Here is a 57,671-nt window from a genome sequence, read left to right on the forward strand (position 1 = left end):
AGGAGATGCTCACCAAGCACTCCACCAAGGAGCGCGAGGTCATCTCCGCGGACATCGAGCGGGACAAGATCCTCACCGCTGAGGAGACCCTGGAGTACGGCCTGATCGACCAGATCGTCTCCACCCGCAAGTCCTCCGTGGGGGTCTGAAGGACCCGGTGGGAAGCCCGGCGGCCGGACCGCCGGGCACCCCACAGCCCCCGGGGCGACGCCGGGCGGCACCAGAAGTGTCGGCCCGGTCGTTTCCAGGGGGGCCCATTCCGGCGGCCGGGCAAGGTACCGTCGTGGAAGCACGTACCTCGGTCCGTATATCCCTGACGGATCCCAGGCGAAGGGGAAGCTCCTCGTGGCACGCATCGGTGATGGCGGCGATCTGCTCAAGTGCTCGTTCTGCGGCAAGAGCCAGAAGCAGGTGAAGAAGCTCATCGCGGGTCCAGGTGTGTACATCTGCGACGAGTGCATCGACCTCTGCAACGAGATCATCGAGGAGGAGTTGGCCGAGTCCTCCGAGGTGCGGTGGGACGAGCTGCCCAAGCCCCGGGAGATCTACGAGTTCCTGGAGGGCTACGTCGTCGGCCAGGAAGCCGCCAAGAAGGCGCTCTCGGTGGCCGTCTACAACCACTACAAGCGCGTCCAGGCGGGCGAGAACGGCCAGGGCCGGGACGACGGCATCGAGCTGTCGAAGTCCAACATCCTGCTGCTGGGCCCCACCGGCTCCGGCAAGACGCTGCTGGCGCAGACGCTCGCCAGGATGCTGAACGTCCCCTTCGCCATCGCCGACGCCACGGCGCTCACCGAGGCGGGCTACGTCGGTGAGGACGTCGAGAACATCCTGCTGAAGCTCATCCAGGCGGCCGACTACGACGTCAAGAAGGCCGAGACCGGGATCATCTACATCGACGAGATCGACAAGGTCGCCCGCAAGAGCGAGAACCCGTCGATCACCCGCGATGTCAGCGGCGAGGGCGTGCAGCAAGCGCTGCTGAAGATCCTGGAGGGCACCACGGCCTCCGTGCCCCCGCAGGGTGGCCGCAAGCACCCGCACCAGGAGTTCATCCAGATCGACACGACGAACGTGCTGTTCATCGTGGGCGGTGCCTTCGCCGGGCTGGAGAAGATCATCGAGTCCCGGGCCGGCGCCAAGGGCATCGGTTTCGGCGCCGACATCCGCTCCAAGCGGGAGATCGAGGCCAGCAACCAGTTCGAGGAGGTCATGCCGGAGGACCTGGTCAAGTTCGGCATGATCCCCGAGTTCATCGGTCGGCTCCCGGTCATCACCTCGGTGCACAACCTGGACCGCGAGGCCCTGCTGCAGATCCTGATGGAGCCCCGCAACGCCCTGGTCAAGCAGTACCAGCGGCTGTTCGAACTCGACGGCGTGGAACTCGACTTCGACCGCCCCGCGCTGGAAGCCATCGCCGACCAGGCCATCCTGCGCGGCACCGGCGCCCGCGGACTGCGCGCCATCATGGAGGAGGTCCTCCAGTCGGTGATGTACGAGGTGCCCTCCCGCAAGGACGTCGAGCGGGTCGTCATCACCGACGAGGTCGTGCACTCCAACGTCAATCCCACGCTCGTGCCGCGCGCCCGCGGCAACGGGGAGCAGCGCCACGAGAAGAGCGCCTGAGCCGGCTGCTGCTGCGCCCACGGCGCAGCAGCGAACAGCGGTGGGGCCCGCATCCTCGCGGAGAGGATGCGGGCCCCACCGCTGTCGTATCGGTCCTACGAACGGGGCCGGTTACGTCACTTGGGGGCCGTCACCTGGTCCTTGGCGCGGACGGTGGCGCCCGCGAAGTCCTTCAGACCGATGCCGCCCGGCGTGGTGGCGGAGGCGCTGACGCGCAGCACCGTGGCGGCGGTGGACTCGTCCGCCCAGGCGCAGGCCGGCGCGTACAGGCCCGCGTCCAGCCGCGTGACCTGGCAGGAGACCTCCACCCCTGCGGAGCCCGGGCTGAACCGGTGGCGCTCGCCGACCGGTCCGCCGCCCCCGCTGTGCTGAAGGCCGTCGAGCATGTCGTCGCGCATCTTCACGGAGGGGATGTCGATGTCCCCGTACGCCCCGGAGATCGCCAGCCCGCCGGCCGTCGGATCCCCCGAGGCGCCGGCGGAGTAGGTGGCCACCTTCGCGGTGCCGTCGCCGGGCAACTCGTGCTGGAGCTGCCGTTGCTGCTCGGCGACCTGGGGGTTGCCGTCGATGCGGTGGTACCGCCCGTCCTCGAGCGTGGCCGGGAAAGCGAGCTTCTCGGTGCCGTGCGGGCGGCTCGCCGAGACGACGGCGCCGATGCCGAACACGACAGCGCCCACCAAAACGAGGGCACCGAGCACGAGGGCGGTGACGGCGCCGCCGCCCGGCCCGCGGCGGGGCGGCGGCAGCGGCGCGGACGGCCAGGCTCCGTACGGTCCCGGCGGACGCGGCCCGTACGGGCCCTGCGGCGGTGTGCCGTAGGGCCCGGGGGCAGGGCCGTACCCGGGTGGCTGCTGCCCGCCGTGTCCGCCCGGCGGACACGGTCCGGGCGGCGGCTGGGTCACCGGCTGCTCACCTCGTCGGTCACTTCTCGGAGCGGGATTCCTCCCAGACCTTGGCGGTGGTCTCGGCGGCCTTGTCCAGGTCGCCGCCGCCGCTCGGGTCCATCAGCACGACCTGGCCGAGCGTGCTGTCGTCGGCCCAGATGCACATGTCGGCCTTCTGCGTCATCACCGAGTAGGTCTGGCACTTGAGGGTGTCGCCGTCGAACCCGGAAGGAGACATCGCCTTGGGCTCGCCCGTGGAGTTGGCGTTGCTGGACTTGAGCTGCTTCTCCGACTCCTTGAAGACCGCGTCGACGGCCGCGTCCGAGTCGTCCACCGAACCCCACACGCCGGTCAGCTGCAACTGCTTGGTCCCGGCCTTGTACGAGGCCTGTACACCCTCGTCGGCGGACATGCCGGGGATCTTGTCCTTGTTCTGGCCGAAGGCGTTCTTCTTGCCCTTCATGGTGTCGCCCTTGCCCTGGCGCTGGTAGTCACCGGCCAGCGTGCTGGGCGTCGTGAGCTTGTAGTCGCCTCCGCCGCCGATGACACCGAAGGCGAACAGGCCGCCGATGATGGCGCCCACGACGACCAGGGCGCCGACGACGATGCCGATGGTCTTGCCCTTGCCGCCACCGCTCTGCGGCGGCATCGGCATGCCCGGCTGGCCCGGAGCGCCGCCGTAGGGGCCGCCCGGCTGTCCGGGCTGGCCAGGCTGCCCGTAGGGAGTGCCCGCCGGCTGCTGCTGGCCCTGCTGGGGGTAGCCGTAACCGGGCTGCGGCGGCTGACCCTGGGGCGGCTGGCCCTGCTGGGGGTAGCCGTAGCCGGGCTGCTGCGGCTGGCCCGGAGCACCACCGTAGGGGCCCGGTCCTCCCGGCTGCTGGGGCTGCTGACCGTACGGTCCCGGCTGGCCGTAGGGGCCTGGCTGGTTGTGGCTCATGGTGGCGCTTCCCCTCCGTTGATGTGCAGATCGCGCCAGCACATCTTGACGGATGCACGACGAGAACGCCGCACCGGGCGTCGAATCGGAGCGCGCTGGGAACGCAATCGTGAAGATAGGGTGGTGAGTTGTCCGGAAGTGCCCGGACAATTCCTGCTGAGCCGGGGCTGCCGCCGTGCGACGGCCCGCCCCGGCGGCGGGTCACTTCAGCGGGACGCGGACGTCCTTACGGACCTTGGCCGTCGTCTCGCCGGCCTCCGGGACCGAGGTGCCCTTGCCGTTGAGCGCATCGGCCGTGGAAGCGGTCATCACGAAGCCGACGGTGCTGTGGTCGCCCCACATGCAGAACGGCATCGTGAAGCCGTCGATCCCCGAGGTGTCTCCGGGAGGCGCGGTGAACTTCACCTTCTGGCACTTCATCACCGCGTCGTCGTCCAGCCCCGAGGGGTGGACCGCCTCCGGCTTGCCGTCCAGCTCGGCCTTGCCACCGCCCCCGGTGTCCGGGTCCTTCTGGGCCTCCTTGGCGACCATCAGCAGGGCCGCGTCGACGACCGCCCCGGGGTTCTCGATCTCCCCGTAGACGCCGCCGAAGTTGAGATTCTTGGCGTTGACGCCCGTACCGCTCTTGTAGTTCGCGGAGACGCTCTTGGGGTCCTTGACCCCGAACTGCTCGAACTTGTCCTTGTCGGACTCGCTGAACCCGTTGCTGGACTTGTTCTCCGAGCCGGGCTGCTTGTCGTACTCGCTCGCCACCGTGGCAGGGGTGATCAACTTGTACTTCTTGCCGTCGTCGGCGGCGACGGAACCGCCGCCACCACCGCCGCTGCCGCCCTTGTCGTCGTCCTTCCCGGTGAAGAGGACGACGCCGCCTATCACCGCGCCCACGACCACCAGGGCCGCGACGACGATGCCGATGGTCTTGCCCTTGCCGCCGCCGTTCTGGGGCGGCATCGGCATCCCCGGCTGGCCGGGGGCCCCGTAGGGACCGGGCTGGCCCGGCATCCCCTGCTGCTGGGGGTACCCGTAGGGCTGGCCGCCCTGCTGGGGCGCGGGGCCGGGGGGCTGCTGCGGATAGCCGTAACCGGGCTGGCCGGGCTGGCCGGGCTGGGCTGGCTGGCCGGGCGCGCCACCGTACGGGTTCGGGCCGCCGGGCTGCTGCGGCGGCTGCCCGTACGGACCCGGCTGCTGGCCGTACGGCCCGGGCTGCCCTGGCTGCTGGCCGTAGGGGCCGGGTTGGTTGTCACTCATGGCGCGCTTCCCCTCCGTGAACATGTAGTCGATTGCGCTGATGCTCATAGTGACGGATGGCTCCGGCAGGTGCCGCACCGGTCCTCGAACCGGTTCCGTACCGATACAACCGATTCGAGACGGCGACACCCGCGCCCGTACACTTGCGGTCGTGACCGACAACACTCAGCAGAGCCCGGAAGCGAACGGGCCGCACAGCGCCATCCCCGCCCAGTTGCCGACCCAGTACGCGCCGGCCGAGGTAGAGGAGAAGCTGTACGAGCGCTGGGTAGCGCGGGGGTACTTCGAGGCGGACGCCAAGAGCGAGCGGCCGCCGTACACCATCGTCATCCCGCCCCCGAACGTCACAGGATCTCTCCATCTCGGGCACGCTTTCCAGCACACCCTCATGGACGCCCTCACCCGCCGCAAGCGGATGCAGGGGTACGAGGCGCTGTGGCTGCCCGGCATGGACCACGCCGGCATCGCCACCCAGAACAAGGTCGAGCAGCAGCTCGCCGAGGAGGGCAAGTCCCGTCAGGACCTCGGCCGTGAGGCGTTCGTGGAGCGCGTGTGGCGGTGGAAGGAGGAGTACGGCGGGAAGATTCTCGGCCAGATGCGGCGCCTCGGTGACGGCGTCGACTGGTCCCGCGAGCGCTTCACCATGGACGAGGGCCTCTCGCGCGCCGTGCAGACCGTCTTCAAGAAGATGTACGAGGACGGCCTGATCTACCGCGCCGAGCGGATCATCAACTGGTGCCCGCGCTGTCTGACCGCCATCTCCGACATCGAGGTGGACTACCAGGACGACGACGGCGAGCTGGTGCAGCTCAAGTACGGCGACGACGACACGGGCGCCGTCGTCGTGGCCACCACCCGCGCCGAGACGATGCTGGGTGACACGGCGGTCGCCGTCCACCCGGAGGACGAGCGGTACCGGCACCTGATCGGCAAGCAGATCAAGCTGCCGCTGACCGACCGCACCATCCCCGTCGTCGCCGACACCCACGTCGACCCCGCGTTCGGCACCGGGCAGGTCAAGGTCACCCCGGCACACGATCCGAACGACTTCGAGATCGGCCGCCGCCACGACCTGCCCATGCTCACGGTCATGGACGAGCGCGGCGTGATCACCGCGCACGGCCCCTTCCAGGGACTGGACCGCTTCGAGGCCCGTTCGGCCATCGTGGCCGCGCTGCGCGAGCAGGGCCGCGTCCTGGAGGAGAAGCGCCCCTACGTGCACAGCGTCGGCCACTGCTCGCGCTGCAAGACGACGATCGAACCGCGGCTGTCCATGCAGTGGTGGGTCAAGGTCGCGCCGCTGGCGAAGGCCGCCGGTGACGCCGTCCGCGACGGCCGCACGAAGATCCACCCGGCCGACATGTCGTCCCGCTACTTCGACTGGGTCGACAACATGCATGACTGGACGATCTCCCGCCAGCTGTGGTGGGGCCACCGCATCCCGGTCTGGTACGGGCCCGGCGGGGAGACCGTCTGCGTCGGCCCGGACGAGGAGCCCCCCGCCGGGGAGGGCTGGCACCAGGACCCGGACGTCCTGGACACCTGGTTCTCCTCCGGGCTGTGGCCCTTCTCCACCCTGGGCTGGCCCGAGCCCACGCCCGACCTGGAGAAGTTCTACGCCACCGACGTGCTGGTCACCGGCTACGACATCATCTTCTTCTGGGTCGCGAGGATGATGATGTTCGGCACGTACGTGCGCGAGGAGCCGCCCTTCCACACCATCGCGCTGACCGGGCTGGTCCGTGACGAGCACGGCAAGAAGATGTCCAAGTCCTTCGGCAACGTCGTCGACCCGCTGGACTGGATGGACGCCTACGGCTCCGACGCGCTGCGCTTCACCCTCGCCTCCGGCGCCAACCCCGGTACGGACGTGCCGATCGGCGAGGACTGGGTGAAGGCCTCGCGCAACTTCGCCAACAAGATCTGGAACGCCACCCGCTTCGCGCTGATGAACGGCGCCACGGTCGAGGGGCCGCTGCCGGAGCCGAGCGAGATGGCGGCCACCGACCGGTGGATCCTCTCCCGGCTGAACACCGTGCTGGCCCAGGTCGACGGCTACTACGACGACTACCAGTTCGCCAAGCTCGCCGACGCGCTGCGCCACTTCGCCTGGGACGAGGTCTTCGACTGGTACGTCGAGCTGTCCAAGACCACCTTCGCCGCAGGCGGGCGGCCCGCCGAGGTCTCCCGGCGCGTGCTGGGCGAGGTCCTGGACGTCACACTGCGGCTGCTGCACCCCGTCGTCCCCTTCGTCACCGAGGAGCTGTGGACGACGCTGACCGGCGGCGAGTCCGTCGTCGTCGCCGACTGGCCGAAGGACTCCGGCTTCCGTGACGCGGCCGCCGAGGCGGAGATCGCCACCGTCCAGCAGGCCGTCACCGAGGTCCGCCGCTTCCGCGCCGACCAGGGCCTCCAGCCCGGTCAGAAGGTCCCCGCCGACCTCGATGTGGCCGGTACCCCGCTGGTGGCCCACGAGGAGGCCGTCCGCCAGTTGCTGCGCCTCCAGCCCGCCGGCGAGGCGTTCCGGGCCACGGCGTCGCTGCCGGTCGTCGGCGCGACCGTCAGCCTCGACCTGTCCGGCGCCATCGACGTCGAGGCCGAACGCAAGCGGCTGAGCAAGGACCTGGCCGCCGCGGAGAAGGAGCTGGCGCAGACGGGTGCCAAGCTCACCAACGAGGCGTTCCTGGCCAAGGCGCCGGACCACGTGGTGGAGAAGATCCGGGGCCGCAAGGCCGCCGCCGAGGCCGACATCGCGCGGCTGACGCAGCAGTTGGAGCGGCTCGCCTGACCGCTCCCGCACAGCACGGCGCCCCCTCCTCCACCGGAAGAGGGGGCGCCGTGCTGTGGGCGGGGGCCGTGCGGGCCGGCCCGGCGGGGCCTACTGGCCCCTCACGTACTTCACCGTCGGCCCGGTGGTCCAGCCGCCGTCCACGGCCAGCTCCGCACCGGTGATGTACGAGGCCGCGTCGGACAGCAGGAAGCACACCGCGGAGGCGATCTCCTGCGGCTCGCCCACGCGGGCCATCGGGGTGTTGGGGTACCGGCCCTCGCCCTGCTGGATGCCGACCTCCGCGGTCATCGGGGTGTAGGTCATCCCCGGGTGGACCGAGTTGAGGCGGATGCGGTCGGTGCCCAGCTCCACGGCGCCGATCTTGGTCAGGCCGCGGACGCCCCACTTGGAGGCGCCGTAGCCGGCGGTCAGTGCCAGGCCCATCAGCCCGGCGGCCGAGGAGATGTTGACGATGGAGCCGCCGCCGGCCTGCCGCATCGCGGGGATCGCGGTCCTGATCCCGATGAAGACGCCCGTCAGGTTGATGTCGAGCACCTTGCGGAAGAACTCGGTGGACACCGACTCCAGCGGGGCGCCGGTGGAGATGCCCGCGTTGTTGACGAGGCCGTCGAGCGCGCCGAACTCGGAGACGGCGTGGCCGGCGGCGCGCTGCCACTCCTCCTCGCTGGTCACGTCGTGCCGCAGGAACCGCGCGGACTCGCCCAGCCCGGCCGCGGTGGCCTCGCCCTCGTCCTCCAGGACGTCGGTGAGCACGACCCTGGCACCGGCGGCGACGGCCTGCCGGGCCGTCTCGGCGCCGATGCCGCGCGCGGCGCCGGTGATCAGAAGGGTCTTGCCGTTCAGCTCGTTCATGTCGTGCTCCAGAGGGTTGCGCTCAGGGATGTGATGCAGCGCGCGGCCAGCGCCGCGGGGCCCTCGTCTCCGGCGGCGGGCGCGTCGCCGTCCGCCCATGTCTCGACAGCCACCCGGACCGCTGTCGCTGCGGTGCCGGCGGCCAGCCGCACCGCGAGGGAGTCCGCGCGCTCGGCGTCGCCGCCCTCCCGCGAGGTGAGCGCGGCGGCCAGGTCGACCTCGGAGGCGTGGTAGGCGTCGTTCCACACCGAGCGCAGCGCCGGGTTGTCCCGGGCCAGCCGCAGCAGGGAGCGCACCCACTCCAGCGAAGCGGCGTCGGCCGGATCGTCGGTGCTCAGCGCCTCACGGGTGCCGTGCACCAGGGCCTCGGCGGGGGACAGATGCGCGGGCGCGGCGCGGGTGGCGTCCACCCACTGCCGGGCTCCGGCCGCGAAGAGGGGGGCGACTGCTTCCTCCTTGGTGGCGAAGTAGCGGTAGAAGGTCCGCGGGGCGACGCCCGCCTGCTGGGCGATGTCCTCGGCACGGGTGGCGCGTACGCCGTGCGCGACGAAGAGTGCGGCGGCGGTGCGGGCGATGTCCGTGCGGGTCTCCGCCTTGCGGCGCTCGGTGAGCGAGGTGGCCGTGCGGGACGGGGTACTGGCGACCGGCATGGCAGCAGACTATGCCTGCATGGCACAATCTGCCACCGCGGGGGAGTCGAGTGACCGTACGACCTTGGGTGGCAGGACCAGTGCTTCGACGTCAGTTCCTCCTCGGCGCCTCCTCGCTCGCGGCCACCGCGGGCCTCGGCCTCACCGGTTGTTCCGGCGCCGGGGACGAGAACACGCTGACCGTGCTCGCCTCCAGCTACAAGGAGAGCGTCGGCTCCGGCATCACTGACCAGTGGGGCGACGTCATCGAGCAGTTCGAGAAGAAGCACCCCGACATCGAGGTCGACCTCCAGCTCGTCCCCTTCACCCGTATCGACAAGGAGCTCGCCCAGCGGGTCGAGGACGGCAACCCGCCCGACATCTCCCAGGGCAACGTCTTCGCGGGCTACGCCGAGGACGGCAGGCTCCATCCGGCGGGTGAGGTCTTCAGGATCCCCGTCCAGGCCGACTTCATCGGCTCCTTCGCGCAGGCGGGAGAGGTCGACTTCGCCCAGTACGGCATCCCGTTCATGGCGAGCACGCCGCGCCTCTTCTACAACACCGCCCTCTTCGCGAAGGCCGGCATCAGCGGCCCGCCCCGTGACTGGGACGAGCTGCGGGGCGCCGCCCAGGCCCTCAAGCGGGCGGGCGTGCCGATCCCGTACGGGCTGGCGCTGGGGCCCGAGGCCGCCGAGGACGAAGCGCTCGCCTGGATGCTGGCCGCCGACGGCGGGTACACCGGCTCGGGCGGGTACGACTTCCCCAAGAGGGAGAACGTCCACACCCTGACCTGGCTGCGCACCCGGTTGGTCGCCGACGACCTGGCCGGCCCCGATCCGGCCGCGCTGACCCGCACCAAGGCCTACGAGGGCTTCCTCAAGGGGCGGATAGGCATGCTCAACGCGCACCCGGTGCTGCTGGGTTCCCTCGCGAAGGCCGAGCTGCCGTACGCCCACGCGGCCTTCCCCAAGAAGAACGGCGGTGCGGCCCCGCCCGTCGGCCTCTCCGACTGGCTGATGGCCTTCGAGGCGGGCGGCCGCCGCGAGCAGTGCTCGGCATTCCTCAACTTCCTCTACCAGGTCAAGTCCGTGAGCCGGTACGGCACCGGACAGGGCACCCTCCCGGTCACCACCTCCGGCTCCCGTGCCCTGCGCAAGGCGCCCTCCGGCAAGCCGCTGCGCCGGTTCATCGACCAGATGCCGAACGCCGAGTTCCAGCCGGTGGGAAGGCGCTCCTGGCCGGCCGTCCGCGCCCGCGTCCAGGGCTCCCTCGGCAGGGCCGTCGAGCCCGAGGGACCCTCACCGCGTTCCGTCCTCGACGCCTTGCAGAAGGCCGCAGACGAGGCCGAACGCGCCTCCCGCCACGGCTAGTGCGATGCCCGCCCTGCCCGGCCGCAGCGTCCGGCCGTCCCAGCTGTCCGGGGCCGGTGGAGGCGCCCCGGTGTCTCGGCGCGTTCAGCTGCTCAGATCGTCCACGAGCCGCCGGGCGAGCAGTGCGGAGGAGGCCGGGTTCTGCCCGGTGTAGAGGTTGCGGTCGACCTGTATGAACGGGCGCAGCGGCAGGCGCCCCTTGCGGTAGTCGGCGCCGCTGTCGCGCAGGCGGTCCTCCAGGAGCCAGAGCGCCTTGCGGCCGAAGCTGTTGAACTTCTCCTCCAGGTTGGACAGGTTCGTCATCCGGTACCCGGCGAACGGCCACGACCCGTCGGCGTTCCCGGCCGCGAACGTGGCGGCCGGCGCGTGGCACAACAGCGCCAGCGGCTTGCCCGAGTGCAGTACGCGGGTCAGCAGCGCGCCGGAGACCGGGTCGACGGCGAGGTCCTCCATGGGCCCGTGCCCGCCCGGGTAGAAGACCAGGTCGAACGCGTCCGGGTCGATCTCCTCCAGGGCCTCGGGGTTGTCCAGCTCCGTCCTGATCGACTCCAGGTACCGGCCGACCTCGCGCAGTCTGGAGGGCAGACCGGCGGTACGGGACATGCTCAGCCGGTCGAGTGCGGGCACCTTCCCGCCGGGCGTCGCGAGCGTGATCTCCCACCCCGCGCGGGTGAAGAGCTTGTGCGGCATGGCCAGTTCCTCACCCCAGTAGCCCGAGGGGTGCACTTCTCCGTCCCTCAGTGTCCAGCGGTCGGCTGCGGACACGACGAAGAGGACTTTCGTCATTGCTGTCTCCCTGGTGGTGCGGCTCGCGGCCGTCAGCGGCTCACCGGGTGCCGATCGCCTTGAGGACCTTCAGCGCGCCGGTCAACAGGGCGGCCCAGGTCTCGGGTGGGACGCGAGCGGGGTGAAGCCCTGGAGGCGCTGGTGGGCGATTACCGGTCGTGCAGGCCGCCCTCGGGGACGGTGACAGTACGGCCGCCCAGCTCGACTTCGACCGTGCCCTGCTGGCTGGAAGACATCGTCCTCCTCATGTTAGTGGTGCTTACATTATCCTGACCGGCAATGCAAGCACCGTCAACAATGGGTCCGGCGAGGGTTCAGCCGTTGCCCAGCGCCGCCTTGAGGGTGTCGATCGCGAGGGAGCGGGCGACGTTCGCGGCGCGGGTGTCGCGAAGGCTGTCCAGCAGGAGGAAGTCGTGGACCATGCCGGCCACGCGCAACGAGGTGACGTCCACCCCGGCCTCCCGCAGCCTGTTGGCGTACTGCTCACCTTCGTCGCGCAGCACGTCGGCCTCGTCGGTGACGACCAGGGCGGGGGGCAGCCCCCGCAACTGCTCCAGCGGAGCCTGGAGCGGAGAGGCGTACACCTCGGCACGCCGGCCGGGGTCGGGCAGGTAGGCGTCCCAGAACCACTTCATGCCGTCGCGGGTGAGGTAGTAGCCCTCGGCGAGCTGGTGGTACGAGGGGGTGTCGAAGCCGGCATCGGTGACCGGGTAGAGCAGGACCTGGGCCTTGAGGTCGATCCCGCCGCGCTCCTTGTTCATCAGCGCGAACACCGCCGACATGCAGCCGCCGACCGACTCCCCGGCCACGGCGATGCGCGTGGTGTCCAGGCCGTGCTCCGCGCCGTGTTCCAGCACCCACCGGCCCACGGCGTAGTTCTGTTCCACCTGGGTGGGGTACTGCGCCTCCGGCGCCCGGTCGTAGACGGGGAAGACCCCTGCGGCGCCCGCGCCGACGACGAGTTCCCGGAAGAGGCGGTCGTGGGTCTTCTCGTCGCCGAAGACCCAGCCGGCGCCGTGGATGTAGAAGACCACCGGCAGCGGCCCGCTCACCCCCTTGGGCCGGATGATGCGGGTGCGGACCGTGCCCCACTCGCCTGCGTCCACGTCGACCCACTCCTCGTCGACGTCCGGGCGGGGCACGCTGGTGTCGCTCTGGAGACCGAGGAGCATCTCGCGGCCCTGCTCCGGGGGGACCTCGTAGATCCGCGGATGCGGGTCGGTCGCCTCGGCCAGTTCCCGTGCGGCGGGTTCGAGGTAGGGGGTGACGGGCGGGGGGATCTCGGTCATGGGTCACTCCGTTTCCTGGATGTGTGCTCCGCTTGCCCTGCATCCGGCGCTCACCGGCCCACGTTCAGCGCATGCTCCCCCCTCTCATCGTCGCGCCCGGCCTGCGGAGCGCAACCGACCGCGGGCCTCTCGTCGGCGCCCGCCGGACCCTGCCGCGAGTCCGGCCCTGGCCGCCCGGCCCTGCCGCGGATCGGCCCCCGGCCGCTGTCGCCGGGTCCGTTTCCTACGGCCCGGCGCCCGGGATCGGTCGGCCTGGCGGTCGGCCGGGTGGCCGTGACCGCGAAGCGGGCGACCGCGAACGATCGCCTAGAATGTGTGCGCCGCTCACATTAGCCAGCAGATGTAAGCGGTGCATACATGGAAGGGTGTGACCTGTGCCACGAGCGAGTGCGTACCACCACGGCGACCTGCGCGCCGCCTGCCTGCGGGCCGCCCGCGAGCTGCTGGAGGAGGACGGCAGTGCCGCACTGTCGATGCGGGCCGTCGCGCGGCGCGCGGGCGTGTCCCCGACCGCCCCCTACCGGCACTTCCCGGAGCGGGAGGCGCTCGTCTCCGCCGTCGCCGCGGAGGGGTACCGCGAACTCGCCGAGCACCTCGCCGCCGCCCACCCCTCGCCCGCGACCCCCGACGAGCTCGCAATGGTCGCCGTCGCCTACGTCCGCTTCGCGCTCGACCATCCGGCGCTGTTCCGGGCGATGTTCGCCGAGCCCTGCGATCCCGGCAGCGAGGAACGGGTCCGCGCGACCGCCGCCATCGCCCAGTACGTCCGCGGCATCGTCCACCGCGCTTTCCCCGACGCCGATCCGGACGTGCTGTGGACCCCGGTGTGGGCGCTCGTCCATGGCCTGGCGTTCCTGCATCTGGACGGCAAGCTCGACGCCTCCACTCCGAAGGCCGTCACCGAGCAGGTGAGAGCCGCGGTCCTCGCGCTGCTCGCCGCCACCCGGGCGCCCTCTTCGCCGGGCGCCGCGCAGCCCCGGTAACCGACGGCCGGCGGCGTCGGCCCGCCGGGCGGCGGCCTGCGTACCGCCGAATGTTGACGCTGCACACTTCCATCCCTAATGTAAGCAGTGCATACATTCGCTTCGCGGGTATGTACGACGAAGGGCGCCATTCCGCCCCGCTCGTCAGCGTGAAGGTGCAGGGACACCGTCGGCTCCGCCTCCGGCGCAACCCTGACCCGCACACCGCGAAGCCCTCACTTCCCTCCGGCGAGCGGAGCATCATGAAGGCAGTAACGATCAAGGAAGCGGGCGGCCCCGAGGTCCTGGAGTGGACCGAGGTCGAAGATCCGGTGCCGGGCGAGGGCGAAGTCGTCGTCGACGTGGTGGCCGGCGCACTGAACCGGGCCGACATCATGCAGCGGATGGGCCTGTATCCCGTACCGGAAGGCGCTTCGCCGTACCCGGGGCTGGAGGTCTCCGGCCGCATCGGTGCCGTCGGTCCAGGGGTCACCGGGTGGCAGGTGGGCGACGGGGTCTGTGCACTGCTGACGGGCGGCGGCTACGCGCAGAAGGTCGCCGTGCCCGCGGGACAGCTGTTCACGGTCCCCGAGGGGATCGGTCTGGCCGAAGCCGCCGCCTTGCCGGAAGCCGTCGCCACGGTCTGGTCGAACATCGCCATGACGGCGCGGCTGAAGGAGGGCGAGACCTTCCTCGTGCACGGCGGAGCCGGGGGCGTGGGCACCATGGCCATCCAGATCGCCAAGGCGCTGGGTGCCCGCGTCGTCACCACCGTGGGCAGCCCCGAGAAGGCCGCCCGGGCGACGGAACTGGGCGCCGACGTGACGATCAACTACCGCACACAGGACTTCGCCGGGCACGGCCCCTACGACGTCATCCTCGATGTCGTCGGCGGCCGGTACCTCGAACGCAACATCCGCTCGCTGGCCACCGACGGCCGTCTGACCGTCATCGGCCTGCAGGACGGTCTGGAGGGCGGACTCAACCTTGCGGAGCTGGTCTTCAAACGCCTGTCGGTGCACGGCACGACCCTGCGCACCCGGTCCGCGGCACAGAAGGCCGCCGTCGTGGCCGAGGCGCAGAAGGAGGTCTGGCCGATGATCGAGAGCGGAGCCGTGCAGCTCATCGTCGAGCGGACCCTGCCCATGGCCGAGGCCGCCGAGGCGCACCGGCTGATGGACACGGGCCGGCACATCGGCAAGATCCTGCTGGTGAACGACTGAACCCAACGGCAGCGACCGCCCGGGCAGCCCTCCGGCCGACCCCTCGCACAGGTACGGACGGGCGCCCCCGCAACCGGCCGCCTCCCCTGGCCCCGCGGCTCCCACGACAGGAGGTCTCAGGGCCGGAAACCCACCCGCCAGGGCAGTGGCGGTGAGAGGATCCCGGCCGCCGGGGGCGCCGGCACCCCTTTCCGTAGACTGGTCCGCGTGAGCGACGAGTCCCAGCCCCACGAATCCGACCCCACCCCGGACCGGCCGTCGGAGTCCCTCGATCCTGCCGAGTCGCCCGACGCGTTCGAGGCGATCGTCGGGCAGGAGACCGACCGGGATCCCGACCTCGCGGTGATCGAGGCGGGCAGCCGCACCCTGCGGGCCCAGGCCGGACCCCCGCAGCCGGACGTGGTGCCGGGCAGGCCCGAGGACCCGGAGGTGGACCGGGCGCTGCGCGAGGTGGAGGAGAAGCTGGCCACCCGCTGGGGCGAGACCAAGCTGGACCCCTCGGTGCAGCGTATTGCCGCGCTGATGGACCTGTTGGGGGAGCCGCAGCGCTCCTACCCCTCCATCCACATCACCGGCACCAACGGCAAGACCACCACCGCCCGCATGATCGAGTCGCTGCTGACCGCCTTCGAGCTGCGCACCGGCCGCTACAGCTCGCCGCACGTGCAGTCGGTCACCGAACGCATCAGCGTGGACGGAGCCCCGGTCTCCGCGGAGCGCTTCGTGGAGACGTACCGCGACATCGAGCCGTACATCGAGATGGTCGACGCCCAGCAGGACTACCGGCTCTCCTTCTTCGAGGTGCTCACCGGCATGGCGTACGCGGCCTTCGCCGACGCGCCCGTGGACGTGGCCGTCGTCGAGGTGGGCATGGGCGGCACCTGGGACGCCACCAACGTCATCGACGCGGGCGTCGCCGTGGTCACGCCGATCTCCCTGGACCACACCGATCGGCTCGGCGACACGCCCGAGGCGATCGCGGTGGAGAAATCGGGCATCGTCAAGTCCGACGCCACGGTGGTGCTGGCCCAGCAGCCGGTGGAGGCCGCCTCGGTGGTGCTGAAGAAGGCCGTCGAGGTGGACGCCACCGTCGCCCGTGAGGGCATGGAGTTCGGTGTCGTCTCCCGGCAGGTGGCGGTCGGCGGCCAGCAGGTGACCCTGCGCGGGCTGGGCGGCGAGTACCCCGACCTCTTCCTGCCGCTGCACGGCGCCCACATGGCGCACAACGCGAGTGTGGCGCTGGCCGCGGTGGAGGCGTTCTTCGGGATCGGCCGGCAGCAGGCCCGCGCCCTGGACATCGACGTGGTGCGCGAGGCGTTCGCCTCGGTCTCCTCGCCGGGCCGCCTGGAAGTGGTACGGACCAGCCCCTCGGTCGTTCTGGACGCCGCGCACAACCCGGGCGGGGCGCAGGCCACCGCCGAGGCGGTGCGCGAGGCGTTCGACTTCAGCCGGCTGATCGGCGTGGTCGCGCCCAGCGCCGGCAAGGACGTGCGCGGGTTGCTGGAGGCCTTCGAGCCGCTGTTCGCGCAGGTCGTGGTCACCCGCAACGCCAGCCACCGCTCGATGGACGTGGACGAGCTGGCCGCGGTCGCCGTGGAGGTCTTCGGCGAGGAACGGGTGCAGGTCGAACCCCGGCTGGACACGGCGCTGGAGGAGGCGGTCACCCTGGCCGAGGAGGAGGGCGAGTACGCGGGAGCCGGCGTGCTGGTCACCGGGTCCGTGATCACGGTCGGCGAGGCCCGGCTGCTGCTGGGAGGGAGGCGCTAGATGCGCACGCTGGCTGCGTCCACGCTGATCGGTGAGTTCTTCGTCATCGGTTTCGCCGGTTTGGTCGCGATGCGAACGAGTGACCTTTCGGTCGCCACCGTCTGGACGGTCAGCGGTGTCGCGATGGTGCTGTGCGTGCTGCTGTGCGGCTTCCTCACCCGTCCGGGTGGCGTACAGCTCGGTTGGGCGCTCCAGATCGCGCTGATCGCCAGCGGCTTCGTGGTGCCGACGATGTTCTTCCTCGGTGCCTGCTTCGCGGCGCTGTGGTGGGCTTCGGTGCACTTCGGCAGGAAGATCGACGAGGCCAAGGCGCGGTTCGCCGCGCAGGCGCAGGCCGGGAGCGGCCCGGAGCCGGACGCTGCGTGAGGCGCGCCGCGCTCACCCATGTAGCCTCTTTTGACCGCCGGGCTTCGGCACCGCTCGCAGCGCCGGCCTGGCGGCGCCTGCCCTCCTGCGCACCGGCCGGGAGGAGCCGCCGGATCATGGCCGGCAGGCCCCCGGGAGCCGTCCGTACGACCAGCCAAGGAGCACCACACGATGAGCCAGCGCACCCTCGTCATCCTCAAGCCCGATGCCGTCCGCCGTGGTCTGACGGGCGAGATCGTCGGCCGGATCGAGCGGAAGGCGGGCTGGTCCCTCGCGGCGATGGAGCTGCGCACGCTGGACCGTGCGACGCTGGAGCAGCACTACGCGGAGCACCAGGGGCGCCCGTTCTACGCACCGCTGGTGGAGTTCATGTCCTCCGGGCCCTCCGTCGTCATGGTCGTCGAGGGCGAACGGGTGATCGAGGGGATCCGGGCGCTGGCCGGTCCCACCGACCCCATCGCCGCCGCCCCCGGTTCCGTACGGGGTGATTTCGGCACCATCGTGCGGGAGAATCTCATCCACGCCTCGGACTCGGAGGAGTCAGCCGAGCGGGAGCTGGCAATTTTTTTCCCGACCTTTGCCTGAGCCTTTCCGGGCCGCTGTTCAAGGGCACTCCCGACACGGCGTCACCATTACGGTGGCCGTTCCCACTTCCGCCGACAATGGCGGAGGAACCGTCTCCACGTGTTCGAGCAAGCGCGTCTACGATGGAACCCTCGCGCTTTTGCAGACATCGGCGCGTACCCACATCCTTCCGTAGCCGCACTCCACATCGCCCCACTTGGAAGGCCAGACGCATCCATGGGAACCAACATGTCGTTCATCGGCCGTGATATGGCTGTCGACCTCGGGACCGCCAACACGCTGGTGTACGTCAGGGGTCGCGGGATCGTCCTCAACGAGCCGTCCGTCGTTGCGATCAACACCAACACAGGCGGAATCCTCGCGGTCGGCGCCGAAGCGAAGAAGATGATCGGCCGCACCCCTGGCAACATCGTCGCCGTCCGCCCCTTGAAGGACGGCGTCATCGCCGACTTCGAGATCACCGAGCGGATGCTCCGCTACTTCATCCTGAAGATCCACAAGCGGCGCTATCTGGCCCGGCCCCGGGTGGTGGTGTGCGTCCCGTCCGGCATCACGGGCGTCGAGCGCCGCGCCGTCATCGAGGCGTCCACCCAGGCGGGGGCGCGTCAGGTGCACATCATCGAGGAGCCGATGGCCGCGGCGATCGGCTCGGGACTGCCCGTCCACGAGGCCACCGGCAACATGGTGGTGGACATCGGCGGCGGCACCACCGAGGTGGCCGTCATCTCGCTGGGCGGCATCGTCACCGCGCAGTCCATCCGGGTGGCCGGTGACGAGCTGGACAACGCGATCATCCAGCACATCAAGAAGGAGTACAGCCTTCTGCTGGGTGAACGCACCGCCGAGAGCATCAAGATCACCATCGGTTCGGCGCACGACCTGGAGAAGGACGAGCACACCGAGATCCGGGGCCGCGACCTGGTCAGCGGCCTGCCGAAGACGGTGGTGATCTCGGCGGCGGAGGTCCGCAGGGCCATCGAGGAGCCGGTCAACGCCATCGTCGACGCGGTCAAGACGACGCTCGACAAGTGCCCGCCCGAGCTGTCCGGCGACGTGATGGACCGGGGCATCGTGCTGACCGGCGGCGGTGCGCTGCTGCGCGGCCTGGACGAGCGGCTCCGCCGGGAGACGGGCATGCCCATCCACATCGCCGAGGACCCGCTGGACTCGGTGGCGCTGGGCTCGGGCAAGTGCGTGGAGGAGTTCGAGGCGTTGCAGCAGGTGCTCGACGCACAGCCGCGCCGCTGACCGGCGCACACCTACCCACCTGTTCGCGACAACCGCAATAACTGACCGTTCACGCGGCGGGTCGGCAAGCGCAGTGGCGGCCCCCGCCTTGCACCCCGCCCCGGCGGGGCTGCCCCACCAGAAAGGCACGGCCGCCGCACGTGAGGGACACACGAGAAAGCCGGCTGCTGCTCGTCCTGCTGATCGCCATCGCGTTCGCACTGATCACGGTGGATCTCAGAGGGGGCGAGCAGTCTCCGCTCGACGGGGCGCGACAGGGGGCCGCCTCCGCGCTCGGCCCGGTGGAGAACGGCGTGGCCTCGGCGGTCGACCCCGTCGGCAACGCCATCGCCGCCGTCCGCGACTCGGGTGACCGCCACGACAGAATCACCCGCCTGGAACAGCAGAACGCGGCGCTCAAGCAGCGGCTCGGCTCCACGGACCGCAACCGCTCCCGGGCCAAGGAGCTCGACAAGCTCCTCAAGACCGCGGGTGCCGGCGGCTACGGCGTCAAGGGCGCCCAGGTCATCGGGATCGGCGCGGCCCAGGGCTTCTCCTGGACCGTCACCCTGGACGCCGGCCGGGAGGACGGCATCCTCCGCGACATGACCGTCATCAACGGCGACGGGCTGGTCGGCCGGGTCACCACCGTCGGCTCCTCCACCTCCACCGTGCTGCTCGCCAACGACCCCGACTTCAGCGTCGGCACCCGCCTGGAGAAGAGCAACGAGCTGGGCTTCGCCACCGGGCGCGGCGGCAACGCGCTCAGCGTGCAGCTCCTCAACGGCAAGGCCGGGGTGGACAAGGGGGACCGCCTGGTCACCTTCGGCTCGCGCGACGACAAGCCGTTCGTGCCCGGCGTGCCCGTCGGCGAGGTCACCAAGGTCGAGCGGAACAAGGGCACCCTCACCCGCACGGTGCGGGTCAAGCCCTACGTCGGCTTCACCCGCCTGGACGTGGTCGGCATCGTCGTCCAGCCCCCGCGGGAGGATCCGCGGGACGAGGTCCTCAAGTCCAAGAAGCCGCCCAAGCCCAAGCCCAAGCCCGCGCCCACGGTCACCGTGACCGCCACCCCCGGCGACAAGCCCTCGCCCAGGAGCTGAGACGAAGTGCTGTACGTCAACCGGACGCTGCTCACGGCCGCTCTCGTGGTCGTCGCCCTCATCGTGCAGGTCACCGTCTTGGCCCGGCTCCAGCTGCCGGGCGCCGTGCCGGACCTGCTGCTGCTCACCGTCGTCGGCCTCGCTCTGGTGTACGGACACACGGCGGGTGCCCTCGTCGGCTTCTTCGCCGGGCTGCTGGCCGACATCGCCCCGCCCGCCGATCACGCGGTGGGCCGCTACGCGCTGGTGCTCTGCCTCATCGGCTACGCCGCGGGCCTGACCAAGCCGGAGGCGGGCCAGCACCGTTCGGCGACCGTCCCGATGCTCGTCGTCGCCTCCGCCGCGATCTGCTCCACCCTGCTGTACGCGGGTGTCGGCGCGCTGGTCGGAGACACCGCGGCCCGCGCCGTCGGCCTCACCGGGCTGCTGGCCACCGCTACCATCTACGACCTGGTGCTCGCGCCGTTCGTCGTCCCGCTGGTGATGGCGCTGGCCCGGAAGGGGGAGCGGGACCCGCTCGGCGCCGAGCCGGGCGGTGGCAGCGCCGGGGGCGGCATGCGCGCCTACGGGTGGCTCGCCTCGGGCGCCAGCCTCAGCCCCTCCGGCAGCGGCGTCCTCGGCAAGGGCGGCAAGCCGGGCAAGGTCGGCAAGGTCGCCAAGGCGGGCAAGCGCACCGCGCGCGGCGGCAGGACGATGGATCTGAGCGGTGGCCGCACCAAGGCCGGCAAGCTCAAGGGGGTCAAGCGCCTGTGAGCAACATCCCTGAGACGGGGCGCTCCTCCCGCGTCACGATCCGGCTGATCGCCATTCAGATCCTGGTGATGTCGCTGCTGCTGACGCTCGGCGGGCGGCTGTGGTACCTCCAGGTCCGCAACGGCGACGAGTACCAGAAAGAGGCCAAGGGCAACCACGTCCAGCAGGTCGTCGAGCCGGCCGTGCGCGGCTCCATCGTCGACTCCCGCGGGGTGCCCATCGCCGACAACGAGACCCGGCTGGTGGTCTCCGCGTCCCGCACCGAGTTGATGAAGCAGGACGACGAGGGCGCGGCCGTCCTCGAACGGCTCGCCAAGGTGCTGGGCATGGACGCGAAGACCGTCAAGCGGAAGGTCCGGCTCTGCGACGCCCACACCTCGCAGCCCTGCTGGAACGGCTCGCCCTACCAGCCGATCCCGGTCACCGACGACGCCAAGCCCAAGCAGGCCCTCCAGATCCGCGAGCGCTCCGAGGACTTCCCCGGCATCACCGCCGAGCCCGAGGCGGTGCGCCGGTACCCGGCGCCGTACGGGGCCAACACCGCACAGGCGCTCGGCTACCTCTCGCCCGTCACCGACGACGAGATCGAGCAGGCCAAGGACAGCGACTCGCCCTTCCTGCCCTCCGACGAGATCGGCCGCTCCGGCCTGGAGCGCACCTACGACAGCAAGCTGCGCGGCAGCTCCGGTGTCACCCGCTACGAGGTCGACAACCTCGGCCGGGTCATGGGCGAGGCCGAGAGCGAGAAGGCGCACCCCGGCGCCAACCTGGTCACCTCCGTCGACTCCCGCGTCCAGTCCGTCGTCGAGAAGCAGCTCGACCAGGCGATGAAGAACGCGCGCAAGGAGTTCGACAAGAACACCGGCCGCAACTACAAGGCGGACGCCGGTGCCGCCGTCGTCATGGAGAACAAGACGGGCCGCGTCGTGGCCATGGCCTCCAACCCGGAGTACGACCCCAACGCCTGGGTGGGCGGCATCTCCGGCAAGGAGTACGCGAAGCTGACCGGGAAGGACTCCAACTACCCGCTGCTCAACCGCTCCATCCAGAGCCTGTCGGCGCCCGGTTCGATCTTCAAGGTCATCTCCACCAGCTCGGCCGTCAAGGCCGGCTACCCCTTCGACGGCAACTACGAGTGCTCCTCGGACTACAAGGTGGGCGGCCAGACCTTCAAGAACTACGAGTCCAAGGGGTACGGCAACATCGGCCTGGGCCGAGCCCTGGAGGTCTCCTGCGACACCGTCTTCTACCGGCTGGCGTACAAGGAGTGGAAGAAGGACGGCGGCAACCTGCCCAGGAAGGGCGCCCACGACTACTTCTACAAGACCGCCCACCAGTTCGGCCTCGGCAAGGAGACCGGTGTCGACCTGCCCAACGAGGTCGCAGGCCGGGTCCCGGACCGGCAGTGGAAGAAGGACTACTGGAAGGCCAACAAGGACGCCTGGTGCAAGCAGGCCGAGAACGGCGGCGGCAACCCCAGCTACGCCGAGCGGATCGCCAAGGAGAACTGCGTCTCCGGCATGAAGATGCGCGCCGGTGACAGCGTCAACTACTCCATCGGTCAGGGCGACACGCTCGTCACCCCGATCCAGATGGCCTCCATCTACGCGGCCCTCGGCAACGGCGGCACCCTGCACGACCCCACCCTCGGCAAGGCGGTGATCAGCCCGGACGGCAAGAGCGTCAACGAGATCGAGCCCACCGCGCACGGCAAGCTGCCGCTGGACAAGAAGACGCTGGGGCAGATGGACAAGGCCCTCCAGGGCGTGGCCACGCGGGGCTCCGCCGCCTGGCGGTTCGGCGAGGCAGGGTGGCCGCAGGACAAGATCAAGATGCACGCCAAGACGGGTACCGCCGAGGTCGCCGGCAAGCAGACCACCTCGTGGCTGGCCACCTACACCGACGACTTCACCGTCGTGATGACCATCTCCCAGGGCGGTACGGGCTCCGGAGCCTCCGGTCCGGCCGTGCGCAACATCTACAACGCGATGTACGGCGTCGGAAGCGACGGCGGCATCGACAAGAAGAAGGCGCTGCTGTCCAAGCCGCAGACGAAGCTGCCGAGGATCTCCAAGGACGGCACCATCGTCGCCCAGCGCGACAAGCGCCGCGCCGGCCACGAGGACAAGCACCAGAAGGCAGAACCCCCGGCCGAGACCCCCGGTACCCGCAACGAGACCCAGGTGGCGCTCCACGAGGGCGAGCGGCAGCAACGACAACGCGACGGCGCCCAGCGGGCCCGCGACACCCGCCAGCTCGCCGGAGGTGAACGACGATGAGCACCCACTCGTTCCCCCTCGGCGGCTACGGGCCACGCAAGCGCTCGCTGTGGAACCGGCTGACCGCGCGGGACTCGGTCGTGTGGCGCATGGACTGGTTCATGCTGGTCTCCGGCACCGGCCTCGCGATCATCGGTTCGCTGCTCGTGTGGTCCGCCACCCGCAACCGCACCGAGCTCAACCAGGGCGACCCGCAGTACTTCCTCGTCCGGCACGTGATCAGTCTGATCATCGGGATCGCTCTGATGGCCGGTACGGTGTGGCTGGGCCACCGCCGGCTGCGCAGCGCCGTTCCGGTGCTCTACGGCATCACCGTGCTCCTCGCCCTGTGCGTGCTCACCCCGCTCGGGGCCACCATCAACGGCTCCCGGGCCTGGCTGAACCTGGGCGGCGGCTTCACCGTGCAGCCCGCCGAGTTCATCAAGATCACGGTGATCCTCGGCATGGCGATGCTGCTGTCCGCCAAGGTCGACGCCGGGGACCGGGACCACCCCGACCACCGCACCGTGCTGCACGCGCTGGGTCTGGCGGCGCTGCCCGTCGTGATCATTCTGGCGATGCCCGACCTCGGATCCGTGATGGTGCTGGTCATGATCATCCTCGCGGTGCTGCTGTCCTCCGGCGCCTCCAACCGCTGGGTGATCGGCCTGTGCCTGGCCGGCGCCCTGGGCGCGGTGCTGGTGTGGGCGCTCGGACTGCTGGACGAGTACCAGATCAACCGGTTCGCGGCCTTCGCCAACCCGGCGCTGGACCCCTCCGGCGTCGGCTACAACACCAACCAGGCCCGGATCGCCATCGGTTCCGGCGGTCTCACCGGCAAGGGCCTCTTCGAGGGCACCCAGACGACCGGCCAGTTCGTGCCCGAACAGCAGACCGACTTCGTCTTCACCGTCGCCGGTGAGGAGCTCGGATTCGTCGGCGGCGGGCTCATCCTCGTCCTGCTCGGCGTGCTCATCTGGCGGGCCTGCCGGATCGCTCGCGAGTCGACGTCGCTGTACAGCACCATCGTCGCCGCCGGAATCATCGCCTGGTTCGCCTTCCAGGCGTTCGAGAACATCGGCATGACGCTGGGCATCATGCCGGTGGCCGGGCTGCCGCTGCCGTTCGTCTCCTACGGCGGTACGTCGATGTTCGCCGTGTGGATCGGAGTGGGCCTGCTGCAGTCGATCCGGACGCAGAAGCCGATAGCGGCATAGCGCCCCATCGGTCCGGGAAGGGAAGCCGTCCGGGTGGCGCGGTCACTACCGTTACTCTGGACGACTGGCCCTGTCATCCCCGGGCCCCGTCCGGGGGATCCCCAAGGAAAGCGCGCAGTGATGCCCGTCGAGTCGGTCTTCCCCCAGCTGGAGGCCTTGCTTCCGCACGTTCAAAAGCCGATCCAGTACGTGGGCGGTGAGCTGAACTCCACCGTCAAGGAGTGGGACGAGGCCGACGTCCGGTGGGCGCTGATGTATCCGGACGCGTACGAGGTCGGCCTGCCCAACCAGGGCGTCATGATCCTCTACGAGGTGCTCAACGAGCGCGAGGGCGTCCTGGCCGAGCGGACCTACAGCGTCTGGCCGGACCTGGAGAAGCTGATGCGCGAGCACCGGGTCCCGCAGTTCACCGTGGACGCGCACCGCCCCGTCGGTGCCTTCGACGTGTTCGGCGTCTCCTTCTCCACCGAGCTGGGCTACACCAACCTGCTGACGGCCCTCGATCTGTCCGGCATCCCGCTGGAGTCGAAGGACCGCACCGAGGACCACCCGATCGTGATGGCGGGCGGGCACGCCGCGTTCAACCCGGAGCCCATCGCGGACTTCATCGACGTCGCGGTGATCGGCGACGGCGAGCAGGCCGTGCTGGAGGTCAGCGAGATCATCCGGGCCTGGAAGGCCGAGGGCCGCCCCGGTGGCCGGGACGAGGTGCTGCTGCGGCTGGCGAAGACCGGCGGCGTGTACGTACCGCGCTTCTACGACGTGGAGTACCTGCCCGACGGCCGCATCTCCCGCGTCGTCCCGGGCCGTTCCGGTGTGCCGTGGCGGGTCAGCAAGCACACCGTCATGGACCTGGACGAGTGGCCCTACCCCAAGCAGCCGCTGGTCCCGCTCGCCGAGACGGTGCACGAGCGGATGTCCGTGGAGATCTTCCGCGGCTGCACCCGTGGCTGCCGCTTCTGCCAGGCCGGCATGATCACCCGCCCGGTCCGGGAGCGCTCCATCACCGGCATCGGCGACATGGTCGACGCGGGCCTGAAGAACACCGGCTTCGAGGAGGTGGGCCTGCTCTCGCTCTCCTCCGCCGACCACAGCGAGATCGGCGACATCGCCAAGGGCCTGGCCGACCGCTACGAGGAGGACAAGGTCGGCCTCTCGCTGCCCTCCACCCGGGTGGACGCCTTCAACATCGACCTGGCCAACGAGCTGACCCGCAACGGCCGCCGCTCGGGCCTCACCTTCGCGCCCGAGGGCGGCAGCGAGCGCATCCGCAAGGTCATCAACAAGATGGTCTCCGAGGACGACCTGATCCGCACGGTCGCCACCGCCTACGGCAACGGCTGGCGTCAGGTGAAGCTCTACTTCATGTGCGGGCTGCCCACCGAGACGGACGAGGACGTCCTCCAGATCGGCGACATGGCCGTCGACGTCATCGCCAAGGGCCGCGAGGTAGCCAGGTCCAACGACATCCGCTGCACCGTCTCCATCGGCGGCTTCGTCCCCAAGCCGCACACCCCCTTCCAGTGGGCGCCGCAGCTCTCCGCCGAGGAGACGGACGCGCGGCTGGGCAAGCTCCGCGACAAGATCCGCGGCGACAAGAAGTACGGCCGCTCGATCGGTTTCCGCTACCACGACGGCAAGCCCGGCATCGTCGAGGGCCTGCTCTCGCGCGGCGACCGCCGGATCGGCGCGGTCGTCCGCGAGGTCTACGAGCGCGGCGGGCGCTTCGACGGCTGGCGCGAGTACTTCTCCTACGACCTGTGGATGGAGTCGGCCGCCAAGGCGCTGGACGGCACCGGCGTGGACGTCGACTGGTACACCACCCGGGAGCGGTCCTACGAGGAGGTTCTGCCCTGGGACCACCTGGACTCCGGCCTGGACAAGGACTGGCTGTGGGAGGACTGGCAGGACGCCCTCGACGAGACCGAGGTGCCCGACTGCCGCTGGGACCCCTGCTTCGACTGCGGCGTGTGTCCGCAGATGGACACCGAGATCCAGATGGGGCCGACGGGCAAGAAGCTGTTGCCGTTGTCCGTCGTCGACAACGGCGCGGGCGGCTAGCAGACAGCGCCGCCACCCGCAGCGCCTGCACCGGCGCCGCCGCCTCCGCGCAGGCGGCGGCGCCGGTGCAGGCGCTGCGGGTGGCTCAGTGGAGGCAGAGGCAGAAGGGGTGGCCCGCCGGGTCCGCGTAGACCCGCCAGTTGGTGTCCGGACGCACCTGGTCGGTGCGCTCCAGCACGGTCGCGCCGAGCTCCAGCGCCCGCTTCTCGTCCGCCTCGATGTCGTCCACATCGAAGTCCAGGTGCGCCTGCTGCGGCGTCTGCTGCCCGGGCCACTGCGGAGGGCGGTAGTCGGCCACCCGCTGGAACGCGAGCGGCGTCCCCTCGAACCCGCGGACCTCCACCCAGTCCGCGTCCTGCGGGTCCTCCACGACCTGCCCGCCGAGCAGTTGCGCGTAGAACTCCGCCAGTCGGACCGGGTCCGGGCAGTCGAGTGCGACCGCCTGCATCCTGCGGATCATCTCCGGCTCTCCTCCCACTCGCCCGTCCCGCCTCGTGCGGGCGCCGGGGCGTCCTTCGGGCAATCTATCGGGACGCTCCGGCAGATCCCGTGCGCACCCTGTGTGCCGCAAGTCGGCACACAGGGTGCATTCTTGTGCGGGAAGATCCGTTGCGGGCCTGGGGGGTCTGGGGAGCATGAGCCGTCGCGCCAGTGGTCTGGTCGGTGTCTGGGCCGAGGTGCAGCGCCAGCAGCAGCGCAGGGAGCAGGCCGAGGCCCGGCAGCGCAGGGAGCAGGAGCGGCAGTTCCGCGCCCACCAGCGCAGGCAGGAACAGGACCAGCGCGACTACCGGCACGCCGAGGCCCGGCGCCGCACCGAGGAACTCCAGGACCGGGTCGCGGCCCTGGAGGGGCTGCTGGCCGCCGGCTGCCGGGCGCCCGCCTTCCGGCCTGCCGCACTGCTGCGGCCGGAGGAGGTCCCGCCCTTCTCCCCGGGCCCTTTGGAGCAGCCCGTCCCGCTGCCCGACCCGAACCGGTACCGGGTCGACGGCGGCGGCTGGACGGCCGGCCGCCGCGACCGGGCACAGGCACAGGCGCGGGCGCAGTACGAACGCGACTGGCAGGCGGCGCGGGCCGCGGAGGCGCAGCGCCTCCAGCAGCTCGCGGCCTACCGGAGCCGGTACGACCAGTGGGCCACGGCGCAGCTCACGCAGGCGCGCCGGCACAACGCGCAGGTCGCCGAGGTGGCCGCCGCGGTCGGGCGGGGCGAGCCCGAGGCGGTGGTCGAGTACTTCACCGCGGCCCTCCACGCCTCGACGGCGTGGCCCGAGCACCTGCCCCGCCGCGTCAGCGCCGCGTACGACGCGGCGGCCCGGCAACTGGTGCTGGACTGGGAGCTGCCGGGCTACGCCGTGGTCCCCGGGACCAGGTCGGTGCGGTACATGCCCGGCACCGGCCAGGACAAGGAGACCGCACGGCCGGTGGGGCAGCGGCGCGCCCTGTACCGCGACGTGCTGGCCCAGTGCCTGCTGCTGGTGCTGCGCGACCTGTTCGCGGCGGACGAGTCCGGGGCGCTGGAGTCCGTGGCCCTCAACGGGTTCGTGGAGGACCACGATCCGGTGACGGGACGCCGCGCCATGATCGTCCTGGCCACCGTCATGGCCCCGCGCGCCACGTTCGCCGAGTTCCACCTGGAGCAGGTGGACGCGGTCGCCTGCCTGGTCGACGGCCTCAGCGGGCAGCTCTCGGCCCGCCCGGACCAGCTCACCGCGGTACGGCCCGTCCGCAGGCCCGAGGACGTCGGGAACCAGGTCGTCACCCACGACGACGACCCCGAGCCCGACCTGTTCGCCATGGACCCGCTCGCGTTCGAGTCGCTCGTCGCCGAACTCTTCCGCGCCATGGGGATGCGGGCCGTGACGACCGAACGCTCCGGCGACGGCGGGGTGGACGTCGACGCCGTGGACCCCACCCCCGTCCGCGGCGGCACGATCGTCGTCCAGGTCAAGCGCTACCGGGGCACCGTGCCGCCGTCGGCCGTACGGGACCTGTACGGGACGGTGCAGGACCGGGGAGCCAACAAGGGCGTGCTGGTGACGACATCGGGGTTCGGGCCCGGATCGCACACCTTCGCCAGTGGCAAGCCGCTGGAACTGATATCCGGCGGCGAGCTCGTCGACCTGCTGCACCGGCACGGGCTCGGCGGCCGCCTGGGGGAGGGCGCCCCGCCCGCCCCGGCGCCGTCAGCGCCGCAGGTGGCCTGCGAACCGCCGCCGGAGGACCGGCACGTCCTCGGCATGACCTGGTCCGGGAACGTCCCCGTGGACATCTGCGCCCTCGTCTGCGCGGGTGAGACGGTGCTGGGCGACGACTGGTTCGTCTTCTTCAACAACCCCGGCACACCGGACGGTGCGGTCAGCACGCTGCCGGCCTCGGCCGGGGACAGGGCAGCGCTCCAGGTGACCTTCTCCGCGCTGCCCGAGCGGGCGGACCGCCTCGTCCTCGTGGCCGCGACCGATCCGGAAGCCGACCCCGACGCCGACCTGTCGGGCTTCACGGACGCCCGCATCAGCCTGCGGGACACCGCCCGCGAAGAGCTGGGCCGCCTCGACGTCTCGGACGGCCGGGCCGGCGAGACGGCCCTGGTCCTGGGCTCCTTCCGCCGCAGGCCCGGCGGCGACTGGGACTTCGTCGTCGGCGGCAAGGGCTATCCGGGCGGCCTGACGCAGCTCCTTCCCGACCACGGCATCGCGGTGGAGTAGGCCCCACGGTTCCGCTTCCGGGCCGGGGCCGAGTCCGCAGGTGCCCCGGGCTTCTCGGCCGCGCCCGGTCCGAGTGGCGGGACCGCCGTGGGGCGAGGAGCGTGGAGGCAGGAGAGTACGGCGCCGCCCCGGGGTTCCGCAGCCGTCGTCCGTTCCGTCGCTGAGGAGGCAGCATGCCTCACGTCACCTCGCCCTACCGGCCCGGCACCCCCTGCTGGATCGACCTGGCCGCCCCCGACCAGCAGGCCGCCATCGACTTCTACACGCGCGTCCTGGGCTGGTCGGGGGAGATCGGACCGCAGGAGATGGGCGGCTACGCCGTCTGCCGACTGGACGGGCAGCCGGTGGCCGGGATCATGGCGGCGCAGCCGGTGGGCGACCAGCCCACGCCGCCCACCGTGTGGACCACCTACCTCTCGGTGACCGACGCCGACACGACAGCACAGGCGGCGGTGCTCGCGGGCGGGGAGACCGTGATGCCCGTGATGGACGTGATGAGCCTGGGCCGGATGGGCCTGCTGGCCGACCCCACCGGAGGCGTCTTCGGCATCTGGCAGCCCGGCGACTTCGCCGGGGCCGGGATCGTGGACGAGCCCGGTGCCCTGGTCTGGAACGAGCTCGACACCACCGACCGGCCCGCCGCCTCCGCCTTCTACACGGCGGCGCTCGGCCTGGAGAGCGCCCCGATGGGGGACGCGGACGAGGACTACTTCTCGCTGCTCGCCGACGGCCGGGAAGTGGCCGGCATGCAGCCGATGCCCGAGGGCGTGCCGACGGGTACCCCCTCGCACTGGCTGGTGTACTTCGCGGTGTCCGACACCGACGCCACCACCGCAGCGGCGAAGGCGGCCGGCGGCTGGACGCTCAAGGAGCCGTTCGACATGGTGGCCGGACGCATGGCCGTGCTGGCCGACTCCCAGGGCGCACCCTTCGCGGTGCTCACCCCGCGCCCGATGAACGTGGACTGACCCCCCGCCGCACCGGCCGCCGGCCGCCGTACGGGGCGCTCCGTCCGTCGGAAGCCGCGGCAGACCTGCCGCACGCCGGGAGAGCTCCCGTGGAGCGGCAGGCTCCGCCGTGAGCCGACCGGCCCGCCCTGAAAGGTGCTGCCCGCCCGGCCCGGCAGCGCCGACACGGTGGCCGGCGCGCTGGCGCGGTGCCCCCGGTCGAGTGAGCCGACCCCAGGCGCGCACGCCTCGTCCGCGGCGGCGATGGGAGAGTCCGTTCGCGGAAGGGCGCGGCACCCCCGAGGACGGCTCCGCGATCGCCCCTCACCTCCGCCGCGCTGCAGTCCTGCGACCACGACCACGAGGCGTCCCGCGAGGTCATCGAGGCCTGCGGCGGCGTGCTCGGGGACCGGCGCAGCCCCGGCGCTCCGTTACCGGATCACCACACCGGCTGCCGAACCGCCCGCCGGGTCCGCTCCGTCTCCCCGGGCGTGACCGCACACCAGCCCCGCCACGGCGCGATCCCCCGTCGCTCGGAACCGCACGTCCGCACCGGATCGCAGGGCGGCCCAGGACCGGAAGGGTGTCTCGTGGCGGCCGTACGGCTGCCGGTGCGGATCGTGATGTTCGTGCTGGTGCTGCCGGTCCGCCTCGTGTGGGACCTGCTGACGGCGGCCGGACGGGCCGTGCGGCGCGGCGTGCTGGTGCCCCTCGGACGGGCGCTCCGACAGGTGGGCCGCACGCTCGTGGCGGTCCCGGCCGGCCTGCTGTGGCACAAGCTGCTCGTCCCGGCAGGCCGCACGCTCGCAACGGCCCTCGCCTGGGGCGCCACGGCGGTGTTCGTCCGGCCGTGGGTGGGCCTGTGGCGCCATGTCCTGAACCCGGTCGGCCGCGGTCTGTGGCGGTACGTCCTGCGTCCGGCCGGCCGGGGGCCGGCCGCCTGCGGGCGCGGGCTCGCCGCCGTGGGGCGTGCCTGCGCCGCCGGGTTCACCTACCTCGTCCGGGTACTCCTCGTCGCCCCGGCCACCTGGCTGTACGCCCGGGTGCTGGCCCCGCTCGCCCGGGGCACCGCCGCCGGTCTCGGCCGAGCGGGGCGGTACCTGCTGGTGCTGCCCGCTGCGCTGCTGTGGCGCCGGGTACTCGTTCCCGCCGGGAGCGGCATCGCGGTCGCCGTCGCCTGGCTGTGGCGCTGGTCGGTGGTCGCACCGGTGGCGGGGTTCGGCCGGTGGGTGCTGTTCCCCCTGGGGCGCGCGGTGGCGGCAGCCGTCAGGGGAACAGGTTCGGCCCTGGTGTGGCTGGGGCGGTACCTGCTTCTCGTACCGGCGCTCGCCCTCCACCGGTGGGTGCTCGTCCCCGTCGGGCGGGGCATCGCTCTGGTCGCCCGCGAGAGCGCCGACGCCCTGACGGTGGCCTGGCGGGTCGCGGGGCGGGTGACGGCGAGGGTCCTCCGGTTCCTCGGCCGGGTGCTGTACGCGCTGCTGGTGGCGCCGTCGGTCGGGGTGTGGCGGTACGTGCTGGCCCCGGCGGGCCGCGCGCTGCGGCACGGGCTGTGGCGGCCCCTGACCGCGGGGTTCCGGGCGGCGGGACGCTCCTTGCAGGGCGCCGGGCGGGCGGTGCGCTCCGCCCTGGGTGCCGCCCGTGCCTCCGCCCGCGCGACCCGGGCAGAGATCCGGCGGGCCCTGTTCGGAGCACCCCGCTCCCGGGAGCGGGAGCCGCTGCCGTAGGACGGCCGCGTACCCTGGGCAGAAGGATCATCCGCACAAACGCACAACGCGTCCGGGTACCGGCCGGCAGGACGGCCCGGCCCGCGCAGGCGTTCGGCCACTGGTGCGGCGCCCGCAGCGAGGGCGCCCGCCCGGCAGGTGCGGACTTCCGCCTACGTACCGTTCTGTCAGACAGGGGCGGCCCGCTCGCGCGTGCCGCCCGGCACCGAGGAGAGAACCACTGGGCAAGCGACAGCCCGAAGGCCCGCCGCCCGCACCCGCCGTGCAGCGCGTCCGCCTGCGCTACACCAAGCGGGGCCGCCTTCGGTTCACCAGCCACCGCGACTTCCAGCGCGCCTTCGAGCGGGCCCTGCGCCGCGCCGAGGTGCCCATGGCGTACTCCGCAGGTTTCACCCCGCACCCCAAGGTCAGCTACGCCAACGCCGCACCGACGGGCACCGGCAGCGAGGCCGAGTACCTGGAGATCGCCCTCGTCCGACGCCGCGAACCCGAGGAGCTGCGCACGCTCCTCGACACCTGCATGCCCGACGGCCTCGACATCGTCGACGCGGTCGAGGCATACGGCTCCGACTTCAGCGACCGGCTGGAGGCCTCCGAGTGGGAGCTGCGCCTGGACGGCGTGGCCCCCCAGGTGGCCGGCGCCGCGGTCGAGACCTTCCTGGCGGCCGAGACCGTCGAGGTGGAGCGGCAGACCAAGAAGGGCCTCCGCACCTTCGACGCCCGCGCCGCCGTCCTGAGCCTCACCCTTGCCGACCCCGACGGGCCCGCCGTCCCCGCGAGCGCCCTCGCGGGTACGTCCGGCTTCCTCGCGGGCGCCTTCGCGGGCCCGCCCGGGAGCGCCTCGGCAGGCGCCCCGGCGAACACCTCGACGGCCGCCGATAGGCCGAGCGAGGGTGCCTGTGCGATACTGCGGCTGGTAGTACGACACGTGACACCTGCCGTACGACCCGACGACGTCCTGTCCGGCCTCCGCGTTGCGGCCGACCTGGCGCCGCCGGTTGCCGCAGCGGTGACCAGGCTGGCGCAGGGGCCGCTCGATGAGAGGACCGGCACGGTGACCGACCCGTTCGCACCCGACCGTGACGCGGTCCCGGAGCCCACCGGCGCCGGGGTTGCCAGCGCCGGGACGGTGCCGGGCGACACCGCGTAGGAGCGCCGCCGAAGCCGCGCACAGCCGCCGGAGCACGCCAGGGAGCCACCCGGGCCGCCGCCCGGCAGGCCGGCGCACAGACCAGCAGACTTTCGCCGTAGCCGGGCCGGACAAGGGCCGGAACCGGCGAGTGAGACAACAAGCTCCCGTGCGGCGCCCGCGCCCCGGAGGGCGCCCCGCCCGACGGCGGGCCGCCCCGGATCGAACGAGCGCGGCGCCCGGGAGCGTGACGGGAGAACCGCCCGCATGCTCGAACCAACTGAATCCACCGAGGCAGAGGCAGCAACCGCCCCGGGCACCGCCGCTTCCGGCGGCTCCGTTGCCGAGAGCGGGGGCACCGCAGGCGGCGGGGCCACCGAGGCGCCGCAGCCGGCCGGCAGTACGCAGAGCTCGCCCAGCGACACCCTGCCGCCCCGCCGTCGGCGCCGCGCCGCCAGCCGCCCCGCCGGTCCGCCGGCCGCCGCGGAGGCGACCGCCGCCGAGCCCGGGACCGTGTCCGTACGGGACAGCGCGGCCGACGCCCCGCAGCCCTCGCCCGGCACCGGCGACCGCAACGCCGACAGCCCCGCCGAGGCGCCCACCGAGGCCGCCCCGGCCACTGCCGCCCGTACCCGTCGCCGGGCCACCCGCAAGGCGACGGCTCCGGCCGGCTCCCCGCCGCCCGCCGAGGCCGCTGACCAGCCCGCGGGTGCTCCGGCCGCCGACGCGGGGCAGCCCGCGGCCGCGCAGAGTTCCGCAGAGGCCGCTGCCGCTCAGCCGCCTGCCTCGGACGCCGCGGAGGAGCCGAAGACCCGTACGACCCGTCGCCGGGCCGCCCGCAAGGCGACGGCTCCGGCCGGCTCCCCGTCCCCCGCGGAGCAGGCCGCGAGCGCGGAGGAGACTTCCGCGACGGGGCAGCCCGAGCAGGAGCCGAAGGCGCGGACCCGCCGCCGGGCCACCAGCCGCAAGGCCGCCGCCCCGGCCCCCGAGACCCTTGAGACCCGCGAGACCAGTGACGCCGAGCAGGCGGACGCCGCGACGCCGGGTGAGGCCGCCACCGGCGCTGCCGAGCAGGCCCCCGCCGAGCAGCCCGCGGGGCGTGCCCGCAGCCGTCGCCGCGCCACCCGCGACACCTCCGCGCCCGCCGCCGACGCGGCGGGGGCCGACCGCTCCGACGAGTCGGCCCCGGCCGACGAGGGCGAGGCCCAGGCGGAGACCGGCAAGGCCGCCCGCACCCGCCGCCGTGCGACCCGTACGTCAGCCGCGTCCCGCACCGAGGAGCCGGCGCAGACCGGTGTCCGGGCGGAGGCCGAGACGTCTGCGGAGACGGCCGGCACCGAGGCACAGGTCCCGGCTTCCGCCGAGGCGGCTGCCGGCGAGTCCGCGTCCGGCGGCCGCACCCGTCGGCGTGCCACGCGCAAGACGGCCGCCGCCCCCGAGGCCGCCACCTCCGAGGCAGCGGCCGGGCAGACGGCCGACGCCGACCGCAGCGGCGCCGCGAAGGACGAGGCCGGCGCCGCGTCCGGCGAGGCCGATCAGCAGGACTCCGGTGCGAAGGTCGCGCGCGGCTTCGCCGCACCGCCGAAGAACGCGCCCAGGAGCCGCCGCCGGGCCGGGGGCACCGGTGGGCCGGAGGAGCAGGGCGGCTCCCAGAAGCGGCCCGTCCCGCCCATGACGGTCTTCCAGGCGCCGGTCTTCACCGAGCCGGCCTTCCAGACCCCGCAGACCGCCGCAGCGGCAGCCGAGGCGGAGCGCCGCGGCGAGGTGGCGCCGGAGGAGGAGCCGGAGCCGGAGACGGAGGAGACCGCGGACACCTCGCGCCGTCGCCGCCGCCGTCCCGACACCACCGAGCAGCCCTCCCGCGACGAGCGTGCCGCCGACCGGGCCGAGTCGGACGACGAGCCCGCGGGCGAGAACGCCGAGAACGCCGAAAACACCGAAGACGCCGAGGACGCCGAGGACGCCGAGGACGGAGCCGAGAACGCGCAGCAGGGCGACCGTCCCGCCCGGCGTCGTCGCCGGGGTGGCCGTCGCCGCCGCCGGGGCGAGAGCTCCGAGCAGAGCGAGGGCGCGGAGGCCGGGGAGGCCGAAGCGGGCGCCGAGTCCGCCGAGCAGGGCGAGGGCGCGGAGGCCGCCGGGGCGGACTCCGCCGAGACCGACGACGAGGAGAGCGGCTCCGCGTCGGGTGGCTCCACGAGCAGCTCGCGCCGTCGCCGCCGCCGTCGCCGCCGGTCCGGGGACACGGCGGAGGAGCGGGCCGGCGAGGCGACCTCGGACGATCCCGAGCGCACGGTCGTCAAGGTCCGTGAGCCCCGCAAGAAGAAGGACGGCGAGTCCGCTTCGCCCACCGACGAGGTGCAGGCCATCAAGGGCTCCACGCGGCTGGAGGCCAAGAAGCAGCGCCGCCGCGAGGGACGGGAGCAGGGCCGCCGCCGGGTGCCGATCATCACCGAGGCGGAGTTCCTCGCCCGCCGCGAGGCCGTCAAGCGCGAGATGATCGTCCGGCAGAGCGGCGAGCGCACCCAGATCGGCGTCCTGGAGGACGACGTGCTGGTGGAGCACTTCGTCAACAAGGAGCAGTCGACCAGCTACGTCGGCAACGTCTATCTGGGCAAGGTGCAGAACGTCCTGCCGTCGATGGAGGCCGCCTTCGTCGACATCGGCAAGGGCCGCAACGCCGTGCTGTACGCGGGCGAGGTCAACTTCGAGGCGCTGGGCATGGCGAACGGCCCGCGGCGTATCGAGACGGCACTCAAGTCGGGCCAGTCGGTGCTGGTGCAGGTCACCAAGGACCCGATCGGTCACAAGGGTGCCCGGCTGACCAGCCAGGTCTCCCTTCCCGGCCGGTATCTCGTCTACGTGCCCGAGGGCTCGATGACGGGCATCAGCCGCAAGCTGCCGGACACCGAGCGCTCCCGGCTCAAGCAGATCCTCAAGAAGGTCGTCCCCGAGGACGCCGGCGTGATCGTCCGTACGGCCGCCGAGGGCGCCAGCGAGGACGAGCTGCGCCGTGACGTCGAGCGGCTGCAGGCGCAGTGGGAGGACATCCGCAGGAAGTCCCAGAAGGGCAACGCGCCCACGCTGCTGTACGGCGAGCCGGACATGACCGTCCGCGTGGTGCGGGACATCTTCAACGAGGACTTCTCCAAGGTCATCGTCAGCGGCGACGAGGCGTGGGACACCATCCACGGCTACGTCTCGCACGTGGCCCCCGACCTGTCCGACCGGCTCCAGAAGTGGAACTCGGACGTCGACGTGTTCGCCACGTACCGCATCGACGAGCAGTTGGCCAAGGCGCTGGACCGCAAGGTGTGGCTGCCCAGCGGCGGATCGCTGGTGATCGACCGGACCGAGGCGATGATCGTCGTCGACGTCAACACCGGCAAGTTCACCGGCCAGGGCGGCAACCTGGAGGAGACCGTCACCAGGAACAACCTGGAGGCGGCCGAGGAGATCGTGCGCCAGCTGCGGCTGCGCGACCTCGGCGGGATCATCGTGATCGACTTCATCGACATGGTCCTGGAGTCCAACCGCGATCTGGTGCTGCGCCGCCTGCTGGAGTGTCTGGGCCGGGACCGCACCAAGCACCAGGTGGCGGAGGTCACCTCGCTGGGCCTCGTCCAGATGACCCGCAAGAGGGTCGGGCAGGGGCTGTTGGAGGCATTCTCCGAGCCCTGCGTCCACTGCAACGGGCGCGGCGTCATCGTGCACCTGGACCAGGCCACCGTCGCGGCCGGTGCCGGCGGCGGCAAGAAGGGCAAGAAGGGCAAGGGCAAGGCCGAAGCGAAGGCGGAGCCCAAGGACGCCGCCCAGGCCAAGGAGCCGAAGGAGTCCAAGGCCGAGGAGGCTGCGAAGGGCGCGAAGTCCGGGGCGCAGGAGGCGCCCAGGGGCGGCGGCCGTGGCCGGCGGTCCCAGCAGCCCGCGGAGTCGGAGTCCTCACCTGCGACGGCTCCCGCGGCTGCCGCTGTGGAGCCCGCCGACGCGGCGGCCGAGTCGGCCGAGCTGACGCCGGCGCCCGCGCCGGTGGAGTTCGTTCCGGACGACGACCTGTACAGCAGCGCTGCCGAGGCGGAGGCTGCGGCCTCCGGCTCCCGCGGGCGTAACCGGCGCCGGGGCAACCGGAAGGCCGGGGCCCCTGCCGGTTCGCCGGCCAGTGCGGCGAGCGAGGCCGCCGAGGTGGTCGCGCCGGCCCCCGCGGAGCCGGTGGCCGAGCCGGTCGAGACGGCTGCCGCGGAGCCGTCCGCCGCCGGTCCTGCGGCTGTCGCGGAGTCCTCGGCTGTCGCCGAGCCGGCTGCCGCGCCGTCCTGGTCCCGTCGGAGGGCGACGCGGAGGGCGGGTGCCCCCGCAGGTTCGCCGCGCACGGCTGACGACACCGCTGCGGTGACGGTCGTCACCGCGGAGGAGCCTGCCGCGCCCGCGGCCGCCACCGAGCCGGTGGCCGGCGGCGAGGTCGTCACCGGCGCCGCACCGGCCCGGCCCCGCCGCAGGGTGACGCGTACGGTCACCTCCGCCACCTCCGCGCAGGAGGCCGAGGAGGCCGGCGAGCCCGAGCCGGAGGAGCCGGCGGCGAAGAAGACCGCCAGGAAGACGGCGGGCAAGGCCGCCAAGAGCGCCAAGAAGACCGCCACGAAGAAGACGGCGGCCAAGAAGACGGCCTCGGCCACCTCCGAGACCGCGGCCGAGAAGAAGACGGCGGCCAAGAAGACCGCCGCCAAGAAGACCGCGGCGAAGAAGACGGCCACCACGGCGAAGAAGGCGACGGCGAAGAAGTCCGCCGCCAAGAAGACCGCCGCCGCCGAGCAGGAGGGCACGCCCTCGGTGTCGGCACCGGCGGCGGAGGCTTCGGAGGACTGAGCCGCCACCGGGGTGGGGCGGGGGCGACCTGTGCCCCACCCTCGGGCGGTCCGGGGCGAGGACCCGTATGGGGTACCCTTGACCGTCGGCGTGTCCTGTGAAAGGCACGCTGCTCCTGAGCACCTCCCTCCCCTCCGTGGGGAGAGGCCGCTCCGTCCTTCCGGATCAGCTCCGCGCCCCGCGCGGACGGTGAGCGGCTGGCATCAGGGGCTCCGTTTCGAGCGAGAGAGAGTTCCGCGTGTACGCGATCGTGCGCACCGGCGGGCGCCAGCAGAAGGTCTCTGTGGGCGACGTCATCGAGGTTGACCGTATTTCCACCAGCAAGGCCGGCGACACCGTCGAGCTCTCGACCCTGCTCGTCGTCGACGGTGACGCGGTCACCAGCGACCCGTGGGTGCTGGACGGGGTCAAGGTCACGGCCGAGGTCGTCGACCACCACAAGGGCGACAAGATCCGGATCCAGAAGTACAAGAACAAGACCGGGTACAAGAAGCGCATCGGCCACCGCCAGCTCCACACCGCGCTGAAGGTCACCGACATCCCCGCCCCGGCCAAGAAGTAAGGACTGAGGAGAGATGGCACACAAGAAGGGCGCATCGTCCACCCGGAACGGTCGCGACTCCAACCCGCAGTACCTCGGCGTGAAGCGCTTCGGCGGTCAGGTCGTCAACGCGGGTGAGATCCTGGTCCGCCAGCGTGGCACCCACTTCCACCCGGGCAAGGGCGTCGGCCGCGGCGGCGACGACACCCTGTTCGCGCTGGACGCCGGTGCGGTGCAGTTCGGCACCCACCGCGGCCGCAAGGTCGTCAACGTCGTCCCGGCCGCTCAGTAGGAGCCCGGACGGCGCAGCGGACACTCCGAGGGCGGACCTCCTCCTTTCGTTCGTACGAGGTACGGACGGGAAGCGGGTCCGCCCTCGGTGCGTTCGAATACGAGAGAGCACCACCCCTTCTCCGAGCACGCCGGGAGGCACCCTCAATGACCACCTTCGTGGACCGCGTCGAGCTGCACGTCGCCGCGGGTAACGGTGGGCACGGCTGCGCCTCCGTGCACCGGGAGAAGTTCAAGCCGCTCGGCGGGCCCGACGGCGGCAACGGCGGCCGCGGCGGCGACGTCGTCTTCGTCGTCGACCCGGACGTGACCACGCTGCTGGACTACCACCACAGCCCGCACCGCAAGGCCACCAACGGCAGGCCCGGCGAAGGCGGGCACCGCTCAGGGCAGGACGGCCGGAGCCTGGTGCTGCCCGTGCCCGAGGGCACCGTCGTCCTCGACCGCGCCGGCGAGGTGCTGGCCGACATGGTCGGCGCCGGTACCAGCTTCGTCGTCGGCCAGGGAGGCCGTGGCGGGCTCGGCAACGCCGCGCTGGCCTCCGCCCGCCGCAAGGCACCCGGCTTCGCGCTGCTGGGCGAGCCCGGCGAGACGCGGGACGTGGTGCTGGAGCTGAAGACCGTCGCGGACGTGGCGCTCGTCGGCTACCCGAGCGCGGGCAAGTCCTCACTGATCTCCGTGCTGTCCGCGGCCAAGCCGAAGATCGCCGACTACCCGTTCACCACCCTGGTGCCCAACCTCGGGGTCGTCACCGCGGGCTCGACCGTCTACACCATGGCGGACGTGCCCGGGCTGATCCCGGGCGCCAGCGAGGGCAAGGGCCTCGGCCTGGACTTCCTGCGCCACGTGGAGCGGTGTTCCGTCCTTGTGCACGTGCTCGACTGCGCCACGCTGGAGACCGGCCGCGACCCGGTCAGCGACATGGACGTGATCGAGTCCGAACTCGCCCGCTACGGCGGGCTGGAGGACCGGCCGCGCGTCGTCGTCCTCAACAAGACGGACATCCCCGAGGGCCAGGACCTGGCCGACATCATCCGGCCCGACCTGGAGGCCCGCGGCCTGCCCGTCGTCGAGGTCTCGGCCGTCTCCCGGCAGGGCCTCAAGGAGCTGTCGTACGCGCTGGCCCGCCGGGTAGAGGAGGCCCGGGCCGCCCGTCCGGCGCCCGAGGCGGCCCGGGTCGTCATCCGCCCCAAGGCGGTGGACGACGCGGGCTTCACCGTGACCCGGATCGAGGACGGCATGTTCCGGGTGCGCGGCGAGAAGCCCGAGCGCTGGGTGCGGCAGACCGACTTCAACAACGACGAGGCCGTCGGCTACCTCGCCGACCGCCTCGCCCGCCTCGGCGTCGAGGAGGAACTCCTCAAGGCGGGCGCCCACGAGGGCGACGGTGTCGCCATCGGTCCCGAGGACGACGCCGTCGTCTTCGACTGGGAGCCCACCATGGTCACCGGCGCCGAGATGCTCGGACGGCGCGGCGAGGACCAGCGCTTCGACGCGCCCCGCCCCGCCGCCCAACGCCGCCGCGACCACGAGGCCGAACGCGCCGAGAGGGACGGGGCTCTGGGCGACTACCAGGACTTCGACCCCTTCGAGGGGTGAGGCACCCGCCTCTCGCACGTACGCCGCCGCCGGTGTCCCGCACCGCTGGCGGCCGGAGAACAGCGGCGGCGTCACCGTCGGTCCTCACGCCTCCGGCTGCGGGCTCACCCCCTTGCACAGCGGGGTGTCGTCGTGGGAGCCGGGCACGGCGGAGGCCCGGAGGGCACGGAAGCGGTCCAGGTAGGCGGCGTGGACGGGGCCGCTGTCCACCTTCAGCAGGGTCTCGTCGTTCTTGGTGAGGGCCGGGCCCGAGTAGTTGTGACTGCCGGTCCACACGAGCGCGCGGGTGGCTCCGGCGTACCGGCCCGAGACCGCCAGCGTCTTGGAGTGGACGACCTCGCGGGAGGTTTCGGGGTCGCCGTCGTCGTCGTAGTGCAGACACCGCACGTCCGGTCCCGCGGAGGTGTGCAGGGCCTCCCATGTGCCGGGCGAGCCGGTGCTGTCCTTGCTGTCGGTCTGGGCGTAGACGATCTGCACGTCGCAGCCCTGCCGTTGGAGCGAGGCGAGCTTGTCGGCGACGCCCTGGCGGGTCAGCTTGAACATGGCGAGCCGCACCCGGGTGCGGTGGCTTCCCGTGGCGTCGTTCCACCGGCAGGTGACGTTGTCCAGGATGCCGGTCACGGTGTCGCCGCCCCGCGGGCGGGGGAAGAAGTAGCCGGTGTAGGGCGAGGCGTTGGTGCGGGTGTAGCGCCAGGAGCTCCGGTCCGCCGCGGCGAGCTTGTCGAAGTAGCGGCTGTAGGCGCTGTGGATGCCGCGCTGGGAGACGACCATCGCGTCGTTCCAGAACTTGGTGTAGCTGCCGGTCGACAGGTTCGACGACGTCTGCACCACGACGTTCCGTAAACCGCCCGAGTGGGAGAAGAGCCAGAACTTGTTGTGCGCGATGGAGTTGCCCGCGCCCGAAGCCCCCAGGCAGGACCGGTTCTTGGGGCAGAGCCGGACGAAGGACCGTTTCGTCCGGTCGGTGCCCAGCGCCTTGCGCAGGATGGCGTAGGACGTGCTGGAGGGCATGGAGCTGACGCTGGACTCGTCGAGGACGACCCGCACGTCGACGCGGCGCTTCTTCGCGGTGTGCGCCGTGGCCAGCGCGCGGGCGATCTCCGCGTCCCAGAAGTGGTAGAGCGCGACCTTGATGGTGGAGCGCGGTGCGGCGGCCTTGATCCGGGCCAGCAGGTCGCTGCGGATGGCGCGTTGCTGGGCCGCGGTGCCGTTCGGCCGGTTGAAGACCGGCCCCGTGCCCGGGGCGGTGGCCGCCGCGGCCGGTGGGGGAGCGGCAAGGGCGAGCTGCGCGCCGAGCAGCAGGGCGAGGGGTGGTGCGGCGGCTCTCGAACGTGACAAAGGGGTCCCTCCTGGCGGACGGTGCGGGCCGCGTCCTGGCGGTACGGCCATGGCCGGGATGCGGACATGACCTGAGTGCCGGGGCGACCGGGCGGTACGGACGTGACCGGTGCGCCGTGTGGTTGCCGCCGGTACGGCCGCGCGGCTCCCACCGGCACGCCGAGGCGACCGGTACGACCGCGTCGCCAGCGAGGCTAGGGACGAGTGGCGCCCGGTCCCAGCGGGTCCCGGTGTCATCCGTTATGCCTGGGGCTGGTGTGACGCAGATATACGGAAGGGCCCCGGGAGGCGAATCCTCCCGGGGCCCTGCACCGTTCTGCGCTCCTGTGCGCCGGTGTGCGCCGCACGCGCCGCCCGAACGGGTGACGCCCGCGGGCGCCTTGCGGCCGTCGCGGCGTTCGCGCAGGTCAGCGTCCTACGTCGAGACCACGTCCTCCGGGTCGGCCGGGGCGCTCGGCGCCTCCGACTCCGCCTCCTCGGCGGCCTCCTCCGCCTCCCGCTGGCCGGGGATCTCGGCAGTGCGCCGAGCGACCCGCGCGTTGCGGGCCTCCGCCTCGGCGGCCAGCTCCAGCGCGGCCGCGTTGAACCGGGCGAGCGACGGCGGGTCGGAGGGGCCCAGCAGGTGCGTCTTGAGCTCCTTGCGCGCCCGCACCAGGGCGTCCTTGGCCGGGTCGCGCACCGACTCCAGCAGGGCCGGGATCTGCTCCGCCTCCGGGGTGAGCACCGTGCCGGCCCGCACCGTCGGGAAGGTGTGGCGGAACTCGTCCTCGGTCATCCCGCTGGTGTTGGCCACGGCGTACGGCTTCTCGCTGCTGAGGTAGTCCGAGACGACCGAGGAGACGTCCGAGATCAGCAGGTCCGCCTGGTTGAAGCAGGTGAAGATGGCCGGACGCGGGCCGGTGACGATCTGGTGCTCCGCCACCGGGAAGGACGCCCAGTAGGCCGCCTCCCACGCCTCGGTCGCCTCGCGCACCCGCTCCGCGTTGCCCTCCTGCGGGGTGCCCTGGACCTTCATGCGCTCCATCTCGTCCGCGCTGGAGCGGAACGCGGCCGTGGTGACCGCGTCCAGCGCGACGGTGCGGCGCTCCAGTTCGGCGGCGGCCTGCGGGTCGCGCCGGCCGGTGTCGGCGCGCTCCGCGTTGGCCTGCGTGATCATGGCGCGGATGCGCTGGTCCGCGGCGCCCGCGCGCGGGTCGACCGAGCCGGTCATCGGGTGCGGCTTGTACAGCAGCCGCACCCTCGGGTCGGCGAGCAGGTGGCGGACGATGTTCTCGCCGGCGAGCACCACGGAGGTGTTGCCCGGGTTGCCGTCCCAGCCCTCCCAGGTGGGGGCGTACAGCACCGTCGTCCAGCCGTCCGGGGAGGTCGTGGCGCGTGCCTCGGCGTGCTCGATGGGGCTGAGCTGGGGGCGGCCGACCTCGACCACGTCCCTGTCGTCCACGCCCACCTCCGCGAGCGCGTACCGCTCGCGCGCCGCCTCACCGGCCACCCACACCTGGTCGTAGGCCTTGGCGTACGGGTTGCAGGAGGAGAGCTTGTCGGACTCGCCGTGGTTGATGAAGGCGTGCTTGAGGGTGGGGATGCGCAGCACCTGGGACGTCTTGCCGGAGTTCGCCGGGTGCAGCAGCACCTTCAGCGTGGAGTGCTCCAGGTGCATGAGGTGGGCGACCTTGGGGATGCACACGATCGGGATGTCGGTCGCCTCGATCTTCTGCACCATGAACCGTTCGCGGAGCACGATCAGCGGCCGCCCCTCCAGCTCGGCCAGGGTGCTCAGCCACATGTTCGCCTGGTAGGCACTGGTCGTGCCGCCGGAGAAGTACATGCCCACCGTCGGCTGGTACGCGGCCAGCCACTTGTCGAGCCAGGCCATGACCTCCTGCTCGCTGCGGGAGCGCTTCTTGGGCAGCAGCCAGGTGCCCAGATACACGGCGCTGCCCAGCGACAGCAGGAAGCTGCAGCTCACCCCGACCAGGCCCCACTCCTGCTGGGAGAGGGCAGCGCTGAGCATCAGCCCGAGTGTGCCGGGGACGGAGAAGCGCAGCAGCCGGCGGCTGGGCTGCCGGGCCAGCAGCCGGGAGGGCGCGTCGGTCAGGCGGAGCGCCGAGGCGTCGATGTTGCGGGTGACGACCGGCAGGGTGCGGGTCCGGCGTACGAGCTGGGCCACCGCCTGGCACAGGAAGTGCGCCGCGTAGGCGATCAGCAGCAGCAGCGTGAGCGGGCGCTCTATGTCGGGCGGCACGTCGGGGATCCGGACCAGCCCGATGACGATCAGCATGTCGCGGAGCAACTGCCGCGTGGTGACGTCGAATCGGACCTTTCCCAGCAGCGCCAGCAGCCCCGGCTGCTGGTGTGTCAGGTACAGATCGAGAGCGAGGCCCGCCAGGGAGGCGGTGACGAAGACGGGCACGTTGGGAAGCAGCGCACCCGCGAGCTGCGCGGTGTAGAACACCGCCAGCGCGAGCAGCGCCGCGAGCTGCACGGCGCGTCGTGTGGAGAGACCGGCAGAGGGCACGGGCTGGGCTCCTGGCATGGAGATCGAGGGTTCGAGGGCACCTCGATGGACGAGGTCGGACGAGGACGGATGAGGTCGGACGAGTGGCCGGTGCGGGTGGCCAGAGTCGACCACTGACCGTATGACGCCCGTGGGTCAAGTGACAATCTTCGACAGCCCCGGATGCGTGCTTACCTGGTCAAAGGTAACCATCCGCAGCCGTCCGTTGCGCGAAACGGAGGAGCGCCCCGGACCAGCGCTGACGTAGATTGCGGCGAGGATCCGCGGTCCCCGGGCGCGGGGGCGCCCACTGTCGCGCTCGGCGCCTGTGGCGCTCCACCGTGACACGGTCACGCAGCGTCGCGGGCCGAGGCGTGCGCGGCGGCCCGGACACACCGCGACGGCACCGGAACGCGCCGGGCCGGCGCCGGGGAGCCGTGGCACAAGGACGCGCCGTGACGGTACACAGACGTGCCGTGGCGGCCAGGAACGAGCCGTGGCCCGGAGGCGGGCCGGGCGGCACGGGTGCGAGGGGTACGTACGGACGTGGCAGGTAACAGGGACAGCACGGACGACGGGCGTGGCAGCGGGCCGGGGCAGACCGGTGACGCGGCCGGACCGCGCGGAAGCGCGCCCCGCGAGCCCGGCGGCGCGGCCCTCCCGCACACCGGCGCGCCCGACGCCTCCGACGGGCCGGCCCACCCGCACAGCGGCTCTCACCGTGAGGCGGTCAGGCGGGCGCGGCGGGTGGTCGTCAAGGTGGGCTCCTCCTCGCTGACCACCGCCGCGGGCGGGCTGGACGCCGACCGGGTGGACGCCCTCGTCGACGCTCTCGCCCAGCACGCGCAGCGGCAGGACTGCGAGGTCGTGCTGGTCTCCTCCGGTGCCATCGCCGCCGGGCTCGCCCCGCTGGGCCTGGGCAAGCGCCCCCGTGACCTGGCCCGCCAGCAGGCGGCCGCCAGCGTCGGCCAGGGACTGCTGGTGGCCCGCTACACCGCGTCCTTCGCGCGCTACGGCCGCCGGGTCGGCCAGGTGCTGCTGACCTCCGACGACACCAGCCGCCGCGCCCACTACCGCAACGCCTACCGCACCCTCGACCAGCTCCTGACCATGGGCACCGTGCCCGTCGTCAACGAGAACGACACGGTGGCCACCGACGAGATCCGGTTCGGCGACAACGACCGGCTGGCCGCGCTGGTGGCCCACCTGGTCCGCGCCGACCTGCTGGTCCTCCTCTCCGACGTGGACGGGCTCTACGACGGCAACCCGGCGACCCCGGGCACCCGCCGCATCGCCGAGGTGCGCGGCCCGGACGAGCTGGCGGGGCTCGACATCGGCAGTGCGGGCAGCGCGGGCGTGGGCACCGGGGGGATGGTCACCAAGGTGGAGGCCGCCGGGATCGCGGCCGGCGCCGGGGTGCCCGTGGTGCTGACCTCGGCCGTGCACGCGGCGGACGCCTTGGCGGGGCGCGAGACCGGCACCTGGTTCCATCCGACGGGGCGACGCGCGGCGGGGCGGCTGCTGTGGCTCGCGCACGCCTCGGCCCCCACCGGGGCGCTCACTCTGGACGAGGGGGCCGTACGGGCCGTCGTGGACCGGCGGCTCTCGCTGCTGCCCGCGGGCATCGCCGGGGTGGAGGGCGACTTCTCGGCCGGTGACCCGGTGGAGCTGCGGGACGTCCAGGGGCGGGCCGTCGCGCGGGGACTGGTGAACTTCGACGCGAAAGAGCTGCCCCGGCTGCTGGGCCGCTCCACCCGGGAGCTGGCCAGGGAGCTGGGTCCGGCCTACGAGCGGGAGGTCGTGCACCGCGACGACCTGGTGGTGCTGCGGCCCTGACCAGCTCGTACCCAGCGCATCCGTACAGGTGAGCGGTGCGGTACCCGAAGGAGAGAGGGAAAAAGTCCAGCCTTTCCATGGACACCTTCCGCAAAACGGCCCCACGCGGCCTCGCGGACTGGTCAACTTTGACGCGGGCGGTGCGCGCGGCACGTGCACCCGCACGTGCACACGCCCTCCTCGCCGCACACACCAGCACCACTCCAGGAGGCCCCCGGTGAGGCGACTGGCCAGCGTCGACACGGCGCCTGCTCCCCAGCCGGCAGAACGAGTCATTCCCCAGTCCGCGGAGCGGATCGGCTCCCGGCTCTGGCACATCACGCTCAGCGTCGCCGGCCGGGAGGCGCCGCTGGCCGAGGTGCGGCGCGCTCTTGAGCAGCTCGCCCACGACCACCCGTTCCTGCTCACCAGCCGCTACGCCAACGATCACGCCGAGATCCGCTACTGGGAGGAGGCCGACGACCTGCACGACGCGGCCGCCGTGGCGCTGCGCCTGTGGGGCGAGCACCGCTCCTCGGCCAAGCTGCCGCCGTGGGAGATCGTCGGTCTGGAGGTGATCGGCCGCGAGACCTACCGTCAGCGCGTCGCCGAGGGGTACGGTCCGCCACCTGCCAGCCCGATGGGCGTCCACCCGTTCTGACCGGGGCCCCCGGAGCCGCCTGGTTCCCCGGATCCGGCGGTCGTGAGACGGCGGGGCGGCCCGAGGTCGGCCCCGGCTACCATGCGCGCCATGAGCGCACCCCAGACCAGCGCGGCCGAGGCCGGCGCGTCCGGTACCGACGCCGCCGCCCCGGCCGTGGACAGCCCCGTCCTGGCGGCGGCCCGCCGGGCGCGTACGGCAGCCGCGGCCCTCGCCCCGGCGCCCCGCACCACCCGTGACGCGGCGCTGGCCGCCGTCGCCGACGCGCTCGTGGCGCGTACCGGCGAGATCGTCGCGGCCAACGCTGACGACGTCGCCGCGGCGCGCGCCGCCGGCACCGCCGAGTCCGTCGTCGACCGGCTCACCCTCACCCCGGAGCGGATCGCGGCCATCGCCTCGGACGTCCGCGACGTGACCGCGCTGCCCGACCCGGTGGGCGAGGTCCTGCGCGGTTCGACCCTGCCGAACGGGGTGGAGCTGCGACAGGTCCGCGTCCCCCTCGGTGTCGTCGGGATCATCTACGAGGCCCGCCCCAACGTCACCGTCGACGCTGCCGCGCTCTGTCTGAAGTCGGGCAACGCCGTGCTGCTGCGGGGCTCCTCCTCGGCGCACGCCTCCAACGCGGCGCTGGTGGCCGTCCTGCGCGACGCAGTGACCGAGGCGGGGCTGGCTGCGGATGTCGTACAGCTCGTCCCCGGACAGGGCCGCGAGAGCGTCACCGCGCTGATGCGCGCCCGCGGTCTGGTGGACGTGCTCATCCCGCGCGGCGGCGCCTCGCTGATCAGGACCGTGGTGGAACAGTCCACGGTGCCCGTGATCGAGACCGGCACCGGCAACTGCCACGTCTACGTCGACGAGCACGCCGACCTGGAGACCGCGCTGGCGGTCCTGGTCAACTCCAAGGCCCAGCGCCCCAGCGTCTGCAACGCCGCCGAGACCGTGCTGGTGCACGAGGGGATCGCCGACGCGTTCGTGCCGCGCGCGCTGGAGGCGCTGGCCGGTGCGGGCGTCACGGTGCACGGCGACGCCGCCTGGCAGCAGGCGGGTGGCCGGACGGTACTGCCGGCGGGTGACGAGGACTGGGCGCAGGAGTACCTCTCCTACGACATCGCGGCAGCCGTCGTCCCCTCGCTGGACGCCGCCGTGGAGCACATCCGCACCTGGTCCTCGGGCCACACCGAGGCGATCGTCACGGCCGACACCGCGGCAGCGCGCCGCTTCACGGCGCTGGTGGACTCCGCAGCCGTCATGGTCAACGCCTCCACCCGGTTCACCGACGGTTCGCAGTTCGGCTTCGGCGCCGAGATCGGCATCTCCACCCAGAAGCTGCACGCGCGCGGGCCCATGGGCCTGCCCGAGCTCACCTCGACCAAGTACGTGGTCACCGGCGACGGTCACATCCGCCGCTGACGGAGCGCCGGGAACGGGGCGGGGCATCCGGGGTTCTCCCGCCCGATTCCCGCTCGCCCTGCCCAAATTGACCGCATAGGTCTACGCTGGACGGCGTGCCGGACGACGTGGGGGGCCAGCCGTTCCCGGACGGCGAGGAGCCCGACTACCGCGACCGCGGGGCAGCGGACGACGAGTTCGCCTCCGTGGTGCTCGACGAGGATTTCGTGCGTGCCGCGCGGGTGCACGAGCCGAGCGCGGTGGAGCGGGTACGCGCGGCGGCTGCTCAGTCGCACGCGGAGCACACCGAGCACACCGAGCATGCCGATCCGGACGGCCCGCGCGTTGCCGACGACCCCTTCGGGTACCGCCGGGGCAAGGGGGAGTTCCCCTATGACGACCCCGACGAGGACGACCTCTTCGAGGACGACCCGGACGCCGAGGCGGAGGACCTCGACCGCTACGACCGCTACGACCGCTTCGGCCGCCGCGGCGCGTACGGCGGACCCGGCGGGCTGCCGCCGGACCTGGACGCGTACGAGCACGGCGCCGACTTCGGGTACGCGCACGGCGCCTACGGCCCCTACGCGGCGCACGACGGCGTCCCGCGCCCCTACCGTGGCCACCGCGCCTGGCAGCGCCCGGTCGCCTGGGTGCTCGCGGTGGTGATGGGGATCGGTGTGGTCGCCCTCGCCTTCTCCGCCGTCTACCGGGGCGGCTCCAGCCAGCGCCAGGAGCCCGCGCCACCGCCGGCCAGCACCGGCGTGGAGTCGGCCGAGCCGGGTGCGCTGCCCACTGCCACCGCCGAGCCGCCCGGCGGCTGAGCCCTGACGGGCGCGTTCCGCCGGGCGGTCGAGCCCCGGCAGCCGCAGCTCCGCGGCGCCGCCCACCCCGCCCGGCCCGAGCCGCGCAGGCGGTGGCCGGAAGCGGGGAAAAGCACAGGGAAACAAAGCATCCGCCGTCCGGCAAGTTGTCCGGGACCGCGCCGTTCGCCTCTTCCCGCACGGTCCTACCCTGGTGTCATGGCAGGGCGAGTGGAACCTCCTGACGGCACGCCCGAAGGGGCTCCCGGCGGCGACGACGAATACCGGTCGCTGGTGTTCGACGAGTCGTTCATCAAGGCTGCGCGGCTCCAGGAGTTCTCCGCGGCCGAACGGCTGGAGGACGAGGAGCACGCCGCCGTCCGCACCCGCTCGGAGTCCGAACGGGACACCAGAACGGGACTGAGCTTCTCCCGGCAGGGCCTGATACTGGTGCTGCTGATCGCCCTCGCCTTCGGTACCGCGATCTACATGGGCATACGGAACCCCTACCGCTCGCCCACCAAACCGGAGGCGGAGCCCATGCACAGCGAGCTGATGCCGCTGGCGCCCCTCGACCCGGTCCCGGGGGCGAGCCCCGCCGATCTGTTCGAGGGCAGCCCGGCCGCGGGCTTCGGCAAAGGGGCCGATGGAGTGACGTTGCCGTCCTCCGTCCGGAGCAGCGCCCACTTCTCGCAGAGTCAGGTGCAGGCCGCCCTGGTGGGGGCCAAGGATTACATCGTGCGCAGCTCCGTGGACCCGCAGGTGCTCCGGGGCGCGGAGCGGCCGGTCCGGATGCTGCTGGGCGTCCGGCAGCAGCGGCAGTTCGACCGGAGCGTGCGTGAGCCGCGCAACGACGGCCGGCACGCCGCCACCGCCTGGATGGTGCGCTTCGACCCGGAGAAGGCCGCGCTGGCCAGCGACCAGGTGCGGGTCCGCGGCACGCTCACCGTCCAGGAGGTCTCGGCCAACGCCCTGGAGGTCACGGCCGATCACGTCTTCGTCTACGCCGTACGGCCCCCCGACACCGCCGAGGACGGCAAGGGCGCCGACGGTGGCAAGAACGGTGGGGACGGCGAGGGCGGCAACCCCGACAACCCCGACAACGCCGACAACGCCGACAAGGGTGACAACGCCGACAAGGGCGTCGACGCTGGCAACGCTGACGAGGAGGGCAAGGCCGTCGACGACGCGTCGCTGTTCTCCGTGCGGCGGGAGGTGCGCTTCCACTTCGAGCGCGGCGACCTGCACGACCACCATGTCGCACTGCGCCAGGTCTCGATGCGCGCGGGCCCCATGAACTGCGGGGAGGACCCCTCCGACAGCCTGGCGCCGCTGCTGGCGGGGGAGAGGGCCAAGGACGCCGGAAAGGCGGGGACCGACCCCTATGCGCGGGGCCGGTCCACCGACTCGATGTGCGGGCTGCTGGCGCCCAGCGCCCAGCCCGACCCGGATCACCCCTACCGCGCCGGAAGCTGACACGTCGGCCGTCGCGGTGCACGGCCGTGATCCGGGCCCCGCGGGGAACTAGCCCGCGTCGGAGCCGCCCCGCGGGCCGGTGCCGTCCGAGCCCCCGTCCCCGCTGCCGGACGGTCCGTTGGCCGGTCCGCCGTTCGATCCGCCGTTCGCCTCGCCCTGGCCGCCGCCCGAGCCGCGGCCCGTGAAGGTGTCGCGCAGCCGGCCGCCCACGTCCCCGACGCCGCCCGCGATGTCCCGGACGATGCCCATCAGCGGATCCTTGCTGTTGCGCACCGACTCCGAGTAGTGCGAGGCGGACTCGCGGAAGGAGTCGCGTACGGACGCCTCCCGGTCCTCGTCGCGCCGCGGGTAGTGGCCGTCCATGATCCGCTGGAAGTCGCGGGTGTGAGCCCACTTCTTCAGCTCCGCGGCCCGCACGGTGGTGAAGGGGTGGCTGCGGGGCAGCACGTTCATGACCTTGAGGACGGAGTCGCGCACGTCGCCGCCGGCCTCGTACTCGTCGGCCTGCGCGAGGAAGGCGTCCACGTTCATCTCGTGCAGGTGGTTGCCGCCCGCCAGCTTCATCAGGCCCCGCATGGACGCCTGCAGATCCTGCCCGACCAGCAGCCCGGCGCGGTCGGCCGACAGCTCCGACTTGCGGAACCACTCGCGCAGCGCGACCACCAGCGCCCGTACCGCGACGCTGCCCAGCGGGATCCAGGCGATCTTGATGGCCAGGTCCGAGAGGAACAGCAGGATCGTCCGGTAGACGGCGTGACCGGAGAGCGCGTGCCCGACCTCGTGGCCGACGACCGCCCGCATCTCCTCCTCGTCGAGAAGTTCGACCAGGCCGGTGGTCAGCACGATCACGGGCTCGTCCATGCCCACGCACATCGCGTTGGGCTTCGGGTCCTGCGTCACGTACATCGGCGGGACCTTCTCCAGGTCCAGGATGTAACAGGCGTCCCGCAGCATCGCGTTGAGGTGGGCGAACTGCTGGTCGCTGACCCGCACCGAGTCCGAGAGGTACAGCAGCCGCATGCTGCGCTCCGGCAGCAGCCCGCTGAGCGCCTTGACGACCGTGTCGAAGCCGCTCAGCTTGCGCAGCGAGACGAGCGCCGAGCGATCGGTCGGGTGCTCGTACGCCCGGGACGAGATCCCCGGAAAGCGCCGCCTCTCGCGGCCCGGCAGGCGCTCCGTACCGCCAGTGCCGTCTGTCATGGTGTTTCCCCCTCCTCGACTGGGCTGTCCACACTAGAGGGTGGGACGCGGAGCGAGGCCTTCCCGTTGCGTCCCGCCCGCCTCCCCTCGCCGCCGCGCCCCGAGGGCTCCGCCCGTCTGGGCTGAGTCGGCGTGAGGTGCCGACAGGCGGCCGCTTACGATGTGGCTGCACAGTTCCTGTGCCGTCACGCGGTGCGCCGCGCCGGGCGGTACCGGAACGCGCCGCCCACTGTCCGCGCCTCACGGGATAGGTTCTGCCGACGATGACGCTGCCCAGCACCGCACACGACGCCCTGCTGACCCTCGCCGCCGGCGAGCACGGGGAGAGCGCGCGGCACGAGAGCCTCAGCCCGTACCTGACGGGCGGGGGCGCGCTCTTCGCGCTCTTCCTGCTGCTGTGGATCACCACCCGCTTCAACCGGGACCGCTGAGCGGGCCCCGGCGCGGGCGTCCGCACGCGGTCTGTCGGATCGGCACAGGTAGGGTCGGCCCGCATGGGAGAGCACATAGTGCCGGGTACCGGTAAGCGGCGGCTCGGCGTGATGGGTGGCACCTTCGACCCCATCCACCACGGCCACCTGGTGGCCGCCAGCGAGGTGGCCGCGCGGTTCCACCTCGACGAGGTCGTGTTCGTCCCCGCCGGGCAGCCGTGGCAGAAGAGCCACAAGCAGGTCTCGCCCGCCGAGGACCGCTATCTGATGACGGTCATCGCGACGGCGTCGAACCCGCAGTTCTCCGTCAGCCGCATCGACATCGACCGCGGCGGCAGGACCTACACCATCGACACGCTGCGTGAACTCGCCGGGGCCAACCCCGACACGGACCTGTTCTTCATCACCGGCGCCGACGCCCTTTCACAGATCCTCAGTTGGCGCAACACCGAAGAGCTGTTCTCGCTGGCCCACTTCATCGGTGTCACCCGTCCGGGGCACGCACTGGCCGACCCCGGCCTGCCCCAGGGCGGCGTCTCCCTCGTGGAGGTGCCGGCGCTGGCCATTTCCTCCACCGACTGCCGCGCCCGGGTGGAACGCGGCGACCCTGTCTGGTATCTCGTCCCCGACGGCGTGGTGCGGTACATCAGCAAACGTGCGCTGTACCGGAGCGGCCCAGGGGAGGAGTCGCGAGCGTGAGCGACGGTTACGGATACGGCCCGTCCGACCCGCACGGACCACAGCCCGAGATCATCGGCTACGACGAGTACGGCAGGCCCGTGTACCGGCGGCAGGACTCCTACGGTCCCCGGGGAGGCGGCGGGAGCGGCTACGGCACGCCCGCCGACGGCACCTACGGCCAAGGCGGCACCTACGACGGGAGCGGCTCCCCCTACGGCGAAGGGGGCGCTTACGCCGGAGGCGGCTCCTACGGCGGCAACGGCCCGTACGACTCGGGTGCCCCGTACGAGACCGGCCCCTACGGCGTCGACGGCGGCTCCCCCGGTGCCGACAACTCCTACGGTGCCTTCGGCCGCTCCGAGGGCGCCCAGCAGGCGGGCCACGCGACGTACGGCGGCCACCCGGGGCGGCCGGGTGACCCGGCGGAGGGGTACGGGTACGGACACGGCTCCGGCGCCTACGACCCGTACGGACAGCAGCAGCCGCAGCAGGCTCCGCACCCGGCGCAGCAGCAGGCACCGTCCCAGCCCGGGCGACAGGCGCAGCACGGCCCGCAGGCCCGGCCGGGGCCGCATCCGCAGGAGTCGTCCTCCGCACAACAGGAGGAGTACCGCACCGAGGAGTTCGCGTTCGTCGAGGAGACGAGCGACGATTCCGAGGACGTCATCGACTGGCTCAAGTTCACCGAGTCCCGTACGGAGCGGCGCGAGGAGGCCAAGCGGCGCGGACGCAACCGGACCGTGGCGCTCGTCGTCGCGCTGGCGCTCGTTCTGGCGGGCGGCGTCGGCTACCTCTGGTACGCGGGCATGCTCCCGGGTACCGGCGGTGGCGACGACGCCAAGAACGCGACCGCGGCGGGTCAGCACCGTGACGTCGTCGTCGTCCATCTGCGCGAGGAGAGCGGTGCCAGCTCCACCGCGCTGCTCGTCGACAACGCCGGTACCGGCCAGGGCACCACCCTGCTGCTGCCGAACGCGCTGGCCGTCACCACGGAGGACGGGACGACCACCACGCTGGGCCGTTCCGTCGACGACCAGGGCGCCGGCCCCACCCGGGACGCCCTGAACACGCTGCTCGGCTCCGACATCAAGGGCACCTGGCGGCTGGACACGCCCTTCCTGGAGAAGCTCGTCGAACTCGTCGGCGGCATCTCCCTCGACACGGACACCGCCGTGCCCGGCGCGAAGAAGGGCTCCTCCACGCTGGTCGAGCGGGGTACGGCGCAGAACCTGGACGGGCGGGCCGCCGTCGCCTACGCCACCTACCGCGGTCAGGGCGAACCGCAGGGCAAGCAGCTCGCCCGCTTCGGCCAGGTCATGCGCGCGGTCCTCGGAAAGATCTCCGCCGAGCCGCGGGGCGCCACCAGGACCGTCGAGTCGCTCGGCCAGATCCCCGACCCCTCGCTCTCCGAGTCCGAGCTCGGCCCCTCCCTCGCGAAGCTGGCCGCGCACGCCAAGAAGGGCGACTACCGCACCCAGGTACTGCCCGTGCAGGCGAACGGCACCCTCGGTGAGCAGGCCGGCGACAAGATCGTCGCGAAGGTCCTCGGCGGCACCGTCAAGAACTCCGACCCCCACGCCGCGCCCCGGGTGAGCCTGAAGAACGCCACCGGCAGGCGGGGGCTGGACAACACGGCCTCCGTCGCGCTGGTCAACGGCGGCTACACCGTCGTCAAGGGCGGGAACGGCGCCGCCCGCACCGCCTCGCTGGTCACGTACGCGAAGGCGGCCGACAAGGACAAGGCCCAGCAGATCGCCAAGACCCTGGGGCTGTCCGGCAGCGCCGTCCGCAAGGCCGAGGGCGCCGCGAACGCGGACGTCACGGTCGTGCTGGGCGCCGACTACAGGGGCTGAGTCCCGGCGCGCGGGCGTGAGATCCTGGAATACGACATGCTTCCGACCCGAAAGCCTCGCCTGTGACCGCCACGGACCGTTCCCACGAGCTGATCGACGTCGCCGCACAGGCGGCGGCCGACAAGCTCGCCCACGACATCGTCGCCTACGACGTCAGCGATGTGCTCGCCCTCACCGACGTCTTCCTCCTCGCCTCCGCACCCAACGACCGGCAGGTCAAGGGCATCGTCGACGAGATCGAGGAGCGGCTCCTCAAAGAACTGGGTGCCAAGCCCGCACGCCGCGAGGGCGAGCGGGAGGGCCGCTGGGTGCTGCTCGACTACGTCGACATCGTCGTCCACGTCCAGCACAGCGAGGAGCGCGTCTTCTACGCCCTGGAGCGGCTGTGGAAGGACTGCCCCCAGCTGGAGCTGCCCGAGGACGCCAAGGCGACCCGCGGCAAGGGCGCCGAGCACGCACAGGCGGCCGGGGGCTCCTCCGAGGAGGACCCGACGGGCCCGGCAGACCCGGCGGACGAGCTGGACGGAGAGCTGCGCTGAACGGCACGGCAGCGGTCCGGAACCGCAAGATCGTTCTGTGGCGGCACGGGCAGACGGCGTGGAACCTCGAACGCCGGTTCCAGGGCACGACCGACATCCCGCTCACCGACGCCGGGCTCGACCAGGCCCGCCGTGCCGCCCGGCTGCTCGCCGCGCTGCGCCCGGACGCGATCATCGCCTCCGACCTGCGGCGCACCGTGGTCACCGCCACCGAGCTGGCGGCCCTCACCGGGCTCGACGTCACCTACGACGAGGGCCTGCGGGAGACCTATGCGGGGGACTGGCAGGGGCTGACCCACGAGGAGATCGTGGCCCGCTACGGTGAGCAGTACGCGGCCTGGAAGCGGGGTGAGCCGGTCCGGCGCGGCGGCGGCGAGCTGGAGACGGAGGTCGCGGACCGGGCGGCCCCCGTCGTCGAGCGCAGCGCCGACAAGCTGCCGGACGGCGGGACTCTCGTCGTCGTCAGTCACGGCGGCACCATCCGCACCACCATCGGCCGGCTCATCGGACTGCCCGCGCCCACCTGGGAGGCGCTCGGCGGCCTCTCCAACTGCAGCTGGTCCGTCCTCGGTGAGACGGTGCGGGGCTGGCGGCTCATGGAACACAACGCGGGCAGCCTGCCCGAACCCGTACTCGGGGACGACGACTGAACGGCACCGAACCGGGTGGTCGCGCAGCCGATTTCTCATTCGGCCTGGCCACCCGCTAAGCTGCTACTCGTTCGCGGCGCTCAGGCGCCGGAGCGCGGGGCTATAGCTCAGTTGGTAGAGCGCTTGCATGGCATGCAAGAGGTCAGGAGTTCGATTCTCCTTAGCTCCACGCAAGCGAGAGGCGAGGTGTGCATGAGCACCCTCGCCTCCTTTGTCTCTGCACGGCCTCGCCCCGCGTGGCGGGGGCTTCGCCACCCGCGCCCCCGGGCCAGGGGGCTTCTCTGCGTCCATGCTGCCGCAGCACCTTCCCGCGCCGTATCCGCCAGCCCTTCCGGCGCCTCCCTGCCGACGATCCGCAGCGAGGAACGTAGACGGCGCGCGTGTCGGGAGGACTCGACCCGCTGTAGCAGTGGCTCGACACGCAACAACGGCGCCTCGGCATCCCTCCACGCGCCCAGTCGCACGAGCGCGTCCAACTCGCACAGCACAGCGCTCGGTTCCCGACGTCCGCCGCTCCTGACCTCCGCCGCACTCTGCTGCAGGTGCGGCAGTGCTTCCTGCGGCCCGGGTCCAGAAGCGCTTCCCGCCGATGCATTGCTACCTCTGCGTCGCCGGGCTCTGCGCAGGCGGGGCCCGGTCCCGCGCAGGCTGCCTGCCATGACACACACCCCCTCGCCCACAAGTCCGCGCAGCAGCCGCGGGTTCGCAGCACCCGTCGAGTCTTCAGTGAAGCCGACGCCACTGACAACGGCTCCGCACACGCCACCCGAGCCGGTGGCTCCCGGCCGTCCGTCCGCCGAGGGCCGCGCCCCGGGTGGCTGCTGGCGATCGTGCTCGTCGGCCGGTTCATGGCGCTGCTGGACAGCTTCATCGTCCACGTGACCGCCCCCGAACTGCGCGTGGACCTCGAACGCCTCGGGCGCGGGTCTCCAGCGGGTGGTCGCCGGCTGCACCTTCGCCTACGCGGTACTGCTGATCACCGGCGCCCGGCTCGGCGCCCTGCTGGGCCACGACCGGGTCTTCCTCGCCGGGCCGGCCCTCTTCACGGCCGCTTCGCGTGCCTGTGGCCCGGCGACCACCGCCGGTGCGCTCATCGCCTTCCGGTCGCCCCAGGGCGCCGGTGGTGGTGCCGTGATGCTGCCGCAGGTGCTGAGCCTGATCCAGCGCACCTTCACCGGGCTGGCCCGGGCCCGCGCGCTGGGCCTCTACGCCGCGGTACTCGGCACGGGAGCGGCTGCCGGGCAAGATATTCGGCGCCGTCCTGATCGGTGCCGACCTGTTCGGCTGGGGGCGGCGGGCCGTGTTCCTGCTCGACGTCCCGGTGGGGCTGCTCCTGCTGGCCGTCAGCCCTGGGCTGGTAGGCGTGCGCGGGGAGGCCCACTGCGGAGCGGAGGAGCGCCGCGCACTCGACCCCGGGCTCGCGCTGCTGGCCGTCGTACTGGTGCTGTTCACCGTTCCGGTGGTGCTCGGATGCGAGCAGAAGTGGCCGCTGTGGGGGTGGGCCGCGCTGGCGTGGAGCGGACTGCTGGTGCCGGTCTTCGCCCGGTACGGGCGCGGTTGGCCCGGCGGGACGGGAGGCGCTGGTCGCGCCCCGGGTGCTGCGGGCGCCCGGCATGCAGACGGCCCGTCGTACGAGTCTTCTGCATGATGGCGGTCAACGTCGGCACCATGCTGGTGCTGCACCTGCAGAGCGGACCGGGGCTCTTCGCACTGCGCGGGGCTGTCGGTGGTGCCGATGGCGCCGGCGTTCGCCGTGGTCGGCACGGTCTGGCGCCGCCTGCCCGCCTCCGGGCACCCTCGGCTGCCTGCTGTCGGTTTCGCGGGGGCCGCGGTCACCTTCGGGGGCTCGCGGCACTGCTGAGGTTCGGCCAGGACGGCGGTGGGTGGTTCCTCGCCCGTGTGGCTGTTCTCGGGGTGGGTATGTCGCTCTCGTACAAGCCGGTGCCGGCCCGTGCGCCGGCGCAGGTGCGGTCGGGCGGAGGCGGCCGACGCCAGTGGTCTGCTGGTGACCACGGCCCAGTTCGGCATGGTGAGCGGAGTGGCCCTCTCCGGGGCGGTCTTCCTCGCACCTGGGGCTCGCCGCAGGGCCTGCCGCCTCGGCGCGGCCCTGGTCGTCACCTGCGGGGGGCGGTTGCGGGCATGCTCGCCGGTGCCCTGGCCGGACTGCTGGCCGCCCTGGCGGGTCCCTCCCGCAGGGGCCGGGAGGGCGCACGCGGGGGACAGGGGGGAGATCGTTGACCGGGCCTTAGTCCAGGCGACGGAACGTGGCAGAATCGTGACGGCTGGAAGGGGGAAGGCCAAGGGGAGGGACGAGTGCGATGCCGGCGACGGTCCTCGGCGAGGACGCCACCGAGCCCGCGGTCGCACACCCCCGGCCCCGTCAGGAGCACCCCTCGGGTGCCCCGGACAACCTGCAGTGCCCGTCCTGTGGTTCGGTAAACGTCGCCCAAGTGCTCGGCGACAATGGAGGAGTGTCCTACGTGTGCACGGCTTGCGGCCACATCTGGAGCTGAGTGAGCGATGGGTGCCCACAGCAGGAAGTGCGACTGGTGCGGCAGTGGCACCCCGATCGTGCGCGACATGGAACCGGTCAACAGCGCGTACCAGTACTGGTGCGAGGACT

47 protein-coding genes and 1 tRNA gene (2 of these 48 cut by a window edge) are annotated in these 57,671 nt (G+C 72.3%); 37 read left to right on the top strand and 11 right to left on the bottom strand.

Annotated features, from left to right (window positions below; all coding sequences use genetic code 11):
* Positions 1–149: the 3' portion of an ATP-dependent Clp protease proteolytic subunit gene (locus tag H297_RS0129540; protein ID WP_027739990.1), read on the top strand. It extends 511 nt beyond the left edge of the window; only the last 149 of its 660 coding nucleotides appear in the window; its start codon lies off the left edge, out of view; the stop codon is at positions 147–149.
* A 196-nt stretch (positions 150–345) separates the two neighbouring features.
* Complete coding sequence (gene clpX, locus H297_RS0129545) at positions 346–1,626, top strand: ATP-dependent Clp protease ATP-binding subunit ClpX (RefSeq protein ID WP_027739991.1); 1,281 nt, start codon at positions 346–348, stop codon at positions 1,624–1,626.
* A gap of 116 nt (positions 1,627–1,742) precedes the next feature.
* On the opposite strand, the gene H297_RS0129550 is transcribed toward clpX, so the two are convergent.
* The 3 genes from H297_RS0129550 to H297_RS0129560 all read right to left on the bottom strand — a co-directional run bounded on the left by H297_RS0129550 (position 1,743) and on the right by H297_RS0129560 (position 4,695).
* Positions 1,743–2,528, bottom strand: coding sequence for a hypothetical protein (locus tag H297_RS0129550; RefSeq protein WP_027739992.1), 786 nt, complete (start codon positions 2,526–2,528; stop codon positions 1,743–1,745).
* Positions 2,529–2,547: 19 nt separating this feature from the next.
* Complete coding sequence (locus H297_RS0129555; protein ID WP_027739993.1) at positions 2,548–3,447, bottom strand: hypothetical protein; 900 nt, start codon at positions 3,445–3,447, stop codon at positions 2,548–2,550.
* Between the two features lie 201 nt (positions 3,448–3,648).
* A complete protein-coding gene (locus tag H297_RS0129560; protein WP_027739994.1) occupies positions 3,649–4,695 on the bottom strand; it encodes a hypothetical protein in 1,047 nt (348 codons plus the stop codon).
* Between the two features lie 151 nt (positions 4,696–4,846).
* Between H297_RS0129560 and H297_RS0129565 the strand changes: the two genes are divergently transcribed.
* On the top strand, positions 4,847–7,483 hold the full coding sequence (locus H297_RS0129565) for a valine--tRNA ligase (RefSeq protein ID WP_027739995.1): 2,637 nt from the start codon (positions 4,847–4,849) through the stop codon (positions 7,481–7,483).
* 90 nt (positions 7,484–7,573) lie between these two features.
* Here H297_RS0129565 and H297_RS0129570 read toward each other — a convergent pair whose 3' ends face one another.
* On the bottom strand, positions 7,574–8,338 hold the full coding sequence (locus H297_RS0129570; RefSeq protein ID WP_027739996.1) for a glucose 1-dehydrogenase: 765 nt from the start codon (positions 8,336–8,338) through the stop codon (positions 7,574–7,576).
* Positions 8,335–8,988, bottom strand: a complete 654-nt coding sequence (locus H297_RS0129575; protein WP_027739997.1) for a TetR/AcrR family transcriptional regulator — start codon at positions 8,986–8,988, stop codon at positions 8,335–8,337. The genes H297_RS0129570 and H297_RS0129575 overlap by 4 nt, the downstream gene beginning before the upstream one ends.
* Before the next feature lie 80 nt (positions 8,989–9,068).
* On the opposite strand from H297_RS0129575, the gene H297_RS0129580 reads away from it, so the two are divergent.
* Positions 9,069–10,337 (top strand): extracellular solute-binding protein, encoded by a 1,269-nt coding sequence (locus H297_RS0129580; RefSeq protein WP_027739998.1) that lies wholly within the window; start codon positions 9,069–9,071, stop codon positions 10,335–10,337.
* 84 nt (positions 10,338–10,421) lie between these two features.
* On the opposite strand, the gene H297_RS0129585 is transcribed toward H297_RS0129580, so the two are convergent.
* Both H297_RS0129585 and H297_RS0129595 read right to left on the bottom strand, forming a co-directional pair.
* Complete coding sequence (locus H297_RS0129585; protein WP_027739999.1) at positions 10,422–11,123, bottom strand: type 1 glutamine amidotransferase domain-containing protein; 702 nt, start codon at positions 11,121–11,123, stop codon at positions 10,422–10,424.
* 314 nt (positions 11,124–11,437) lie between these two features.
* The gene (locus H297_RS0129595; RefSeq protein ID WP_027740000.1) at positions 11,438–12,412 is read right to left on the bottom strand and encodes an alpha/beta hydrolase; all 975 of its coding nucleotides are present in this window, start codon (positions 12,410–12,412) and stop codon (positions 11,438–11,440) included.
* 374 nt (positions 12,413–12,786) lie between these two features.
* Between H297_RS0129595 and H297_RS0129600 the strand changes: the two genes are divergently transcribed.
* The 11 genes from H297_RS0129600 (at position 12,787) to H297_RS0129650 (ending at position 25,934) form a co-directional block, all read left to right on the top strand.
* Positions 12,787–13,395: a TetR/AcrR family transcriptional regulator gene (locus H297_RS0129600; protein WP_027740001.1), complete on the top strand. Its 609-nt coding sequence runs from the start codon at positions 12,787–12,789 to the stop codon at positions 13,393–13,395.
* A 242-nt stretch (positions 13,396–13,637) separates the two neighbouring features.
* Positions 13,638–14,597 carry an NAD(P)H-quinone oxidoreductase gene (locus H297_RS0129605; protein ID WP_027740002.1) on the top strand — a complete coding sequence of 320 codons (960 nt, stop codon included), beginning with the start codon at positions 13,638–13,640 and terminating at the stop codon, positions 14,595–14,597.
* A 207-nt stretch (positions 14,598–14,804) separates the two neighbouring features.
* Complete coding sequence (gene folC, locus H297_RS0129610; protein ID WP_027740003.1) at positions 14,805–16,364, top strand: bifunctional tetrahydrofolate synthase/dihydrofolate synthase; 1,560 nt, start codon at positions 14,805–14,807, stop codon at positions 16,362–16,364.
* The gene (locus H297_RS0129615; protein ID WP_027740004.1) at positions 16,365–16,730 is read left to right on the top strand and encodes a DUF4233 domain-containing protein; all 366 of its coding nucleotides are present in this window, start codon (positions 16,365–16,367) and stop codon (positions 16,728–16,730) included. It abuts the gene before it with no gap.
* A 171-nt stretch (positions 16,731–16,901) separates the two neighbouring features.
* Positions 16,902–17,315, top strand: coding sequence for a nucleoside-diphosphate kinase (gene ndk, locus H297_RS0129620; RefSeq protein ID WP_027740005.1), 414 nt, complete (start codon positions 16,902–16,904; stop codon positions 17,313–17,315).
* Positions 17,316–17,543: 228 nt separating this feature from the next.
* Positions 17,544–18,563 (top strand): rod shape-determining protein, encoded by a 1,020-nt coding sequence (locus H297_RS0129625; protein ID WP_027740006.1) that lies wholly within the window; start codon positions 17,544–17,546, stop codon positions 18,561–18,563.
* A gap of 140 nt (positions 18,564–18,703) precedes the next feature.
* Positions 18,704–19,645 (top strand): rod shape-determining protein MreC, encoded by a 942-nt coding sequence (gene mreC, locus H297_RS0129630; protein ID WP_027740007.1) that lies wholly within the window; start codon positions 18,704–18,706, stop codon positions 19,643–19,645.
* A gap of 9 nt (positions 19,646–19,654) precedes the next feature.
* Positions 19,655–20,398, top strand: a complete 744-nt coding sequence (gene mreD / locus H297_RS0129635; RefSeq protein ID WP_027740008.1) for a rod shape-determining protein MreD — start codon at positions 19,655–19,657, stop codon at positions 20,396–20,398.
* Positions 20,395–22,677 carry a penicillin-binding protein 2 gene (mrdA, locus tag H297_RS0129640; RefSeq protein WP_027740009.1) on the top strand — a complete coding sequence of 761 codons (2,283 nt, stop codon included), beginning with the start codon at positions 20,395–20,397 and terminating at the stop codon, positions 22,675–22,677. The genes mreD and mrdA overlap by 4 nt, the downstream gene beginning before the upstream one ends.
* On the top strand, positions 22,674–23,873 hold the full coding sequence (rodA, locus tag H297_RS0129645; protein WP_027740010.1) for a rod shape-determining protein RodA: 1,200 nt from the start codon (positions 22,674–22,676) through the stop codon (positions 23,871–23,873). The genes mrdA and rodA overlap by 4 nt, the downstream gene beginning before the upstream one ends.
* Positions 23,874–23,993: 120 nt before the next feature.
* On the top strand, positions 23,994–25,934 hold the full coding sequence (locus H297_RS0129650; protein ID WP_027740011.1) for a TIGR03960 family B12-binding radical SAM protein: 1,941 nt from the start codon (positions 23,994–23,996) through the stop codon (positions 25,932–25,934).
* Between the two features lie 85 nt (positions 25,935–26,019).
* Here the strand turns inward: H297_RS0129650 and H297_RS0129655 are convergent, their stop codons facing one another.
* Complete coding sequence (locus H297_RS0129655; protein ID WP_027740012.1) at positions 26,020–26,394, bottom strand: VOC family protein; 375 nt, start codon at positions 26,392–26,394, stop codon at positions 26,020–26,022.
* A 175-nt stretch (positions 26,395–26,569) separates the two neighbouring features.
* Between H297_RS0129655 and H297_RS0129660 the strand changes: the two genes are divergently transcribed.
* The 8 genes from H297_RS0129660 to obgE all read left to right on the top strand — a co-directional run bounded on the left by H297_RS0129660 (position 26,570) and on the right by obgE (position 39,718).
* Positions 26,570–28,633 carry a restriction endonuclease gene (locus tag H297_RS0129660; protein ID WP_027740013.1) on the top strand — a complete coding sequence of 688 codons (2,064 nt, stop codon included), beginning with the start codon at positions 26,570–26,572 and terminating at the stop codon, positions 28,631–28,633.
* Positions 28,634–28,806: 173 nt separating this feature from the next.
* Positions 28,807–29,601 (top strand): VOC family protein, encoded by a 795-nt coding sequence (locus tag H297_RS0129665; protein ID WP_027740014.1) that lies wholly within the window; start codon positions 28,807–28,809, stop codon positions 29,599–29,601.
* Between the two features lie 569 nt (positions 29,602–30,170).
* Positions 30,171–31,304, top strand: a complete 1,134-nt coding sequence (locus H297_RS39135; RefSeq protein WP_486589721.1) for a hypothetical protein — start codon at positions 30,171–30,173, stop codon at positions 31,302–31,304.
* A gap of 262 nt (positions 31,305–31,566) precedes the next feature.
* The gene (locus tag H297_RS0129675) at positions 31,567–32,454 is read left to right on the top strand and encodes a TIGR03936 family radical SAM-associated protein (protein WP_027740015.1); all 888 of its coding nucleotides are present in this window, start codon (positions 31,567–31,569) and stop codon (positions 32,452–32,454) included.
* A gap of 246 nt (positions 32,455–32,700) precedes the next feature.
* The gene (locus tag H297_RS0129680; RefSeq protein WP_027740016.1) at positions 32,701–37,287 is read left to right on the top strand and encodes a ribonuclease E/G; all 4,587 of its coding nucleotides are present in this window, start codon (positions 32,701–32,703) and stop codon (positions 37,285–37,287) included.
* Positions 37,288–37,525: 238 nt separating this feature from the next.
* Positions 37,526–37,849 carry a 50S ribosomal protein L21 gene (gene rplU / locus H297_RS0129685; protein WP_027740017.1) on the top strand — a complete coding sequence of 108 codons (324 nt, stop codon included), beginning with the start codon at positions 37,526–37,528 and terminating at the stop codon, positions 37,847–37,849.
* A gap of 13 nt (positions 37,850–37,862) precedes the next feature.
* Positions 37,863–38,120, top strand: coding sequence for a 50S ribosomal protein L27 (gene rpmA / locus H297_RS0129690; protein ID WP_027740018.1), 258 nt, complete (start codon positions 37,863–37,865; stop codon positions 38,118–38,120).
* A gap of 146 nt (positions 38,121–38,266) precedes the next feature.
* A complete protein-coding gene (obgE, locus tag H297_RS0129695; protein ID WP_027740019.1) occupies positions 38,267–39,718 on the top strand; it encodes a GTPase ObgE in 1,452 nt (483 codons plus the stop codon).
* Between the two features lie 84 nt (positions 39,719–39,802).
* Here the strand turns inward: obgE and H297_RS0129700 are convergent, their stop codons facing one another.
* Positions 39,803–41,056, bottom strand: coding sequence for a phospholipase D-like domain-containing protein (locus H297_RS0129700; RefSeq protein ID WP_051352287.1), 1,254 nt, complete (start codon positions 41,054–41,056; stop codon positions 39,803–39,805).
* 415 nt (positions 41,057–41,471) lie between these two features.
* The gene (locus H297_RS0129705; RefSeq protein ID WP_027740021.1) at positions 41,472–43,571 is read right to left on the bottom strand and encodes a hypothetical protein; all 2,100 of its coding nucleotides are present in this window, start codon (positions 43,569–43,571) and stop codon (positions 41,472–41,474) included.
* 726 nt (positions 43,572–44,297) lie between these two features.
* Between H297_RS0129705 and proB the strand changes: the two genes are divergently transcribed.
* The 5 genes from proB (at position 44,298) to H297_RS0129730 (ending at position 49,694) form a co-directional block, all read left to right on the top strand.
* A complete protein-coding gene (gene proB, locus H297_RS0129710) occupies positions 44,298–45,386 on the top strand; it encodes a glutamate 5-kinase (RefSeq protein WP_027740022.1) in 1,089 nt (362 codons plus the stop codon).
* A 217-nt stretch (positions 45,387–45,603) separates the two neighbouring features.
* Positions 45,604–46,026 carry a hypothetical protein gene (locus H297_RS0129715; RefSeq protein ID WP_027740023.1) on the top strand — a complete coding sequence of 141 codons (423 nt, stop codon included), beginning with the start codon at positions 45,604–45,606 and terminating at the stop codon, positions 46,024–46,026.
* An 81-nt stretch (positions 46,027–46,107) separates the two neighbouring features.
* Positions 46,108–47,436: a glutamate-5-semialdehyde dehydrogenase gene (locus tag H297_RS0129720; RefSeq protein WP_486589722.1), complete on the top strand. Its 1,329-nt coding sequence runs from the start codon at positions 46,108–46,110 to the stop codon at positions 47,434–47,436.
* A gap of 95 nt (positions 47,437–47,531) precedes the next feature.
* Positions 47,532–48,239: an SCO2584 family spore wall biosynthesis protein gene (locus tag H297_RS0129725; RefSeq protein WP_027740025.1), complete on the top strand. Its 708-nt coding sequence runs from the start codon at positions 47,532–47,534 to the stop codon at positions 48,237–48,239.
* A gap of 198 nt (positions 48,240–48,437) precedes the next feature.
* Positions 48,438–49,694, top strand: coding sequence for an SCO2583 family membrane protein (locus H297_RS0129730; RefSeq protein WP_027740026.1), 1,257 nt, complete (start codon positions 48,438–48,440; stop codon positions 49,692–49,694).
* 48 nt (positions 49,695–49,742) lie between these two features.
* On the opposite strand, the gene H297_RS0129735 is transcribed toward H297_RS0129730, so the two are convergent.
* On the bottom strand, positions 49,743–50,894 hold the full coding sequence (locus H297_RS0129735; protein WP_027740027.1) for a M48 family metallopeptidase: 1,152 nt from the start codon (positions 50,892–50,894) through the stop codon (positions 49,743–49,745).
* 263 nt (positions 50,895–51,157) lie between these two features.
* Between H297_RS0129735 and H297_RS43840 the strand changes: the two genes are divergently transcribed.
* From H297_RS43840 to H297_RS0129780, 9 genes are all read left to right on the top strand, one after another.
* A complete protein-coding gene (locus H297_RS43840) occupies positions 51,158–51,325 on the top strand; it encodes a hypothetical protein (protein WP_037795722.1) in 168 nt (55 codons plus the stop codon).
* Between the two features lie 63 nt (positions 51,326–51,388).
* The gene (gene nadD, locus H297_RS0129745) at positions 51,389–52,024 is read left to right on the top strand and encodes a nicotinate-nucleotide adenylyltransferase (protein ID WP_027740028.1); all 636 of its coding nucleotides are present in this window, start codon (positions 51,389–51,391) and stop codon (positions 52,022–52,024) included.
* Positions 52,021–53,859: an LCP family protein gene (locus H297_RS0129750; RefSeq protein WP_027740029.1), complete on the top strand. Its 1,839-nt coding sequence runs from the start codon at positions 52,021–52,023 to the stop codon at positions 53,857–53,859. The genes nadD and H297_RS0129750 overlap by 4 nt, the downstream gene beginning before the upstream one ends.
* 62 nt (positions 53,860–53,921) lie before the next feature.
* Positions 53,922–54,398: a ribosome silencing factor gene (gene rsfS / locus H297_RS39145; protein WP_037795724.1), complete on the top strand. Its 477-nt coding sequence runs from the start codon at positions 53,922–53,924 to the stop codon at positions 54,396–54,398.
* Complete coding sequence (locus H297_RS0129760; protein ID WP_027740030.1) at positions 54,395–55,048, top strand: histidine phosphatase family protein; 654 nt, start codon at positions 54,395–54,397, stop codon at positions 55,046–55,048. The genes rsfS and H297_RS0129760 overlap by 4 nt, the downstream gene beginning before the upstream one ends.
* A 96-nt stretch (positions 55,049–55,144) precedes the next feature.
* Positions 55,145–55,217, top strand: a tRNA-Ala gene (locus tag H297_RS0129765).
* 1,131 nt (positions 55,218–56,348) lie between these two features.
* Positions 56,349–56,696 (top strand): hypothetical protein, encoded by a 348-nt coding sequence (locus tag H297_RS43845; RefSeq protein ID WP_027740031.1) that lies wholly within the window; start codon positions 56,349–56,351, stop codon positions 56,694–56,696.
* Positions 56,697–57,366: 670 nt separating this feature from the next.
* Complete coding sequence (locus tag H297_RS44660) at positions 57,367–57,561, top strand: hypothetical protein (RefSeq protein WP_078514818.1); 195 nt, start codon at positions 57,367–57,369, stop codon at positions 57,559–57,561.
* Positions 57,562–57,568: 7 nt separating this feature from the next.
* A protein-coding gene (locus H297_RS0129780) for a hypothetical protein (protein ID WP_019358162.1) crosses the window boundary here: on the top strand, positions 57,569–57,671 show its start. 131 nt of this gene lie beyond the right edge of the window; the window shows 103 of its 234 coding nt (coding positions 1–103); it begins with the start codon at positions 57,569–57,571; the stop codon falls past the right edge of the window.

The organism is Streptomyces sp. CNT360 (assembly GCF_000424785.1).

What these genes read in the sequence shown, in the direction of transcription:
- H297_RS0129555 (WP_027739993.1), bottom strand. Translation starts at nt 3,447, where the DNA reads ATGAGCCACAACCAGCCAGGCCCCTACGGCCAGCCGGGACCGTACGGT.
- H297_RS0129560 (WP_027739994.1), bottom strand. Translation starts at nt 4,695, where the DNA reads ATGAGTGACAACCAACCCGGCCCCTACGGCCAGCAGCCAGGGCAGCCC.
- H297_RS0129570 (WP_027739996.1), bottom strand. Translation starts at nt 8,338, where the DNA reads ATGAACGAGCTGAACGGCAAGACCCTTCTGATCACCGGCGCCGCGCGC.
- H297_RS0129575 (WP_027739997.1), bottom strand. Translation starts at nt 8,988, where the DNA reads ATGCCGGTCGCCAGTACCCCGTCCCGCACGGCCACCTCGCTCACCGAG.
- H297_RS0129585 (WP_027739999.1), bottom strand. Translation starts at nt 11,123, where the DNA reads ATGACGAAAGTCCTCTTCGTCGTGTCCGCAGCCGACCGCTGGACACTG.
- H297_RS0129595 (WP_027740000.1), bottom strand. Translation starts at nt 12,412, where the DNA reads ATGACCGAGATCCCCCCGCCCGTCACCCCCTACCTCGAACCCGCCGCA.
- H297_RS0129605 (WP_027740002.1), top strand. Translation starts at nt 13,638, where the DNA reads ATGAAGGCAGTAACGATCAAGGAAGCGGGCGGCCCCGAGGTCCTGGAG.
- H297_RS0129615 (WP_027740004.1), top strand. Translation starts at nt 16,365, where the DNA reads ATGCGCACGCTGGCTGCGTCCACGCTGATCGGTGAGTTCTTCGTCATC.
- ndk (WP_027740005.1), top strand. Translation starts at nt 16,902, where the DNA reads ATGAGCCAGCGCACCCTCGTCATCCTCAAGCCCGATGCCGTCCGCCGT.
- H297_RS0129625 (WP_027740006.1), top strand. Translation starts at nt 17,544, where the DNA reads ATGTCGTTCATCGGCCGTGATATGGCTGTCGACCTCGGGACCGCCAAC.
- rodA (WP_027740010.1), top strand. Translation starts at nt 22,674, where the DNA reads ATGAGCACCCACTCGTTCCCCCTCGGCGGCTACGGGCCACGCAAGCGC.
- H297_RS0129650 (WP_027740011.1), top strand. Translation starts at nt 23,994, where the DNA reads ATGCCCGTCGAGTCGGTCTTCCCCCAGCTGGAGGCCTTGCTTCCGCAC.
- H297_RS0129655 (WP_027740012.1), bottom strand. Translation starts at nt 26,394, where the DNA reads ATGATCCGCAGGATGCAGGCGGTCGCACTCGACTGCCCGGACCCGGTC.
- H297_RS0129660 (WP_027740013.1), top strand. Translation starts at nt 26,570, where the DNA reads ATGAGCCGTCGCGCCAGTGGTCTGGTCGGTGTCTGGGCCGAGGTGCAG.
- H297_RS0129665 (WP_027740014.1), top strand. Translation starts at nt 28,807, where the DNA reads ATGCCTCACGTCACCTCGCCCTACCGGCCCGGCACCCCCTGCTGGATC.
- H297_RS0129680 (WP_027740016.1), top strand. Translation starts at nt 32,701, where the DNA reads ATGCTCGAACCAACTGAATCCACCGAGGCAGAGGCAGCAACCGCCCCG.
- rpmA (WP_027740018.1), top strand. Translation starts at nt 37,863, where the DNA reads ATGGCACACAAGAAGGGCGCATCGTCCACCCGGAACGGTCGCGACTCC.
- obgE (WP_027740019.1), top strand. Translation starts at nt 38,267, where the DNA reads ATGACCACCTTCGTGGACCGCGTCGAGCTGCACGTCGCCGCGGGTAAC.
- H297_RS0129720 (WP_486589722.1), top strand. Translation starts at nt 46,108, where the DNA reads ATGCGCGCCATGAGCGCACCCCAGACCAGCGCGGCCGAGGCCGGCGCG.
- H297_RS0129730 (WP_027740026.1), top strand. Translation starts at nt 48,438, where the DNA reads ATGGCAGGGCGAGTGGAACCTCCTGACGGCACGCCCGAAGGGGCTCCC.
- H297_RS0129735 (WP_027740027.1), bottom strand. Translation starts at nt 50,894, where the DNA reads ATGACAGACGGCACTGGCGGTACGGAGCGCCTGCCGGGCCGCGAGAGG.
- H297_RS43840 (WP_037795722.1), top strand. Translation starts at nt 51,158, where the DNA reads ATGACGCTGCCCAGCACCGCACACGACGCCCTGCTGACCCTCGCCGCC.
- nadD (WP_027740028.1), top strand. Translation starts at nt 51,389, where the DNA reads ATGGGAGAGCACATAGTGCCGGGTACCGGTAAGCGGCGGCTCGGCGTG.
- H297_RS44660 (WP_078514818.1), top strand. Translation starts at nt 57,367, where the DNA reads ATGCCGGCGACGGTCCTCGGCGAGGACGCCACCGAGCCCGCGGTCGCA.